Origin of the sequence: Salinivibrio sp. VYel1 (assembly GCF_009377945.1) — a bacterium.
GTDB lineage: Bacteria > Pseudomonadota > Gammaproteobacteria > Enterobacterales > Vibrionaceae > Salinivibrio > Salinivibrio siamensis.
Genome location: NZ_RSAM01000019.1, coordinates 1 through 56,814, shown reverse-complemented (window position 1 = coordinate 56,814; position 56,814 = coordinate 1). Strand labels below are relative to the sequence as shown.

The following is a 56,814-nucleotide window of genomic DNA, read 5'->3' as shown; positions in this document are numbered from 1 at the left end:
CCGAACTCAGTAGTGAAACGAAGCAGCGCCGATGGTAGTGTGGGGTCTCCCCATGTGAGAGTAGGACATCGCCAGGCTTTGATTACAATTGATTAAAGCCAAGAGATATAAGTCTTTAGTCATACAGAATTGGTGCGGAGTGGTAGTTCAGTTGGTTAGAATACCGGCCTGTCACGCCGGGGGTCGCGGGTTCGAGTCCCGTCCACTCCGCCACTACTTAGAAACCCTAGCTGAGAAGCTGGGGTTTTTTGTTATTGAGTCGTTGGGGTGATTTGCTTTATAAATAAGCGATTAAACGTCTGAAGAGTAATTGGTGGTGGTAATTTGTCGCGGGATCGCTACAATAGGCACCTATATACAGGGGTATAGCTCCAATTGGCAGAGCAGCGGATTCCAAATCCGCGTGTTGGGGGTTCGAATCCCTCTACCCCTGCCAAATACCAAAGCATCGACATTGTCGGTGCTTTTTTGTATGTGAATCATCAAGCTTCTCGTAATCCGATTAAGGGTAGATGTGAACATGCAAACTACAAAAGGCGTGTTGGGTACTGGGTCGCCAGCCCGGTTGAATCCCTCTACCCCTGCCAAATACCAAAGCATCGGCATCGTCGGTGCTTTTTTTGTATGTGAATCATCAAGCTTCTCGTAAGCCGATTAAGGGTAGATGTGAACATGCAATCTACACAAAAGCGTGTTGGGGGCTGGGTCGCCAGCCCGGTCGAATCCCTCTACCCCTGCCAAACATCAAAGCATCGACATTGTCGGTGCTTTTTTTGTATGTGACTCATTATGCTTCTAGCACCCCTAACCCTCTTCCCTTTTTCTTCCTCCTGTTTCTTGTTCACATGTCGCGGTATGATGACTTTTTACCAATCGAAAGGAGCACCCTGTGGTAAGCATATTGTGGGTAGGACTTGGTGGCGCATTAGGGGCGTCTTCGCGTTTTTTAGTTTCAGAGTGGAGCGTCGCGGTGTTTGGTCGAGGATTTCCCTACGGCACCCTAATGGTTAATGTGCTGGGATCATTAGCGATGGGTGTCTTTTTAGCGGCGATGAGCCAAGAACTGATTGCCCCAGTGCCTTGGCGTCAACTGATTGCGATTGGCTTTTTGGGCGCGTTCACCACCTTCTCGACCTTTTCAGTGGATACCTTGCTTCTTTTTCAACATGGTGAGACGGTGAAAGCCTTGTTAAACGTGGGTCTCAACCTTGCGTTGTGCTTAGGAGCGGCCGCGATGGGGGCTTGGTTGCTAGGACGCATTACTGGGTAGGTAAAAACATGCCATTACGTCGCTTGTTGTTGCGGCGGTGATTTCTTATACTGGCGTTGAACTTGTCGGAGTGCCAATTGGCTGAGACCACGTTAAGTGGGATCCGTTGAACCTGATCTGGTTAGTACCAGCGAAGGGAACAAGAGATGCATCAGATCACAGACCGTACGCGTCTGCCAGTTTGCTCACATCTCAATTCAGCGTTTTCCGGCAAGCATTAATTCCCATAATGAACACCGGAGTAATGCTATGTCGACCCGTAAACAGGCCCGTCTTGAGGCCAAATCTTTTATCGATTCCCTCTCTGCGCAAACCTACCCCAACTCGGAAAAAGTCTATGTCGAGGGATCGCGACCCGATATTCGCGTAGGGATGCGAGAAATCCATTTGTCTCCGACCTTTGTGGGTGGCAGTAAAGATAATCCGCAGTACGAAGCCAATGAATCCATTCGGGTTTATGACACATCAGGGCCTTATACTGACCCACAGAGTGCTATCGATATTTACCAAGGCTTAGCGCCAGTGCGCAAAGCCTGGATTGATGAGCGTGCCGATACAGAGTTTCTTGATGCAGTGAGCTCAGACTATGCGCAGACCCGCCTTAGTGATGAAACCTTAGATGATCTTCGCTTTAGTGCCTTACCGTCTATCCGTCGGGCAAAACCTAACCAATGTGTGACCCAACTTCACTACGCACGCCAAGGCATTATCACCCCAGAGATGGAATTTATCGCTATCCGGGAAAATATGGGACGTCAGCAGTATCGTGAAGAGCAGCTAAACCGCCAGCACCCAGGAGAAAGCTTTGGCGCGCATTTACCCTCAAACATCACTCCCGAATTTGTGCGCCAAGAAGTTGCTGAAGGGCGTGCGATTATTCCGGCCAACATTAACCACCCAGAAGCGGAGCCGATGATTATTGGGCGTAACTTTCTGGTGAAAGTGAATGCCAATATTGGTAACTCGGCGGTGAGCTCCTCCATTGAAGAAGAAACCGAAAAGTTGGTGTGGGCGACCCGTTGGGGCGCGGATACGGTGATGGATTTATCGACCGGACGCAATATCCACGAAACCCGCGAGTGGATTTTACGTAATAGCCCAGTCCCGATTGGCACCGTGCCTATGTATCAGGCGCTTGAGAAAGTGAATGGCATTGCCGAAGACCTGACTTGGGAAGTGATGCGCGATACCTTGATAGAGCAAGCCGAGCAAGGGGTCGACTACTTTACCATTCACGCTGGGGTGCGTTTGCACTATGTGCCCATGACTGCCAATCGCGTGACTGGGATTGTCTCGCGTGGTGGGTCGATTATCGCCAAATGGTGCTTGGCGCATCATCAAGAAAGCTTCCTCTATACCCATTTTCGTGAAATCTGCGAGATTTGTGCTGCCTATGATGTATCGCTGTCATTAGGCGATGGGTTACGTCCCGGCTCAGTAGCTGACGCGAACGACGAAGCCCAGTTCAGTGAGTTACGTACCCTGGGCGAGCTAACCAAGGTGGCATGGGAATACGATGTGCAGGTGATGATTGAAGGCCCCGGCCATGTGCCCATGCACATGATCAAAGAGAATATGGACGAGCAGCTCACCCATTGCCACGAAGCGCCCTTTTATACTTTAGGCCCGCTGACTACCGATATTGCGCCTGGTTACGACCACATCACCTCCGGGATTGGTGCGGCGATGATTGGCTGGTTTGGGTGTGCGATGCTTTGCTATGTCACGCCCAAAGAACATCTGGGTCTGCCCAATAAAGAGGATGTTAAAACTGGGCTTATCACTTACAAGTTGTGTGCGCACGCCGCCGACTTAGCCAAAGGACATCCGGGCGCGCAGGTGCGAGATAACGCCATTTCCAAAGCGCGCTTTGAATTTCGCTGGGAAGATCAGTTTAACCTTGCATTAGATCCAGTGACGGCGCGTGCTTATCACGATGAAACACTGCCTCAAGAGTCGGGCAAGGTCGCGCATTTTTGCTCCATGTGTGGGCCAAAATTCTGCTCTATGAAGATCAGCCAAGAAGTCCGCGATTATGCCAAAGAAAATGGCTATGCCGCTGCGGGCGAAGCGATTGATGTCACCATGCTGGAAGACCCGTTAGCAGGCATGCAGCAAAAATCGCAAGAGTTTCGAGCAAAGGGCAGTGAGCTCTACCTGCAAAAATCCCATCATTCGTCACAACAAGGCGCTGAGGTAGCGGACAGCGATAAGGTGGAGTCATGAGCCTGACCCCGTTTGCATCTATGTCTGAAGGTATAGGCCCATTATATCCGGTGGTAGACGATGTGGACTTGCTCGAACGCTTGCTTTGCTTGGGGGTGAAAACCGTGCAACTGCGTGTGAAGCAGCCGGGACATCCCCAATTGGCAGACTGGGTACAGCGTGCGGTGGCGTTGGGCCGCGCGCACTATGCCCAGGTGTTTATCAACGATCACTGGCAGCTTGCGCTTGAAGCTGGCGCCTATGGCGTTCATCTGGGCCAGCAAGACATACAAGAGGCGGATCTTGACCGGCTCGCACGACAAGGCGTGCGCCTTGGCGTATCGACACGCAGTCCCGAACAACTTGCTGCAGCGATTGCGCTCTCGCCCAGTTATCTTGCCATCGGCCATATTTTTCCCACTACCACCAAACAGCTCGCCGAGCCGCCGCAAGGCATTTCTGCGTTAGCGCAGCAGGTGGCGACTGTGGATGGCCGCTTCCCGACGGTGGCGATTGGCGGTATTGATCTCAACCGAGCCCCTGACGTTTGGCGCACTGGCGTGGACGCCATTGCGGTGGTCCGTGCCGTGACGCAAGCGCCTGATTTAGCGGCGCGCATTGACGCATTTGACCGCTGTCTTAATCCATCCAGACAACAAGGAGGGCGTGATGCTATCGGACAGTGAATACCTGCGTTATAGCCGGCAAATCATGCTGCCAGAAGTTGGAGAGTGCGGGCAGCAGGCACTTAGCAAGGCGCGTGTGTTAATGGTCGGTGCCGGTGGGCTTGGAACCACCGCGGGCCTCTATCTTGCAGGCGCTGGCGTGGGTCAGTTAGCGATTGCTGACTCGGACCACATTGAGCTATCTAACTTGGCGCGTCAGGTGGCGTATCGGGAGGCGCAAATCGGCACCGATAAAGCCGCGTCGCTAGCCGCTAACTTGGTCGCGCTGAATCCACATTGCCAGTGCCGAGCCATCAATGCCTATCTAGAAGGTGAGCGTCTGGCGCTCGAAGTAGCGATGGCGGATGTGGTCCTTGATTGCAGTGATAATCTCGCCACTCGCCATGCAGTCAATCAAGCCTGTGTAGAGGCTGGTACGCCGTTGGTGAGCGCAGCGGCGATCGGTTGGCAAGGCCAGTTATTGGTTTATCAACCGCATAGCGCATGTTATGCGTGCGCCTTCGCAGACGTGACGCTTTCTGAACCCACACGCTGTGCAGAATCCGGGGTAATGGGACCTGTGGTCGGCATGATGGCCACCGCGCAAGCGCTGGAAGGAATAAAGCTGTTATTAGGGCAGGCGGTCGGGACCAATCGCTTGTCACGACTGGATGGACAAACCATGACATGGCAGCACTTTTCGCTGCCCGTGGATCCGCATTGTGCGGTTTGTCAGCCTAAGCGGGAGGTAAGCGATGCAGTTAACCATTAATGACACGCCGACAGAGGTCAATGCCACGACCGTCGCGCAATTGATTGAGGAGATGAAGGTGCCAGCCGAGTCGGTCGCAGTGGCGCTAAATCAGACCATTATTGCGCGTGATGCTTGGTCATCCACGTCACTTACCGCTGGCGATAGCTTGGCGGTCTTTCAAGCGATTGCCGGAGGATAATCATGTTAACCATTGCGGATACGACGTTTTCATCTCGACTGTTAACCGGCACCGGCAAGTTTGCTAGTCGCAAGACCATGGCCGAGTCACTGGCGGCCAGTGGTACTGAACTGGTCACCATGGCGCTAAAGCGAGTCGATGTCCATGCCATACAAGATGATATTTTAACCCCGCTGCGCGAGCTCGGTGTGCACCTGCTGCCCAATACCTCGGGGGCGAAGAATGCGCAAGAAGCGGTCTTTGCCGCGCGTCTTGCTCGAGAAGCATTGGGAACGCACTGGGTGAAGTTGGAAATTCACCCCGACTCCAAATATTTGATGCCTGACCCGATTGAAACCCTTCAAGCGGCGAAAACCCTTGTGGATGAGGGGTTTGCGGTGCTGCCGTATTGCCATGCTGACCCTGTGCTGTGTAAGCGTTTAGAAGAGGTGGGGTGCGCGGCGGTGATGCCTCTTGGGTCACCGATTGGCTCCAACCAAGGACTGGCCTCAATGGCGTTTCTCGACATCATTATCGAGCAAGCCCGTGTGCCGGTGATCATTGATGCTGGCATTGGCGCACCGTCAGATGCGGCGTTAGCGATGGAGCGCGGCGCTGATGCCGTCTTGGTGAACACCGCGATTGCCACCGCTGGCGATCCGATTGCCATGGGCGCGGCGTTCAAACAAGCGGTTGAAGCCGGACGATGTGCGTATCGCGCTGGGCTGGCGGGCACACAAAATCACGCCCACGCTTCTAGCCCCTTAACCGCGTTTCTTGACGCTAAGGAGGCGTGATGAGTTTTTCTGAGCGGTGGGCGGCACTCGATTGGGATCATCATCGGCTTTCGATTTACAGCAAAACGCGTCAAGATGTTGAGCGGGCGTTGGCCAAGTCATCGCGTAATTTGGACGACTTCGCCGCCCTGATCAGCCCTGCCGCTGAAGGATATCTCGAGGTCATGGCTCAGCAATCTGCGGCGCTGACGCGGCAGCGGTTTGGCTACACCATGGGGTTTTACATTCCGCTGTATCTCTCCAATTTGTGCGCCAACGTGTGTACTTATTGCGGTTTTTCGATGGAAAACCGAATCAAACGGCGCACGCTGGATGAAGCCGAGATCGCCGCCGAGTGTGAAGCGATCAAAAAAATGGGCTTTGACAGTGTGCTCTTGGTGACCGGTGAGCATGAAACCAAGGTAGGGCTCGAGTATTTTCTCCGCGCCTTACCGGTGGTGAAGCAATACTTTCATCATGTGGCGATGGAGGTGCAGCCGCTAGATACCGAGGCGTATCGCGCCTTGGTGGCACAAGGTGTGGATGCGGTGATGGTGTACCAAGAAACCTACCACGCTCCAACCTATGGGGAACACCACAAGCGCGGGAATAAAACCGACTTTCACTACCGGTTGCAAACCCCAGATAGGTTGGCACAAGCAGGGGTCGATAAGATCGGCTTGGGCGCCTTGATTGGCCTAGAGGACTGGCGTACCGACAGCTTTTTTACCGCCCAGCATCTGCATTATTTGGAAAAGCAATACTGGCAAAGCCGCTATTCGCTATCTTTTCCGCGCTTACGTCCTTGCGCGGGCGCGCTGCAGCCGAAATCGGTGATGACGGATAAGCAGCTGGTTCAGCTGATTTGTGCCTATCGGTTGTGGAATCCGCAGGTGGAGCTGTCGCTATCGACACGTGAGTCACCGCACTTTCGCGACAATGTGTTACCGCTTGGGGTCACGAGCTTATCCGCGGCGTCAAAAACCCAACCGGGCGGCTACGCGAACCCGGAGCCACAATTGGAGCAGTTTGCTATCAGTGATGAGCGCAGCGCGGCAGAGGTAGCCGCCAGCGTTCGTGCGCTCGGTTTTGAGGTGGTGTGGAAAGATTGGGATAACATCTACGATATCGCGCGTCAGGCGCAAATGGCTTCACAAACGGCAGCGGGTTAGCGACAATGCGGGCATGAAACGTATTACTGTATATGTAGGTCCGCGCTGTCCTCACTGTGAGGCGGCCAAAGCTTACTTGGATAAAAAAGGGCTGCGTTATCGTGTTGTCGATACGGCCACGCCCAAAGGCAAGAAGCTGCTGGCGGCAACTGGCTCGCGGGGTGTCCCGGTGATTTGCATTGGCGATACGACTTTGCGCGGCTTTTCTCCCAAAGCGGTCGAGAAAGCCCTGAAAGGGGAATAAAAAAAGCGTCCAATCGGACGCTTTTTGTTTTTCATACTCGGTGAAGACGCGACTTAACGACTTAACGGCGCGGTCGCTTGTTTTAACCAAGCTTGGTCTTGATCATCGAGGTGGGGACTGATTTCATCCCACACGGTTTGATGATAGCGATTCCACCACTGGATTTCCGCCTCGCTGAGTAAGCTCACATCGACCAAACGACGATCGATCGGTGCACGCGTGAGTGAGGCAAACCCGAGCATCGTCATGTCGCCCTCGGTGGGCTTTTCTTCAATCAACTCGAGGTTTTCAATCCGGATCCCAAACGCGTCGGCGCGATAGTAGCCCGGCTCGTTTGATACCACCATGCCCGGCAATAGCGCGACGCTATTGGGCGCTTTGGAAATGCGCTGCGGGCCTTCGTGCACGTCCAAGAAATGCCCGACACCGTGACCGGTGCCATGGTCAAAATCATAGCCGTGTTGCCACAAATACTGGCGTGCTAAGGCATCAAGCTGGCTGCCTGAGGTGCCTTTCGGGAACAGCGCGGTCGCTAACGCAATATGCCCTTTAAGCACCAGCGTGAAGGCCTTTTTGATCTCAGCGCTGCACTCGCCCACTGGCACGGTACGGGTGATGTCGGTGGTGCCGTCATAGTATTGACCGCCTGAGTCGACCAAGTAGACGTTGTTGCTCTCAATCACGCTCGGTTTGGGCTGATTGTTGTGGTTATAGTGACACATGGCCGCATTGCCACCGGCGGCGGAAATGGTATCAAAGCTTAAGTCGACCAGTTGATCGTCTTGTTGGCGGAATTGATACAGGGTGTCTGCGAGCACGGCTTCATCAGGGCGTTCACCGGCGTCGACTTGACGGTCAAACCAGGCCAAAAAGCGAGTCACGGCAACACCATCGCGCACGTGACAGGCACGCATACCGGCGATTTCTTGCGGGTTCTTGGCCGCTTTTTCAAGCGCACATGGGTCTTGCGCTTCCACCACAGTGACTTGCGCTTGTTGGAGGGTGTCCAGTGTCCACGCATTGGCACCGTTTGGGTCGACCAATACACGTTGACCGCTCAGCGCTTGCAGGGCATCAACCAGACTATCAGGGTGCGCGACGCTCACGCCTTGGCCTACGTGAGCAGCAAAGCCTTCGGGGAGACGGTCAGGGTCGATAAACACCGTCACGTCACCGGATTGCTTGATAATCGCTTGGGTCAGTACCACGGGCAAACGTGGGATATCGCGACCACGGATATTGAGCAGCCAACAGACGGCATCGGGTTGAGTGAGTACCGCGGCATCAAGATTCTGATCGGCTAACTGCTGGCCAATGGTTTGACGCTTATCCAAGCTGGCGCGGCCGGTTTTCTCTTCACCCAGTAAAATAGCAGGGCTATTAAGCGGGGCGGGGCGATCGTCCCACAAGCTTTCAATCGGGTTTTGCTCCACACTCACCAGTGTCAAAGCCCCATCCAACGCGCGTTGAGTGCGTTTGTACCAAGCAGCGCTATGCATGCGAGCGTCGATAGCCAGCTTGGCACCTTTTGGCAATTGTTGCTGGGCCCATTGTACCGGTGGCTCATCAATCAGGTGGCAGTAGTCAAACAAGCCGGCGGGGACTTGCTTACGGACTTGAACCACATAGCGGCCATCAACAAAAATTGCTGCCTTGTCGCGGGTGATCACCGCAGCGCCTGCTGAGCCGGTAAAGCCGGTCGCCCAGTGAAGGCGTTCGTTGTGCTCAGGCACATACTCACCGAGGTATTCGTCTTCATGGGGGATGAGTAGGGCGTCATAATCGTGTTGAGCCAGCCAGTGTCTTAGCTGCTCAATACGCTTGGTAAGGGTCGCGTCCATTATTCTTCCTTCTTTGTATGGGGTGAACTTGCCATGTTCGGCCACGCGTAAAAAACCAGTGGGTTAGACCCTAGCGCGATTGGCGATAGGCTACAATTTTGCTGGGCTAAATTGCTGACAGCGTGAAATAATCAAGGCTTTCAGCCATTGGTGCCCCGGGTCATTTTCTTGATTTTGATGCCAAAACAAGGTGTACGCCATCGGCGGTATTGGCGTCGGTAACGGCCTTACCACCAAATTGAGCGACGCGGCAATATAATGCGCAAACTGGCTTGGTGAAGTAAACACCAGGTCGGTATAGGTACACAGGCTCGCCGCACTGTTGAAATCTGGCACGTACATGGCAATGTCACGCTCAATATTACGCTCTGCCAGTTTATAGTCCAACAGCCAGCGGTCATTCCCATCACACTTCACCTGTACATGTCGCAGTCCAAGGTAACGCGCTTCATCCCATGGACCCTTGAGTGCCGGGTGATCAGCGCGCATCAATACACACTGGTGATCTTGGCAAAGCTCTTGGTAGCGTACGCCTTTGGGCGGCATCATGGTCAGCATGGCATCGGCGGGATTTAAATCTTTACCGGTAATGCCAAAGTCGATATTGCCTCGCGCAAGCCCATCAAAGGTGGTTTGATCCCAAGCGGCGGTATTAAGGGTGATAGCTGGGGCCGCTTCTAGCATATCGCCAATAAACTGTGGCAGTAGCAATGGATAGGCGCTCTCGACGAGGGCAAAGCGAAAACAGCGATCGCTTAAGTGCGGCTGAAAGTGATCCGGCTCGGTCATCGCCGCAACATCATTGAGTAAAGCGCGTAATTTGGCCTGTAAGGCTTGCGCTCGAACGGTGGGTTTGAGCCCGTGGGCCGCTCGCGTAAAAAGCGGGTCGTTAAATTGCGCTCTAAGTCGGGCTAAGTTTTTACTCACTGCCGATTGGCTTAAATGCAGCCGTTTTGCCGCGCCCGTGACATTACACTCTTCCAACAATACATGTAAGCACACCAATAAATTAAGGTCGGTGCGCTGCAGCTGGTCCAAATCCATTACAGGTATTCTCCTTGGGAATAACTGCTTTTACTATAAACCATTATGGTTCATATCCTGAAGCCACTATACTGCGTGCCTGTATAGAGGAGTAACCAATGTCACACACTGATTCACCGACATCGAATCGCTTACTGGTCGCCTTAATGGTGTTACTGGTGCTGTTTAGCCCGATGGCGATTGATATTTATTTACCGGCGTTGCCGCATATGGCGGGAGACTTTAACGTTAACCCGACGCTGGTACAGGATACCATCACTTGGTTTATGTTTAGCTTAGGCTTAGGTCAGCTGTTCGCTGGCCCGTTGGCTGATCGCTTTGGTCGCAAACCTGTAGCCGTCATTGGCATACTGCTCTATGGACTGAGCTCTTTGATGGCGTGGCTCGCCACCTCGATGGATATGATGCTGGTGGCGCGTTTGCTACAAGGTTTTGGCGCGTGCGCGACTTCCGTGTGTGCATTTGCAGCGGTGCGTGACAGATTCGGTGCAGAGCGCAGCGGCCACATGATTAGCTATCTTAATGGCGCGATTTGCTTTGTTCCTGCCTTGGCGCCGCTATTGGGGAGCTGGCTTACCCAAGTCTTTGACTGGCGCGCTAACTTCACCTTTATGCTCGGTTATGCGGTATTAGGGTTGGTATTAGTGATGGTCTTTTTGCCCGAGACACGCCCTGCGCACACGGACACTTCGGGTCGCCTATTTAGCGTACGCCGTTATTGGCAAGTGCTACGTGTACCAACATTTACCTACCACATCATCCTTTGCATGCTGGCTATGGCGGTGATCTTAGCGTATGTCACCTCCGCGCCTGTATTGCTGATGGATAGGTACGGTATTTCCATGAACAGTTTCACTTTTTGGTTTGGTGCCAACGCGGCATTAAACATTGCCGCGGCGATGCTAGCACCACGCTACATGCAAAAATTTGGTAGCCGCCGTGCGCTCAATATTGGCTTGATGATGCTGGTAGGCTCGGGTGGGCTGATGCTGGCATTAAGCTCTATTGCGACGCCTTGGGCCTTTATGTTGCCGATTTTTACCTCGTCATTTGGCTTTGCTTGGGTGTTAGGCGCGTCAGCCGGCGCCGCTTTAGCCCCATTTTCTGACCGTGCTGGCACAGCGGCAGCCTTATTGGGATTGTTCCAAATGAGTGGTGCAGGGCTTTTGGTCAGCTTAACCCAGCGCTTGGGGTTATCGGCCAGCGATCTGATGACCGTACATATGTGGCTCTTGTTGCCTGGCCTCGTGATTTTGTGGTCCCCAGTTGGGAAGCAATGGCATGCAGCAACGGTAAAACAGTAAGAAAATCAATAAAAACAACGTCTCAGTTGGCAAAGTATAATAAGACGTGAAAAACGCAGGGGTCTCGACAACCCATCATCCCTTTTCGCTGGCTTCGGCCAGCGTTTTTTTATTTTGCTAAAAGTGCGTGGTTCGGAGTATATTTACTAAGCAAATCGAATTAACGCTCATTCCTTTTCGTTTTTATCTCAAAGGTCAGTTACACACTATGTCATTATCGACAATCGAAATGGCGCGCGTCCTCGAACAACTTGAGGAATCGCCAGAAAAAATCATGTTTGGCAAATTACTGCAAGAATTAGGTAGCCAAAGTGAAGAGCGTGTACGCAGTGCTGCACGTCAAGTGCCACTGAAATACTTGCGTGAACTGGTTTACCAATTTAATTCTGTGATTGAAGAGCGCCGTTCTGAGCGCATTGAAGAAATCACCCAAGGCTTACTGCAAGATGGTCTTTCTGCTGACGAGCTCTATCAGTACATGACACAGCGTAAAGTTGGCTAACCCCTAGTCCACACTGTGTGATTGTGGCGCCCATAAGGTGACGCCACTGAGCTTTACATGAATGACTATGACGACGCACTGGCAGCGGACGGTTTGTCACGCTTGCCTGTGCGCTGTTGAATTAATAATCCCACCACAATACACATCAAACCAATTAAAGTGCTTAGATGAATGGTCTCACCAATAATGGTGGCGAGTAATAGCAGTGAAATAAACGGTGATATAAATATCAGATTACTGATCCGAGAGGTATTCTGAGTATATTTCATCGCGCTCAGCCACAGCATAAATGTCACGCCCATTTCAAAAAGACCAACGTAACTCACGGCGAGCCACCCTTGCCATGGAATGCCTTGCCACGATGCGGTTAGCCCCGCCAAAGTAAGAGAAATGGGTAGCGAAAGGACAAAGCTTAATAATATCCCGACTACAGGATCGGCAGCGTTTTTAGTATTTAATATCCAGTAGCCTGCCCATAGTAGTGTCGATAATAATGCCAACCCAATCCCCAATGGGCTATCAAATTGCAGCGAAAATAGTTGTCCCTTGGTGGCAATAATTACCACGCCGAAATACCCCAATGCCGCAGCAATCCAATCTTGACGACGAATCGTCTGCCCTAAGAAAAGCGCTGCCATCAACGTTAAGGTAATGGCCCAGCTGTAATTTAAAGGCTGCGCTAATGAGGCAGGTAATAGATCGTACGCCTTAAATAGGACTAAGTAATAAATCAGTGGATTGACGAGTCCTAATACAAGGTAGTAACCCGGTCGCGCGCGAAAGGTTGGCCAGATGGCGCCCAACTTGCCTTGGAGCGTAGCAATGGCGAGTAGGATCACCACAGAGACGACACTGGCGGCGGCCAGCATCTGTATGGGCGACATATAGCGTAGCGTTATCTTAAATGCGGTGGCGACGGTCGACCAAAGTAAGACGGCTGATAGGGCGAATATCAGCGCCTTGCGTTCATCATGCATGCTGCGTCCTTGCGATTATGCCAGTGTTTTTAGGCAGTCTACGGGATCCCGTGTCTCTGAGATAGACTGGACATTTATCCAGTGTGCGATTAGCCTTTGCTGACATAACTGACTGTAAAATAGAGACCTCGCTATGCTGGATGGCTTGTCGTTAACCTCATTGCATTTTATTGCGTTTTTACTCGGGGCGGGCGGTACCTGTGTGCTCGGTTATGCGGTGCATCGACGCGTGCTCGCGCAATACCAACATTGGTATCAGGCGCAGCAAGATCAGCAGCAAATAGCCTTTGAGGCACAACGCGAACACTGGCAACAACAACAGGCACATCAACAGCAAGAGCTGGATAACCTGGATGTTGAGCGCGACCGCTTGAGTCAAGAGCTACGCCACTATTACGGCAAGCTCACGTCGGCAGCTGAAAAATTGCGACAGTTGGAGCAGCTGCGGCAACATAACCAAAGTTTGGAGCAAAAACTTGATAGCTTGCGGGATGAAAAGGCCGAATTACTGGCTGAGCTTCGTGAAGTGAAAGCGAGCGCAGAACAACAATTACACGCCGCGCAAGAAAAACAAGCATTGCTCGAAAATGCAGAGGAACGCTTACGCGCCCAATTCGAACAGCTTGCCAATCAAGTGTTTGAACAAAAAGTTCACTCCGTCGATGAGCAAAATAAAATGAGTCTCGAGACATTACTTGGGCCGCTGAAATCGCAACTGGAAGGGTTTAAAAAGCAAGTGACTGACAGTTTTGGCGAACAAGCCAAAGAGCGTCATACCCTGATTCATGAAATCAAAAATCTGCAGCAATTAAACGCAGATATGACCCGCGAAGCCCATAACCTGACCCAAGCCCTTAAAGGGGATAACAAACAGCAAGGCAACTGGGGCGAAGTGGTATTGGCGCGTGTGTTAGAAGAATCTGGCTTGCGTGAAGGACACGAATACCATACTCAAGTGAACCTTGAGAATGAGCAAGGCAAACGCTATCAACCAGACGTGATTGTCAAACTGCCGCAAGACAAAGATGTGGTGATCGATGCCAAGATGGCATTGGTGGCCTACGAGCGTTATTACAATGCGGAGTCCATTGTTGAGCAAGATGCGGCTTTGAAAGAGCATGTGCAAGCGATCCGTGCCCACATCCGTGGCCTTGGACGCAAAGACTATCACCAATTGCATGGCGTGAAGACGCTGGATTATGTGTTGATGTTTATCCCTGTGGAGCCTGCCTTCCAAATTGCCATTGAAGCCGATCCGAGTCTGATTCGTGAGGCGATGGATAACAATATTATGTTAGTCAGCCCCACCACCTTGCTGGTGGCGTTACGTACCATCAATAACCTTTGGCGCTACGAATACCAAAACCAGAACGCCAAACAGATTGCAGAGAAAGCCAGTAAGCTCTACGACAAGGTGCGTTTATTTGTCAGCGACATGGAAGGGTTGGGGAGCGCATTGGGTAAAGCGAACGACAGTTATCATGGCGCGATGAATAAGCTCAGCCAAGGTCGAGGCAATATTCTTCGCCAAGCCGAGGGCTTTAAAGCCCTTGGCGTCGAGGTAAAGCGCGATATCAGTCCAGCACTTGCGAATGCGGCATTAACTTCTTTTTCTCCCCAAGGCGCAGACGAAGACGATCCGGTGTCTGACATTTCGTCTGTGAACAAATAGAAGAAACTTGGTCCCGCGCTTGGAGTCCGGATGGGCGATAAAGTAAACTAGGGCCAACACGTTAGGGGATTAACATGACAGATAAACAAACGCATCAGGACCAAGAGACCATCGACTTTGGCTTTCAGCAAGTTAAACGCCAAGAAAAAGAAAGCATGGTAGCCAATGTATTTCACTCGGTGGCCGCAAAATATGATCTGATGAACGACGTCATGTCGATGGGCATCCATCGGATATGGAAGCGTTTTACCATTGACTGCAGTGGCGTGCGCGCAGGGCAGAAAGTCCTCGACTTAGCCGGAGGAACGGGCGATCTGACCGCCAAATTCTCGCGTCTGGTCGGCGAGAGCGGTGAAGTGGTACTCGCCGATATCAATAATTCCATGCTGAAAGTGGGCCGAGACAAACTGCGTGATAAAGGCATTGTAGGCAATGTCAGTTACGTACAAGCGAACGCAGAAGCGTTGCCATTTCCCGATGATCACTTTGACTGTATCACCATCGCGTTTGGCCTGCGCAATGTCACCGATAAAGATGCGGCCTTGCGTTCGATGTTCCGTGTGCTCAAACCGGGGGGACGTCTGTTGGTGTTGGAGTTTTCCAAACCAGTCGTCGCGCCGCTTTCCAAAGTGTATGACGCCTACTCATTCCACGTCTTGCCGAAAATGGGCCAGCTTATTGTCAACGATCCAGATAGCTACCGCTACTTGGCCGAGTCGATTCGCATGCACCCTGATCAAGAAACATTAAAAGGAATGATGGAACAAGCCGGGTTTGAACAAACCAGCTACTACAACCTGACGGGTGGGATCGTGGCGCTGCACCGTGGATATAAATTCTAAGGAGCCAACATGGCACTTGATTCACTGTTGTGCGCGGCCCTGGAAACAGCGCTCAATGCTGTGATTGCTAAAGACGCCGACAGCCAGCGTCGCCTTGCTCGGCTAAAAGGGCGTTGTATCGGAGTCACTCTACAAGAGCTTGATCGCCAACTGATTTTTGTCTTCGGCCAACGTATTGATGTACTTAGCCATTACGAAGGTGAATGCGACGCGGCGCTATCGTTGTCACTGTCAGCACTGCCACAGCTACAGCAAAAAGCAAACTTAACCGCCTTAATCAAAGCGGATAAACTCACGCTGGAGGGGGATATCGATGTCGCCCAGCAGTTTTCTCAGTTGCTCAGTGGTATCGAACTAGACGTGGCAGAGTGGCTGGCACCTTACACCGGCGATGTGATTGCGCATACGGTGGTGAGTCAGGCGCAGCAGCGCTGGCAGCAATTGCAGCAATTGGCTCAACGGCAACAGCGCTATGCAGGAGAGGTGATTACGGAAGAATGGCGCTTAGCGCCTGGGCCATTAGAAGTGGCGTCATACAGTGACCAAGTGGACGAGCTGCGCAGCGATGTCGCGCGGTTGGAAGCCAGGTTTAAGCAGTTGGTAGAACGGGTGGAGTCTGCATGACACTCAATGAAATTCGTCGCTTGTATTTTATCATCCGTACCTTACTGCTTTATGGTGTGGATGCTTTACTCCCCAAACAACCCTTAACACGGCTGGCGCACCTTGGCCGCCAATCATTGTTTTGGCTGAAGAATCAGCACCCAGATAAGCCTGTAGGGGAGCGACTGCGTTTGGCGCTGCAAAGCTTGGGCCCGGTATGGGTGAAGCTTGGACAAATGATGTCGACGCGTCGTGATCTATTCCCCGCCGATATCGCCAACGAGCTGGCACAGTTGCAAGATAAAGTCGCACCCTTTGATGGCCACAAAGCCAAAGCGCAAATCGAAGCCTCGTTAGGCGGCCCGTTAGAAACCTGGTTTAGCGACTTTGACCCCCATCCACTCGCCTCTGCGTCGATCGCGCAAGTGCACACCGCTACGCTCAAATCGAATGGGCGTGAAGTGGTGCTGAAGGTGATCCGCCCCGATATTTTGCCAGTGATCCAAGCTGACTTGCGCTTGATGTATCGTGTGGCACGGCTGGTGGCGCGTTTTCTGCCTGATGCGCGTCGCTTAAAACCGGTCGAAGTGATCCGCGAGTACGAAAAAACCTTGCTCGATGAGCTGGATTTGATGCGTGAAGCGGCCAATACCATTCAGCTGCGCCGTAATTTTGAAAACGACCCGGCGCTGTATGTGCCCGAAGTGTTCAGTGACTACTGCCGCAAAGACGTGATGGTGTCTGAGCGAATCTATGGCATTCAAGTGTCGGATATCGAGGCGCTGGAAGCCAATGGCACTGACATGAAATTGCTGGCCGAGCGTGGGGTTGAGGTCTTCTTTACCCAGGTATTCCGAGACAGCTTTTTCCATGCGGATATGCATCCAGGCAATGTCTTTGTTTCCTACGAGCACCCGCATGATCCGCAGTGGATTGGGCTTGATTGCGGGATTGTCGGCACCCTTAATCGCGACGATAAACGCTATTTGGCAGAAAACTTTATCGCCTTTTTTAACCGCGATTACCGTAAAGTGGCGGAGCTGCATGTTGACTCTGGCTGGGTGCCGCACGACACCAACGTGGATGATTTTGAGTTTGCCATTCGCACCGTGTGTGAGCCCATTTTCGAAAAGCCATTGTGCGAAATCTCGTTCGGTAATGTTTTATTAAACCTATTTAACACCGCGCGCCGGTTTAATATGGAAGTGCAGCCACAGCTGGTGTTGTTGCAAAAAACCTTGCTCTACATTGAAGGGCTTGGGCGTCAGCTCTATCCGCAACTAGATTTGTGGACCACGGCGAAGCCATTTTTAGAGTCGTGGATGAAACAGCAAGTGGGGCCGCAAGCTGTCTGGGCGGCGGTGCGTGAAAAGGCACCGTTTTGGGCGGAAAAACTCCCCGAGATCCCAGAACTGGTGTACGACGGCTTACGGCAAGGTCGTCAGGTCAATCAGCGTTTAGAAGCCTATTATCACGGTTACTTGCAGACCAAACAGCGTCACTCGCGCGCCACTTATATGCTCGGGATTGGTGCGACGTTACTGCTGACGGCGACCATTTTGTTTGCCAACCGAGTCGAGACCTTACCGAGTGTCGCCGCTGCAGGTGCGGTTATCTTTTGGTTGTGGGGCTGGCGACTTTGTAATAAAACCTGTAATAAATAGCAGTTACACTGCTGCGCACATCAAGTTAACCAAATGGAAGAAAGGGAACCGGTATGGGTGGAATTAGTATTTGGCAGTTGCTGATCATTGCGGTGATTGTGGTGTTGTTATTTGGCACTAAGAAGCTGCGCAACATGGGCGGCGATCTTGGCTCGGCGGTCAAAGGCTTTAAAAAAGCGATGAACGATGACGACGCAAAGACCACTGACAAAGATGCGGATTTTCAGCAGCAGTCATTGGATAGCAGCGATAGCGACGCGTCGAAAAAAGAGCAAGCACGCAAAGATAAAGAGCAGGTGTAAGCCGTGTTTGATATTGGTTTCTGGGAGCTAGTGCTGATTGCCATTATCGGCCTCGTGGTGCTTGGCCCGGAGCGATTACCGGTCGCGATACGCAATGTGTCGCGCTGGGTGGGGGCGGCGAAACGGATGGCAGGATCTGTCCGTGATGAGCTTGAGCAAGAGCTCAAACTCAAAGAGCTCCAGGACAACTTACATAAGGCCGAACAAGCGGGGATGAAAGATTTGTCACCTGAGCTACAAGATTCGGTCGACACCCTACGTCAACGCGCGGCGGATGTACAACGCCCTTATGCAGCATCGCCTTCTTCTCATCACCCCGATGAAGGCGACGATGCGCCATCAACGGATAAGCGATAACGAGTCAGACGCTTTATGTTTTCGGTGAACAAACCACTATGTCTTCTGTGAACGATACTCAGCCCCTTATCAGCCACTTGATGGAGCTTCGTAACCGCCTGCTTCGCGCAATTATCGCCATCTTAGTGGTCTTTGCCTGCTTGGTGTATTTTGCCAATGATATTTACAGCCTGATAGCCCAGCCGCTGATCGACAAATTGCCCGAAGGGGCGAGCATGATCGCTACGGATGTCGCGTCTCCCTTCTTTACCCCAATTAAGCTGACTTTGGTCATATCCGTCTTCGTCGCCATCCCTGTGGTGCTATATCAAATCTGGGCGTTCGTTGCTCCCGGCCTGTATAAGCATGAACAGCGGTTAGTGATGCCGCTTTTGGTGTCGAGTTCGTTGCTGTTCTACGCGGGCGTGGCATTTGCGTACTGGGTGGTGCTGCCATTGGTGTTTGGCTTTTTCACGTCTATTGCGCCAGAAGGGGTGCAAGTGGCAACGGATATTGCCAGTTATCTCGACTTTATCTTGGCGCTCTTTCTCGCCTTTGGCATTGCCTTTGAGATCCCTATCGCGATTATACTGCTGGTTTGGACAGGGGCGACCACGGCACAAAGCTTAACCCGCAAGCGGCCCTATGTGGTAGTGGCTGCGTTTGTGGTGGGGATGATGCTGACGCCACCGGATATGATTTCACAAACCTTGCTGGCCATTCCCATGTGCTTGCTGTTCGAGTTGGGCGTGGTGCTATCGCGCTTTTATGTCCCACGTGAGAAATCAGAATCCGAGGAGGCCAGTGAATGATCGATATTGGTGTTAACCTGACAAGCACACGGTTTGATCAAGACAGAGAGACCGTGGTGGCTGATGCCAAACAGGCGGGCGTCACGGGCATGATTCTGACCGGCACCAGTATCGATGAGAGCCAAGCAGCCGCCGCGCTTGCGAGCTCTTATCCTGGTTTTGCCTATGCCACGGCGGGTGTTCACCCGCATGATGCCAAATCGGTCGAGGCGACAGATTTAAGCGCGATTCAGCAATTAGCGCAGCGTCCCGAGGTGGTCGCAATCGGTGAGTGTGGGCTTGATTTTAATCGGGACTTTTCGCCGCGGCCACAACAAGAAGCGGTCTTTGAGGCGCAGCTTGCGCTAGCGGCTGAGCTTTCAATGCCGGTGTTTATGCACTGTCGTGATGCCCACGATCGCTGGTTCGCCATTTTGCGTCCATGGCTCGACAAACTGCCCGCGGCGGTGCTGCATTGTTTTACTGGCGATGACCGCGCGCTGCGCGATTGCCTCGATGTCGGTTTATATATAGGGGTAACGGGATGGCTATGCGACGAGCGCCGCGGACAGCAGCTTCAGCAGCAGGTAAGCTGGTTGCCCGATGACAGGTTGATGATAGAAACCGATGCGCCGTATTTACAGCCTCGCGATATACGGCCGCGACCTAAACGCAGTCGTAATGAGCCGAAATACTTGCCCCATATCGCCCAAACAGTGGCACGATTACGTCAACAGCCTGTCGAACATATTATTGATTGCACAATAAAAAACACTCAGCGCTGCTTTTCTATTCAGTGACTGGGTGAACACTACACGAGGCAGTTCGCTGCCCCAAAGCCCAGGTCTGCAACTTAAAGGAGGATACAGTGACCGTATCCATTCAAGGCGCCTTTCCTGCTCGACGCCTGCGTCGTACACGCAAAACTGACTTTAGCCGCCGTATGGTGGCGGAACATTCATTGTCCGCAAGCGATTTGATTTACCCAATCTTCGTGCTCATGGGTAAGAATCGTCGTGAGCCAGTGGCATCTATGCCCGGCATCGAGCGACTCTCGATTGATTTATTGCTCCATGAAGCGGATTACCTTGCCAAGCTGGGTGTCCCTGCTATTGCGCTCTTTCCTGTGATCCCGAAAGAGTTTAAAACCAGTTGTGCCTCGGAGGCATTTAACCCTGAAGGGTTAGTGCCACGCGCGGTGCGCTTACTCAAAGAGCATGTGCCGCAAATGGGCGTGATCACCGATGTGGCACTAGACCCTTACACCGTGCACGGCCAAGACGGGATCATTGATGAAGACGGCTATGTGATGAACGAGCCCACCACCGAGGTACTGATCAAACAAGCCCTATCTCATGCCGAAGCGGGCGTCGATATTGTCGCGCCTTCTGACATGATGGATGGACGGATTGGTCGTATCCGTGAGGCATTGGAAGCCAATGGTCATATCAATACCCAGATCATGGCGTACTCTGCCAAGTATGCGTCCAATTACTACGGCCCGTTTCGCGATGCATTAGGCTCGGCGGCGAATCTGAAAGGCGGTAACAAGGCCAACTATCAAATGGATCCGGCCAACAGTGATGAAGCCTTGCACGAAGTGGCGATGGATATTGCTGAAGGGGCGGATACCGTGATGGTTAAACCCGGGATGCCGTATTTGGATGTGGTACGCCGGGTAAAAAATGAGCTTAAGGTGCCAACCTTTGCTTACCAAGTATCGGGTGAATATGCGATGCACAAAGCGGCAATCGATAATGGTTGGCTAAAAGAGCGCGAGACGGTGATGGAATCACTATTGTGCTTTAAGCGAGCGGGGGCAGATGGGATCCTGACTTACTTTGCTAAGCAAGTGGCCGAGTGGTTAGCGGAAGACGCTGGCGCTACTTTGCCTCCCAGACCGGAAGAGACGGTCGGTTAACTCTCCTTTTATGACAGCGCCCTTGCCCCGAGCAAGGGCGTTTTTTAGCCTGCCCAGTATAACCCCACAAAAGTCAAGGGATCACATTGCGGTTAATGGGGTTCTGTAGTGAGATCAGTGTTTCGGTGGATTGCACTTCGTCGATGGCTTGTAGCTTGTCAATCAACACAAACTGTAATTCTTCGATAGAGCGACACATGAGCTTAACGAAAATATTATAGGCCCCCGTGGTGTAGTAGGCTTCTACCACCTCGTCGAGCTGATTGAGTTTGTCTAGCGCCGAGTGGTAATCCCGCGCCGCTTTAAGGTTGATGCCGATAAAACAGCACACGTCGTAGCCGAGTTTTTTGGTATTGACCAATATTTCCGTGCCTTCGATGATGCCCGCGGCTTTCATTTTCTCAACCCGCACGTGAACTGTGGCGGGACTGACATTAAAGCGCTTGGCCATTTCTGCGTAGGGGACGCGTGCGTCATCCAACAGGGTAGAGAGAATACGACGATCTAGGTCATCTAATTTTGGCAACTCGTTCATTGTTTTAGTCTTTTTGTTATAGCATGGCCAGACTTTTCGTTAACGCGGTTGCTTAGCCACTTCGTTAACGCCTAATGTAGGGTATCGCGTTGTTTAGCAAGATACCAACAAACCAACAGGAAGGGGATGTGGGGATCAGATACATTTTCGGTGGTTTATTACTGCTTATCGCCAGTAGCGTCAATGCCGCACAAAAAGATGTGCTGGTGGTGCATTCCTATCATCCTGGCTTCTTTTGGAATCAGGCGTTGGTTGAAGGGTTGGAAACGGCGACACAAGGCGAAGAGATCGCCTTCCAGCATTCCTACCTAGAAAGTAAACGCTACCAATCGGATGCCTATCGCGAACAGCTTAAAGATGTTTATATCCATAAACTGACCAACCATGATTTTGATGCCATTCTCACCACGGATAATGCCGCACTCTGGCTCATCCATGAGCTGCATGAATACGTGGGAGAGACACCGGTCGTCTATGCGGGGCTCAATAACTTTGGTCGCCAACACTACCCCTTGTTGCCCAAGGTCACTGGGGTAAAAGAAGAAATAGACTTACCGCGCAACTTGTCGTTAATGAAGCGCTTACACCCAGATTTAAAGCGGGTGTACGTACTGCTCGATGAGACCTTTTCCAGTCGTCAGTATTGGAATGTGGTGAAGGCTCAGCTGAGAAACGATGGTAACGCGGGTGTTGAGGTTGTCAGGCTATCTAGCCTCTCTTTCCAAGCGTTGCATGACCGCATTCAAGCGATGCAGCCGGGCGAGGCGGTATATTATTTATCCTACTTTCGCGATAAAAATGGCACCTTTCTCGATAGGCTCAGTGGCATCAACTCACTGATCCAAAACGCGCCCGTGCCAATTTATGGTGCGATGAGCTTTATGCTGGGTCAGGGCGTGATCGGGGGCATTGTCATCGATGGAAAAACTCAAGGTCAGCACCAAGGTCAGCTGCTGTTGGATGTACTGGCAGGCAAGCTTCCTCCTGAGCGAGACAGTACTAACCTGATGTTATTCGATTACCCGGCGCTGAAAGATTGGGGCGTGGATGTGAGCGCCATCGAAGACGCTGTGGTGATCAATAAGCCTCAGCCGCTGTGGCTAAAGCACCAAGTTGCGTTTCAAGCCGTGGCATTGGCGGTGTTGGTATTGGGAAGCGTGATTGCCATGCTCGGTGCCAATATTCGCCAGTTACGCCGCAGTGAGTCAGCGTTAAAGCGCCACCGAGCGATGCTTAAAGGCATTTTTGATCAAAGTAACCAGTTTATTGCGCTGTTGGATGAGAACGGGATCTTGGTCTCAGGCAATGCCAGTTTTAACCAATTAATCAGCGTGAGTCACCCTTATCGTGGGCGGCCTTTATGGTTTTGGCCGATTTGGCGTAACCCCGCCCGCCTGGAGGAGTACCTCAAGCTCACCGATTTCTCCCAGCCTCGACGGTTTGAGCTTTGCCTCAGTGAAGCGCATCGTGAGGTGATCTTGGATGTAGCGGTCAAGGGGTTTCCCAGCGAAAATGGCCAACGGCGCGTCCTGTTAGAGGCCCGTGATATTACCCAGCGCAAACAAACCGAAGAGAAGCTACAACGAAGCGAAATTGAATACCGCATGTTGTATGAACAGCAACCTGTGATCCTATTAACCATTGATTACCAAGCACGTATTCAATCGCTCAATCAGTATGCCGCTGATCTGTTTGGTTATGACAAAGCCGCCTTATTAGGGCACAAGATCACCACTTTATATGTCGAGCATCAAGTGCCTCCCCATCGAATGATTAAACGCGATCACAACAACCAAGAGCAGGTATGGCGGCGTGAGATCCCGTATCGTGCCGGCAATGGTCATACCTTGTGGGTGCGTGAAACCGTGCGCGCGATGCATAATCAGACGCAATTGCTGGTGGTGGGCGAAGACATCACTGCGCATCGAGAAATGGAAAACCAGCTGACTTATCAAGCCCATCACGACTACTTAACAGGGCTGTATAATCGTAGCTATTTTGAGCAAAAGCTCGCCGCCGCGCTGTTACAAGCGCGAGAGGAAGATCAGTGTCACGCGATGTACTACATCGATATGGATCAATTTAAGCTGATTAACGACACCGCCGGACATGAAGCAGGGGACGAGGCGCTCAAACAAGTGGCGCAGATTATCCAGCAACATCTGCCAACAGGGGCGGTCTTATCGCGACTCGGGGGCGATGAATTTGGAGTGATTGCCTATCATCACTCGGCCGAACGCGCGCTGACTTGGGGGCACCAACTCCTGGCAATCTTGGCGGACAGTGAGTTTTTCTGGCACGGCAGTCGCATGCGCTTGGCGTGTTCGTTGGGGATTCGTCTTCTGGATCGTACCGCCGGCTCGCCGCAGCAGGTACACGCGCAAGCGGATACCGCCTGCTATGCCGCCAAAGACGAAGGGCGTAACCGTTTACACCTTTATCATCCGGATGATGAGGAGCTGCAACGCCGTGAGCAAGAAATGGCGTATGTCAGCCACATCCATGATGCCATTGCTCACGACCGCTTTGATATCTATGCACAGCAGATTGTCGATATCCGACCAGGTAGACAAGATACGCTCTACATCGAGGCGTTGGTGCGGATGCGCGATACCCAAGGCGGTTGGTTGCCGCCCAGCATGTTTATCCCAGCAGCCGAGCGCTACAATATGGCACATCAACTCGACACTGTGGTGGTGACCAAAACGCTGGCGTGGTTTGATGCTCACCCGGATCAGATTGCCAAGCTGGGTAAAATCTCGATTAACCTGTCGGGACGGTCAATCACCCAAAAAGATTTTGTCACCTTCTTAATCGCCGCGATTAAGCAAACCCAAGTGCCTAGCGAGTGCATCTGTCTGGAGATCACTGAAACCGCGGCGATTACCAACATGAGCAGTGCTATCGAGCTTTTCTCGCAGCTAAAAGCCTTGGGGTGTGTGATTGCCTTGGACGACTTTGGCGCGGGCATTTCGTCGTTTGGTTATTTGAAGCGCTTGCCTGTCGACATCATTAAAATCGATGGCCAATTTATCCGCGATATCGCCACCGATGACACCGATTACGCGATGGTGAAAGCAATCAATGAGTTGGCTAAACAAATGGGGAAACAAACCGTGGCGGAGTTTGTCGAGAACGCCGATATTCTCAATAAACTACGCGCGCTGGATGTGGATTATGCCCAAGGCTATCACTTTAGCGTACCCGCGCCCTTAGGCGAGCAGGTAAAAAATTGGTCGACGCGTCGAGAGACGATAAAGGAAAAAATCCATCTCTGATATACTCGGCGCATAACCAGCCGCGGAGAGCCAATGTGCAACTCAGTTTGATTTGCGACGCCCCTGACAAATCCGAGCAATTTGAGGGACTAAAAAGCAAGTGGTCACTTACACATACACCTGATTCGTCATTTGCGTTGATCATGACCACGACACGCCTTGAGCTGCGCAAACAGGATGAGCCTAAGTTAGGCGCTGTGTATGTCGACTTTGTTGGCGGTGCGGTCGGCCATCGGCGTAAGTTCGGTGGCGGCAAAGGGCAGGCAATCGCGAAGGCGGTGGGGCTCAACAAAGGCGTCACGCCACGGGTGTTGGATGCCACGGCTGGCTTGGGTCGTGATGCGTTCGTATTAGCATCCTTAGGTTGTCAGGTGCAAATGATTGAGCGGCATCCAGTGGTCGCCGCATTGCTCGACGATGGGCTACAGCGCGCCTATCAAGACAGTGAGATTGGTACATGGATGCAATCGCGCATGACACTGCTGCATGCCAGTAGTGAGCAAGCACTTACCGATATGGCGCAGACCCCTGGGCTACAACGACCTGATGTGGTCTATTTAGATCCTATGTATCCCCACAAGAAAAAAGCAGCCTTAGTGAAAAAAGAAATGCGTGTGTTTCAGGCTTTGGTGGGCGCTGACACGGACGCCGATGCCTTGTTAGCGCCTGCGTGCCAGCTCGCGCGTAGCCGCGTAGTGGTTAAGCGTCCAGATTATGCTGAGCCCTTGGCGGCAACGCCACCACACTCTAGTATTACCACCAAGAAGAACCGCTTTGACATGTATATCAACGCAGCGTTAAGTGCGGAGGCGTAAATGGCTAAGTCTTTGTGCAAATGGCGACGGGGTGAGGTTGAGGCCAACTTAAGTGCGCTCGCATCGATTACCACGCCACCGCGAGCGGCTTGCAGTAAGTGTGCGCGAGTCGCCAGTGAAAAAGGTTATCTCTGTCGCCCTATGCCTCTTGCCAGTGACGGGGATAAAAAAGCGCAAAAAGCCAAAAAAGCCAAGAATAAAGCGGACAAGAAAGACAAAAAGGGCAAAAAAGCGAACAAAGAAAAAAAGAAAGGCAAAAAAAGGAAGGAAAAATAAAGGCTCCATAGCGGACTAAGGAGCCTTGAAGGGCTTAGTCGAGGCCTTTTACCATCAGTACGGTCAGTAGTCCGGTGATCACTGAGACAATCAGGCCAGAAACGATTAGCCAAGGCAACATATCCATCATGTTCTGCACTCACTTCTTTGTTATGAATTGGGGGAAAAGCGAGCATGATTGAGCCTGAGTTTAGCGACATTCTCAATGTGCTAGACGTAGACAGTTAAGCTTAGTAACGATTAGAAACAAGGTGGCGACAAAGCCATCAATCCGCCCCCGTGGCACATAGGTCTATCAGTACAAAGGGTCCATCATGAGTGTCAATCAAGGAAAAGCCGATGTATCGGTTTGGGATAAAGAAGAAGCCTTAAGCCGGCTAATGGATAGCCCGGCGCTTCTTGATGAGGCTTGCAGTATATTTGTTGAAGAAAGTGAGCAACAACTGCCAAGCATGGAAAAGCAGCTTGCTAACGCCGACTACACCGCCTTGGCGCGCGAAGCGCACAAAATGAAAGGCAGCGCTGGCAATTTAGCGGCGCTCGAGCTGCATCAGCAAGCATTGACGCTCGAGCAAGCGGCAAAACAAGAGGCCGCCGACCAGGCCGCTGCTGCGTTAGCGGACATTAAAGAAGGCTTAGCACGATTTTGTGCGCAGCTCACCCACTAGCCGCCTGTCTCATCATGCTCGCGAGTGACCAATAAAAAACGCCGTGTTGAACACGGCGTTTTGATGTGAGCCCATTTCGCGCGGCTTAGCGCATGGTAACAAACTCTTCTGACCCGGTAGGGTGAATCGCGACCACACTATCAAAGTCCGCTTTGGTGGCGCCCATCTTCATCGCCACCGCAAAACCTTGAATCATTTCATCAACGGTAAAGCCAATACCGTGCAGACCGACCACTTTTTCTTCATCGCCTGCGCAAACCAGTTTCATCTTACAGGGTTGACGGTGCTGGGTGACGGCGGTGTACATGGCCGCAAAGCTGGAGGTATAGACTTTAATATTGTCATCGCCGTATTTGGCACGCGCCTCTGGTTCGCTCAAACCAATGGTGCCAATGGGTGGGTGACTGAATACCACGGTGGGAACCAAATCATAGTCCATTTTGGCATGCGTTTGGCCGTTAAACAGACGTTCTGAGAGCAGACGTCCAGCTTTGACGGCGACAGGCGTCAGCTCAATCCCGCCATCCATGATATCCCCGACACAGTGAATGTGTGGGACGCTGGTGGTCTGATAGGGGTCAACCTTGATGTAGCCATCGGCCGTGGTCTGCACGTCGGTGGCGCCGAGATTGATTTTATCGGTCGTCGGGTGACGGCCAATCGCCCAGATCAGGGTGTCCGTGTTGTGGGTGGTGCCGTTTTCAAAGGCCAGAGTCAGGCTACCATCACTTTCTTCAGTGACCGACACGGGGACATGTTGGGTGTGAAGAGTGGGGCCTTCTTTTTCCATTACCTCGACCAAGGTGTCGGTGACCATAGGGTCGAAGGTGCGTAATGGGCGGTCTTTACGCACAAATAAGTGGGTATCAGAGCCCAAGGCATGCAGTACGCCGGCGATTTCGACCGCAATGTAACCCGCACCGACCACGGCCACGCGTTTAGGTTGCTCGGGGAGGGCAAAGAAGCCATCGGAGTCAATCCCCAACTCTGCGCCTGGAATGTTCGGAATAGTGGGTGTGCCCCCCACGGCAATCAGAAAGTGATCGGCGGTGTAGTGCTCGCCATCCACTTCTACCGTGTTGTTATCGACAAAGCGGGCAAAACCACGAATGACATCGATATTGTTTTTACCCAGAACGTTGTCGTAAGCCTTATGAATGCGGCTAATGTAGGCTTCACGGTTATCCACTAAGGTCGACCAATTAAAGCCTTTCACGTCCACATCAAAGCCATAGTCTGATGCGTAAAGGTTAAGGGCTTCGGCAACTTGAGCGCCGTGCCACATGACTTTTTTAGGGACACAGCCTACGTTTACGCAGGTGCCACCAAGGTGCTTTGCTTCAATAAGGGCGACGTTAGCACCGTGCATCGCGGCACGGTTGGCTGAGGCAATACCGCCGCTGCCGCCACCGATACAGATGTAGTCGAAATGCTTCGCCATGTCTTTCTCCATCTTATAGGCACTGGGTGCCACTGGCATTGATATCGAGGTCAGCTTGTCGTGTTTGGCGTCGCTTGTAAAGCCACTATCTCTGACCCCTGAAGACATAGCATACCAAACCGACAGTGCGGCAGCAGTCTCAGAATCATTTTGTAACGCTCGCAATACACCCCGCTAAACGGGGAGGGATTGAAAAGCGTAGAGAGAGACGGCATATAAATAAGGTTACTTATCTGCCCGGGGCTCGCGATGCGAGCGCCTTATCAGCAAAAAGGAAGGCACTATGTCCAACCCGCTTCTTCAATTTGAGGATTTACCTCCGTTTTCCGCCATTAAGCCAGAGCATGTCAAACCAGCAGTGGAAGCCGCGATTGCTGACTGTCGCCAAGCGGTAGATGCCGCGGCGGCGACTGAGCAACCCAGCTGGGATTCGGTCAGTGTGCCTGTCACAGAGGCGGAAGATCGACTTGGCCGCATCTGGTCACCGGTGAGCCATATGAATGCGGTGGTCAATAGTCAGCCATTGCGTGAGGCGTATGAAAGCTGCCTGGCGTTACTGTCGGAATACTCCACCTGGCGTGGTCAGCACAAGGGGTTATACCAAGCATACAAAGCGATGAAAGACAGTGCTGAGTTTTCCGCCCTCGATGTGGCACAGCAAAAAGCGATTAACGATGCGCTGCAAGACTTTGAACTGTCCGGAATTGCCTTGCCAGCCGACCAGCAACACCGCTTTGGTGAGATTCAAAAGCGGTTGTCGGAGCTATCATCATCGTTTAGCAACAATGTGCTCGATGCCACCATGGGGTGGAGCAAGCTGATTAGCGATGAAAGTGACTTAGCGGGGTTACCCGAATCGGCGCGCAACGCGGCAAAAGCGCAAGCCGAGAGCAAGTCGCAACAAGGTTACTTATTTACCCTGGATATCCCTTCGTATCTGCCCGTCATGATGTACTGTGATAACCGAGCGCTGCGTCAGGAAATGTACGAAGCCTTTACCACGCGCGCCTCTGATCGCGGGCCGCAGGCGGGGCAGTGGGACAATACTGAGCTGATGAACGAGTCGCTGCGCCTCAAGCATGAGTTAGCACGTCTACTTGGCTTTAATCACTACAGTGAACTATCCCTCGCCACGAAAATGGCGGAAACCCCAGACCAGGTGATGGGCTTTTTGAATGATCTGGTCGATAAAGCGCGCCCACAAGGCGAGCGTGAATTCGCGGAAGTGAAAGCCTATGCCAAAGAAGAGTTTGGGGTTGATGCCCTCGAGCCTTGGGATATCCCTTATTACAGTGAAAAACTCAAGCAAGCACGCTACACCATCTCTGATGAAGCGCTTCGCCCTTACTTCCCTGAAGCACGTGTACTCTCCGGCTTGTTTGAAGTGATGCATCGTGTGTTTGGCATGACGATTACCGAGCGTAAAGGCATCGACACCTGGCATGAGAGCGTGCGCTTTTATGATATTCATGATAGCCAAGGCACCCTGCGCGGTAGCTTCTACCTTGACTTGTATGCGCGAGAAAACAAACGTGGCGGCGCATGGATGGATGAGTGTCGCGTTCGTCGTCGTCAAGCAGACGGTGAGCTACAAACGCCAGTGGCGTATTTAACCTGCAACTTTAACCCACCAGTGGGCGATGACCCTGCGCTGTTTACCCATGACGAAGTAGTGACCTTATTCCACGAATTTGGTCATGGCATTCACCATATGTTGACGCAAGTCGACGTAGCGGATGTGTCAGGGATCAATGGTGTGCCTTGGGATGCGGTTGAGCTGCCAAGCCAGTTTTTAGAGAACTGGTGCTGGGAGCAAGAGGCACTGAGCTTTATCTCGGGGCATTACCAAACGGGAGAAGCCTTACCGGAAGACATGCTAGAAAAAATGCTCGCCGCGAAGAACTTTAATTCGGCGATGGCGATGTTGCGCCAGCTTGAGTTCAGTTTATTCGACTTCCGTTTGTTCAGTGAGTTTGACCCAGAGGTCGGCCCGCGGATCATGGAAACACTCAGTGCGGTGCGTGAGCAGGTCTCTGTGGTTCCCGCGCCTGAGTGGAACCGTTTTCCGCACGCGTTTGGCCATATTTTTGCCGGTGGCTACAGTGCAGGCTACTACAGCTATAAATGGGCAGAAGTGCTATCGAGCGATGCTTACTCGCGCTTTGAAGAAGAAGGGATCTTTAACCGCGACACCGGCGAGGACTTCCTGAATCATATTCTCAGCCGTGGCGGCAGTGAGGCACCGAAAGATTTGTTTGTGCGCTTTAGAGGTCGCGAACCAAGCCCTGACGCCTTATTGCGTCATAGCGGGATCACCACCGCGTAGTGTCGCAGATCTTCAATAAAAAAAGCCCGCATCATCACTGGTGCGGGCTTTTTTATTCATCGCCGGTGTTAGATGCGAGTCTCGTCAGTGAGCACCACTAGGGGCAATCCAAGGCTTGATTGGCGCAAGGCCTCTTGCTCTAACTCGGCACGCAACAAGGGGCTGGCCTCGAGTAATGTGGTGTCCAAGTGGAGGGTAAGGGCATCCTCCTCGGCAGTGAGGGCTAGCATCGGTCGGACGCGACTGTCGCGTCGATGGCATAAGATCACCGCAATTCGCAGCAGGCGCAACAGACGATTGGCGCTGGTGGTAGACAGCGCGTGCTGGCCATCAATGAGCACCAGTTGCTCTCGATAGTAGCGGAGTAAGGTGGCGACTAATTGTTTCTGTGCTCGCGTAAAGCCGGGCAGATCGAGATGGGTGATCAAATACGCGGCATGATCACCATCTTGTTTAAAGCCAATGCTTAAACCAATTTCATGCACGCAGGCGGCGGCATGGAGCAAGCTTTGTGCTTCCGGCTCAGGTACCCAGGATGCCGGACATTGATTGAGCAGCTCCAAGGCGGTGTCGGCGACATTGATACCGTGTGCTTCATCCAGCTGATAGCGCGACTGGATGCTGGCAATGGTGCGGGCACGAATATCGCTATGGCGCATCGCGGTCATCATTTCATACACCAAGCCTTCTCGCAGCGCCCCACCCGCTAGAGTCATGCGTGTCACCTCTAAGCACTCGAAAATGGCGATCAGTATCGATAAGCCGCTTGGAAACACCAGCGCACGTTCTAACGTTAACCCCTCGATATCCAATGCGTCCATTTGCCCACAGGCGATGGCTTGATCGCGCAAACGAAGCAGTTTATCGAGTGTAATCACTTCATCCATGCCTTGGGTGACCATGATCTCTTGCAGTGCCTGCACGGTGCCGCTGGCACCTACGCAGCAGTCCCAACCGAGCGCACGATATTGCGCAATCAGCGGGGCTAACTCGGCTTTGGCGCCGGCAATCGCGGTATCAAACGCCGATTGATTGAGCACGCGATCGGCAAAATAGTCTTCTAAAAAGGTGACACAGCCCATATTGAGGCTTTGCAGTAAGGTAGGTTCAAATTGCTCGCCGATGATGAGCTCGGTGCTGGCACCACCGATGTCGACCACCAAGCGTTTGCCCGCTCCGCCAGAGGTATGCGCGACCCCTTGGTAGATGGTACGCGCCTCTTCTTCCCCCGAAATGATTTCAATCGGGTGGCCAAGCAGTTTGTTAGCTCGGGCTAAAAACGCATCCGCGTTGCTTGCGCGACGTAGAGCCGCCGTGGCGACGACACGGATATTGTCGGTGTTGAAATCTTGCAGGCGCTCGGCGAACAAGGCCAAGCAATCCCAGCCACGCTGCATGGCTTCGTCGCTTAGCTGTTGTTGATCGTCCATGCCTGCGGCGAGACGAACTTTTCGCTTAATTTTCGCGAGAGTTTGCACGCTGCCTGCCACTTGGCGCACCACCAGCATATGAAAGCTGTTGGAGCCTAAATCAATCGCGGCGTACAGCGACGGGGTCGATGTGGGATGTCCGTGACCACTCATGATGCGCTCTGACCTATGTGCCGTTAAACCTTATGCCGACTTTTGCGGACGGCGACGTTGGCGGTTACGGTTATTTCCGCCACCTTTGTTGTTGCTGCGACGCTGCGTATTGGGGCGCTTGGCCATTTTCTTCGGCGGCGGCAAATCTTTTAGCAGTGCACTGCGGTCAAATTCGCTGACTGGAATACTGTGTTCGATGTATTCTTCAATCGCGGGGAGATTGACGGCGTATTCTTCACACGCAAAGCTGATGGAGCTACCACTGGCGCCTGCACGCCCCGTTCGGCCAATGCGATGCACGTAGTCTTGTGCGTCGTCTGGGAGATCATAATTAAACACATGAGTCACCTGCGGAATATGCAGGCCGCGCGCCGCGACATCAGTCGCCACCAACAAATCCAGCTCACCATTAGTGAATTGTTCGAGGATTTTAACCCGTTTTTTCTGCGGCACGTCACCCGTAAGCAAGCCTACACGGTGGTTATCGGCGGCTAGATGCGCCCAAATCGATTCGCAGCGATGCTTAGTGTTGGCAAAAATAATCGCGCGTTCAGGCCAGTCTTCTTCGATCAAGGTTTGCAGCAGCGGCATTTTTTCCTTGTTCGATGGCTGGAACAATTCTTCTTTGATGCGATGGCCGGTAATTTGTTCGGGCTCGACCACCACATGCTCTGGGCTCGTCATGTGCTCGAAGGCTAGTTCTTGAACGCGATACGACAAGGTCGCCGAAAACAGCATGTTCAAGCGCTGATCGGGGGCGGGCATGCGGTTAAACAAAAAGCGGATATCTTTGATAAAACCGAGATCAAACATACGGTCGGCTTCATCGAGGACCACGGCTTGAATACCATGCAAATCAATCACTTTCTTTTTGTAAAAATCGATGATTCGACCACAGGTTCCGATTAAAATGTCGACACCCTGTTCAAGTGTTTGTTGCTGTTTGTCGTAGCCTTCGCCACCATAGGCAAGTCCTGCGCTGATCGACGTATTGGCTAATAGCGGCTCCGCATCATTATAGATCTGAATCGCTAATTCACGCGTAGGAGCTAATATGATGGCACGCGGTTGATTCTTTTTACGCGATGCAGGGGCATCGGTTGTAAGGAGGTGATGAAACGTCGCAGCCAGGAACGCCAGGGTTTTGCCTGTCCCCGTTTGCGCCTGTCCTGCAATGTCTTGGCCGGTGAGCAGGACCGGCAATGCCAAGGCTTGGATTGGGGTACATTGAGTAAACCCTTTGGCCTCCAAGCTCTTAAGAACATCGGCGTGCAAGCCGAGCTCGGCAAATTTCTGCTCTGTGATATGCGTCATTTTCATCCGGATAGAATATCAGCTTAGGCTTGCAATACGGAAGCGAATCCAGTCAAATAGTCCCATAATTTACTGGTCGCAATTTAGCCAGTAACAAAAACATGTATTGGAGTAGAAGATGAGCGACAAAATTATGCAGCTAACCGACGACAGCTTTGAAGCAGACGTTCTAAAAGCTGCAGGGCCTGTATTGGTAGATTTTTGGGCAGAATGGTGTGGACCTTGCAAAATGATCGCGCCAATCCTGGACGAAATCGCTGAAGAATACGCAGGTAAAGTCACCATCGGAAAACTGAACATTGACCAGAACGCAGGTACACCGCCTAAGTTCGGCATCCGTGGTATCCCAACGTTGCTGCTCTTTAAAGATGGCAACGTAGCAGCAACCAAGGTTGGTGCAGTGTCAAAAACTCAGTTGAAAGAGTTTCTTGACGCCAACCTCTAATGCTAAAGTAACCGTCGCTGCCTCTCAGCGGCGGTTGTTTTTCTGCTAACTAGACGATACCCCATTTAGGTGCTACCTTATTGCACGGAATTTGTACTTCTGTTCATCTCTCGAACATACCACTGGTCTCGACACGCTAACTAATTTCAGACCTCAACTTTGACAAACAAGACACTCACCACTATGAATCTTACCGAACTGAAGACTCAACCCGTCTCGACGCTGGTTGCGCTTGGCGAAAGCATGGGACTTGAAAACCTGGCTCGCTTGCGTAAACAGGACATCATTTTCTCGATCCTCAAACAGCACGCAAAAAGCGGTGAAGATATTTTCGGCAATGGCGTACTGGAAATTCTTCAAGACGGGTTTGGCTTCTTGCGCAGCGCAGACAGCTCGTATTTGGCCGGCCCGGACGACATTTATGTATCGCCAAGCCAAATTCGTCGCTTTAACCTGCGCACAGGCGATACCATCGCGGGTAAAATTCGGCCGCCAAAAGACGGCGAGCGCTACTTTGCGCTATTAAAAGTTAACCAAGTTAACAGTGACAAGCCAGACAATGCTCGCAGCAAAATCCTGTTTGAAAACTTGACCCCATTGCACGCCAGCGAGCGCATGGTGATGGAACGTGGGAATGGCTCCACCGAAGACATCACCGCCCGTGTACTCGACTTAGCCTCGCCGATTGGTAAAGGGCAACGTGGCTTGATTGTGGCACCGCCAAAAGCGGGTAAAACCATGCTGCTGCAAAACATTGCGCAAAGCATCGCGTTCAACCATCCGGATTGTGAACTGATGGTGCTCTTGATTGATGAGCGCCCAGAAGAAGTGACCGAGATGCAGCGCTTGGTGCAGGGTGAAGTGGTCGCGTCAACCTTTGACGAGCCAGCGAACCGTCACGTGCAAGTGGCTGAAATGGTTATCGAAAAAGCCAAACGCTTGGTGGAGCACAAAAAAGACGTGGTGATCTTGCTGGACTCGATTACCCGTTTGGCGCGTGCTTATAACACGGTTGTACCGTCGTCAGGCAAAGTATTGACCGGTGGTGTTGACGCCAACGCCTTGCACCGTCCTAAGCGTTTCTTTGGTGCGGCGCGTAATGTGGAAGAAGGTGGCAGCTTGACCATTATTGCCACTGCGCTGGTGGACACAGGCTCGAAGATGGACGAAGTGATTTACGAAGAGTTTAAAGGCACGGGTAATATGGAATTACACCTGTCGCGTAAGATTGCTGAAAAACGTGTTTTCCCTGCCATCGATTTCACCCGCTCTGGTACCCGTCGTGAAGAGTTGCTGACCAAGCCCGATGAACTACAAAAAATGTGGATCCTGCGCAAAATCGTCCACCCGATGGGCGAGCTGGAAGGCATGGAGTTCTTGATTGGTAAACTGGCGATGTCCAAAACCAACAATGAGTTCTTTGACGCCATGCGTCGGCAAAACTCGTAACTGATAACGCAATAATGTTAAGCACTGCGCATTCGCAGTGCTTTTTTATTGCCCCGTTGATACTGAGCTCGCACAATCATTGTCACCAAGGAAAGGTGACGCAGGACGCGTGACATCGAAGATAGGATTGCAACGGATGGCAAGACGTTTTCGCATCAAGTTATTAGGGATTGGCCTAGGTCTAGTGGGCCTTTTCTCGCTCTCTGTGTCGGCCAACGCGCCAGCGACAGAGGGCCAAATTGTGACTCAGCCTTTTATCGAGCAAGTGATAGATAAAGCGAGCACGATAGGTGCCATGCGGACTGCCTTTACCCTCCAAGCCAATGGCGAGATCAGCGCGCTTGAGTCGCACATCCGACAACTGCCGCCGCTCACCCGAGAAGCGACCTTATATCGGCTGCTTTCTTCGCCTCTGCGGCTTGATAACGACAAGTGGCGTGAGTACCTTGCTACTTTAAGTCAGCAGCAGCCGCACTTCTTATTGCGTCATCAACAAGATGGTTACTGGGTGACCACGCCAGCATTTCATTATGCCGCCGCGGCCCGCAAGCAGCTAAATCGCTATCGTCAGCAGCAATTAACCCAAGAGCTCGGCATGCTATTGAGCTATCGCCAATTAGTGATGGCCGAATGGATTGACCCCGATCAGCCCGACTATCGTCAACGCCGTGACGCCTTGGTGACCATGATTGCCGATTATGACGCCGATGGCTTAGCGTATTTGGCCGATCAGTACCTCAATGACCCGACCCTAATGTGGATGCCCGACAATGCTATTTTGGCGGCGTTGGCACAAGCCACTGAGCGTTCTGCGCTGTATGAGCGATTGTGGCGCCGAGGGACCGATCAGTATAGCCTTGCGGCCTTGCACGCGCTGCGTGAGCGGGGAACTGATCCCTTTGCACTGCGGCAAATGATGGCGGCGGCTGACAACCCCTCGCTGCGAGGACCTGCGATTCGACAACTGGCCAATTTGTCGCCGTTACCTGCACCCGTTGCCGACTTTTTGCTAACACAGCTGTCGTTGCGTCAAGGTAAAGAAGTGGCACAACTGCTGGTGGAAGCGGGCAAGGGGGATTGGTTGAGCGGATTACAAGACCAGCTCGGGCCGCTTGGTCAACAGCACATTGCATCTGCGTTACCGTCGCGCTAATGTCGAGCCTTTACCGATCCGGATACCGCTTAACTTGGTATCATAGAGGTGACCATTAACCCCTTGAGCCTGATATGAAACTTTCCGATTTGCGCGATTTTATTGACTATCTTGAAACCCAAGGCGAGCTAAAACGCATTAGCCAGCCGGTTGATCCCGATCTTGAGATGACCGAGATTTGCGACCGCACGTTACGAGCTGGTGGTCCCGCACTGTTGTTTGAAAATCCCGTGGGTTATGACATGCCGGTGCTGGCGAACCTGTTTGGTACCCCCAAGCGTGTTGCTTTGGGCATGGGGCGTCACGACGTCCTCGAGCTACGTGAAGTCGGCAAATTGCTTGCTTATCTCAAAGAGCCAGAGCCGCCCAAGGGCTTTCGTGATGCACTCGATAAACTGCCCGTTTTTCGCCAAGTGCTCAACATGCCGGCGAAAACCGTACGCCGCCCTCGTTGCCAAGAGGTGGTGCTGAGCGGCGATGAGGTCGACCTGGATACCATTCCGGTGATGCGCTGTTGGCCGGGTGATGTGGCACCCTTGCTTACCTGGGGACTGACAATCACGCGTGGCCCTAACAAAAAGCGGCAAAACCTGGGTATTTATCGCCAGCAAAAGATTGGCAAAAACAAAGTGATCATGCGTTGGTTGGCCCATCGCGGTGGTGCGTTAGATTTACATGATTGGATGCAAACCCATCCCAATGAACCTTTCCCAGTGACCGTGGCCTATGGTGCTGACCCTGCCACCATTCTAGGCGCGGTGACGCCCGTGCCGGATACCTTGTCCGAGTATGCGTTTGCCGGCTTATTACGGGGCAGTAAAACCGAAGTGGCCAAATGTATCAGCAACGACTTGGATGTACCGGCCAGTGCGGAAATTGTGATGGAAGGCTATATCGACCCTAATGAGTACGCGGATGAAGGGCCGTATGGCGATCATACCGGTTATTACAATGAGGTTGAGCGTCACCATGTGTTCACTGTGACGCATCTGACCATGCGCAAAAAACCGATTTATCACAGCACCTACACGGGGCGTCCACCGGATGAACCTGCCGTTTTAGGTGTGGCACTCAACGAGGTGTTTGTGCCGATTTTGCAAAAGCAGTTCCCAGAGATTGTCGATTTCTACCTACCGCCTGAAGGATGCTCGTATCGCATGGCGGTGGTAACCATGAAAAAACAATACCCCGGTCATGCCAAGCGGGTGATGATGGGGGTGTGGTCGTTCTTGCGCCAGTTTATGTACACCAAGTTTGTGATAGTGTGTGACGACGACGTCAACGCGCGTGATTGGAATGACGTGATCTGGGCAATAACCACGCGTATGGATCCGTCGCGCGATACCGTGATGGTGGATAATACTCCTATTGATTCGCTTGACTTTGCCTCTCCCGTGGTTGGGCTCGGCTCGAAAATGGGCCTCGATGCCACCAATAAATGGCAAGGGGAAACCGACCGTGAGTGGGGGACGCCTATTGCTAAAGATCCAGAGGTCGTCGCACGTGTCGACGCGATTTGGGATGAATTAGGGATCTTAGACTAATCCTATTGGAATGCGCTAGCATTCACCGTTAATGACACAAACACAGCCAAAGGCGGTAGTGATGCCGCCTCAAATAACCTCATCGGCTGTAGCAATAACAAACAGAGGAACAGAATGTCGATACTATGTGAAGTGACCGCCGTTGAGCCGTTGGCGTGTCACACCTACCGCATTATCCTAAAGCCGCAGCAGGCGGTGAGCTATCAGCCGGGGCAATACGTGATGGCGGTGATGGGTGAAAAAGATAAGCGCCCGTTTTCGCTGGCAAGCAGCCCATGTCGCGAAGCGGGTGCAGAGCTTGAGCTGCACGTTGGCGCGGCAGATGAAAACCCGTTTGCCTTAGAAGTGGTTGAAAAGGCCAAAGCCGCGTTAGAAAGTGGTCAAGCGGACTTTGAAATTACTGAGCCTGCCGGTGATGCTTGGCTACGTGAGAGCGAGCGTCCTTTGCTGCTGATTGCCGGTGGTACTGGTTTTTCTTACGTGCGCAGCATGGTCGATCACTGTATTAGCCAAGGTATACAGTCTCCGATCTTTATTTATTGGGGCGCCCGCACCCCTTGTCAGCTCTATGCGCATGATGAGCTGCAAGCACTGGCTGAGTCACACAGCAATATCACCTTTATGCCAGTGGTGGAGCAAGCCGAAGGCGAGTGGCGCGGCAAAGTGGGTAATGTATTGGAAGCGGTGATGGAAGATTTTGTCAGCCTCGGCGCTTATGACATCTACATCGCGGGCCGTTTTGAAATGGCGGGTGTGGCGCGTGACATGTTCTGCAAAGAGCGTGGCGTGAGCCGCGATCACCTTTACTCAGACGCGTTTGCCTTTATCTGATCGCGTCTTCTCTCTCGGATAAGTGAACAGGCAGGGATTTCCCTGCCTGTTTTGTGTTTGGGGGTGGCAGAGGCCGTGGGGCGGCCTACCGTGGGGCGGCACTCCGTTGCGCGGCAACGTGGCGTTTGACCCAGGTTTGGTTAAACCAAAGTGCAGCTAAAATCAACACTCCGCCACTGAGTAATGGCATGAGATCTGCCTCGCGATTCCAAATCAGTACATTGACCACAATGCCGGCTGGGATCAGGGCGTTGTTCATCACCGCGAGTGCCCCCGCATTAACCAGCGTCGCACCTTTATTCCAAAAGAAATACCCCAGTCCTGAGGCGATAGTGCCTAGATAAATCAATACACCCCACTGGGTGGGTGTCGTGGGCAGCTTGTTGCTGTTGCCCAGCAAGGCAAAAGCCAGCACACCCACCACTAAGGCGCCAAGATAAAACCAACCGAAGACCGCATGTTGGGGAAGGGGCGTTTGCTCTTTCTCAAGCAGGTATTTGTAACCAACTTGGCCAATCGCAAAGCACAGGTTGGCACCTTGCACCACCAAAAAGCCGATTAAAAAGTCAGGATTGACGGTCGCATAGCGGATCACCACGGCGCCAAGCACTGCAACCGCGGCAGTGACGAGATACCACGCGCTAAACTGGCGTTTTAAGGCATCGTAAATCAAGGTGACGTAAAGTGGGGTAAAGACGGTAAACAGCAGCACCTCTGGCACCGACAAAAATAAAAAGGATTGATAGAAAAAGCAGTACATAATGCCGAGTTGACATGCACCGACCAGCATCAATTTTGCGGCAAAGGCAGGGCGTACTTGGCGAGGGCGCAAAAAGGGCAAAAACACCAGTCCAGCCAATACAATGCGCATCAGCACAGAAAAATAACTGTCTACTTGGCCGGCGAGATACACGCCAATCAGGCTAAATGAAAAGGCCCACAGCAGTGTGACGCCGCTAAGATACCCCATGACTTCGGTTCCTTCCATAAAGTGGTAAAAAGGGCAGTGTACCGTTTCATCGCGGGGACGCAATCGGTTCATCTTGGTGCGGGTAGAAGATAAAGCGATGATGGCAGCAAGAAGGCGGAATCACCGCCTTCGCGGGGGAAGAAAGTGGTTCTGTTAGTCGCGGATAGGCACCATCAACAGATCCACCGGTGTTTTATTGAGTAACTGCTTGGTGGAGGAGAGCAACGAGCTCCAAAAGTCTTGGTGATGGCCGACCACGACCAGATCGATCCCCATATTTTGAATCGATTCAGTGATTTCTTCGGCAAGATCGCCACTGCTGACCAAGGTATGTGTCACTGGACTTTGCGCGTCACTGGCCAGTTGATTCAGCTTTTGCTGCGCTTCTTCAATCACACGGTTACGCGACTCGACCAAGTTAATGTCGATGAGCCCGGTGTAGAGCTCGGCGTAATTAACGTCGATATGGACTAAGGAAAGTTGGGCGTCGAGGGCACTGGCTAAGGCATCGGCTTTCTTGAGCAGGCGTTCACTGTCATCTGACAAATCGACAGCAACCAAAATATGCTTGTATGACATAGGGTTATCCTTTTTCTATCTGGCTGTCATCGCAGTTTAGCGAGCTTGCGTATAAAAAACAGTCACTGTGATCGCATTCCGATCAACAACTCGACGATGACACGAGTCATAAATTCGATACAAGACTCGGTCTCGATGCGGTTAGTCGGCGTGATCCGCTTGAAAACCAACGTGCTGCTGGTCAGAATGGCAGCTAACCCCAAATAAAGAGGATGTTTTATATGCTAGCACCTGCCATGGTTGACAGGCTCAATGAGCAGATCAATTTGGAGTTTTTCTCATCAAATCTATACTTACAAATGAGCGCTTGGTGTGAGGATCAAGGCTTCGAAGGAGCCGCGCGATTCCTGCATAAGCACGCACAAGAAGAGATGCAGCATATGCAGCGCCTTTTTACGTACGTCAGTGAGACAGGGGCGATGCCTATTTTGGGTTCGATTGACGCACCGCGTCATGAGTTCGCATCACTGGGCGAAGTGTTTCGCGAAACCTATCAACACGAGCGCTTGATTACGGAAAAAATTAACAGCTTGGCGCACGTTGCGTTTACCACACAAGATTATTCTACTTTCAATTTCTTGCAGTGGTATGTAGCGGAGCAGCATGAAGAAGAGAAGCTGTTTAAAGGCATACTCGATAAGATCGAGTTAGTCGGCGAAGATGGCAAGGCTCTGTTCTTTATTGACAAAGACTTGGCATCGATGGCGGTTGAAGAGTCTACGTCAGTGATGGACGGCTCAGCAGGGCAGTAATCTGGTTACCTCTCCCTCTGAGCGCTATCCGGCGTAGCGGAGGGAGAGGTCTATGAACGGTGATATCCTAATCGTGGCAGTTTTTACCGTCACACTGGTTAATTTCGCGCGCTACCTGTCTTCACTGCGCGCGCTCGTTGTGATGTTGCGCGACGCGAATCCGCTGCTTTATCAGCAAATTTGTCGCGGAGATAACAACTTTTTCTCACTCTCACCCCAAGGCGATATCTCGCGCCAAAAGCGCTTGTACCAGTACATTCGTAGTCAGGAGTATCTCCATCATCACGATGAAATATTCGTGAGCAAATGCAACAAAGTGCGCCATTTGTTCATCCTCAATGCTGCGTTGTCTGGTGCCTTGCTCGCGACCTTTTTTCTTGTCGCTTTTGCGGGCTGGTAAGCGGACGCCAACAATTTCGACAAAATGCTGACCTCGGTCAGCATTTTTTTTGTTAACCTGACGCCACTACTCGGATCACAGCGTAATTGAGGGAATCATGCAAAGCCTACTCCAATGGTGGCAGTCGCTTCATGAGGCAGCGGCGTGGGAATGGATCTCGGATGTTGTCACGTTAACGGGCATCAGTGCCATTGCATGGACGATTTGGCACGTACTGGTTGGGCGGCTGAAAGCCTTGGCGGAAAAGACTATCACCCGCTGGGACGACATCATTTGGCCGGCGATAGATACGCCTTTAAGTGTGTTGATTTGGTTATGGCCAGCCTCTCATTCGCTGGAAATCGTTGTCGATAACACCTTAGGCAATGTCTCACTCAGTTGGCTTACCTTGGTGCAAGATTTGGTGGTGATCTGGGTCATCATTTGGGTGCTGTTACGCCTAGTTAACAGCGGCGAGCAGGTGATGATTGAGACGAGCAAACGCGACCACACCACTATCAATACCTTGGGGAATGTCTTACGCGCCCTCTTTGTGTGCTTCGGGGTCTTGTCCTTGCTGAAAAGCCTGGGCGTTAGCGTCTCAGGTCTACTGACCGTCGGGGGTGTCGGGGGTTTAATTGTTGGTTTTGCCGCTAAGGACTTGCTGTCGAACTTCTTCGGTGGGGTGATGATTTACTTTGATCGCCCGTTTAAAGTCGGTGATTGGGTGCGCTCGCCGGATCGCAACATTGAGGGCACAGTGGAGAAAATTGGTATTCGTATGACGGTGGTGCGCACCTTTGATTTGCGCCCTTTATACGTTCCCAATTCGGTATTCAGTAACGTGGTGGTCGAGAACCCCTCGCGGATGCTCAACCGCCGCATCTATGAAACCATCGGACTACGTTACCAAGACGCCGATAAAATCAGCGCGGTGATTGACGATGTGTATGCCATGCTTGAAGCCCACCCAGACATTGAAACACGACAAACCTTGATTGTGAACTTCAATAGCTTTGGCCCACATTCGCTCGATTTCTTTATTTACACCTTCACCAAAACGGTGAACTGGCAACGTTATCACCGCGTGAAGCAGGATGTACTGCTGCAAGTGATTGGTATTATTCATCAGCACGGTGCGGATATTGCCTTCCCAACTCGTACGCTGCATATGGATCCAAGCCTGATGGCGCAGGGCGCCGATGCCATGGTGCCACCGCCCGAAGCGCAGGCGCGTTAAATCGCGCTTGCCGCTCACGTGCGGGCTGCTACAATGCCGCTCCCACAGGGTGAGCAGAGAATAAACAGGTAAGCGTGTGACTGAGTATGATGTAATTGTGATTGGCGCCGGTGCGGCAGGATTGATGTGTGCGGCACAAGCAGGCCAACGTGGCCGCCGTGTTTTGGTGGTGGATCATGCCAAAAAACCGGGCCGCAAGATCCTGATCTCAGGCGGCGGACGCTGCAATTTCACCAACTATGATGTCACCGCGAGTAACTTCCTGTGTGAAAACCCGCACTTCGTCAAATCCGCATTGGCACAATACAGCCAATGGGACTTTATTGGTCTGGTGGCCACCCATGGTGTGGCCTATCACGAGCGTGACCACGGCCAGCTGTTTTGTGATGACAGCGCCAAGGATATCGTTAACCTGCTCTTGGCCGAATGCGACCAAGCCACCATCAGTCAACGCTATCGCTGTGAAGTGCATGATATCGAACAAGAAGAAGCCGGCTTTCGCCTTAAACTCAATGGCGAGCCGGTGCGCTGCCAGTCGTTGGTGGTTGCCACGGGCGGCCTTTCGATGCCCAAGCTCGGCGCCACCCCCTTTGGTTATCAGCTTGCCGAACAATTTGGCTTAAAAGTGCTGCCCACCCGCGCCGCCTTGGTGCCGTATACCTTGCACCAAGAAGACAAAACCCGCTTTGCCGATATTTCCGGGGTGTCGGTGCCGTGTTCGATCACCACTGAATCGGGTGTGTGTTTTACCGAGAACCTGCTCTTTACCCACCGCGGCTTATCGGGACCGGCGGTGTTGCAAACCTCCTCGTTTTGGCAGCCGGGCGAAGCGGTCACTATCGATTTACTCCCTAGTGAGTCGCTAAAAGACGTGCTGGTGGCGATGCGTGATAAGCACCCCAACCAAACCTTAAAAACCTCACTGTCTCGCCTATTCCCCAAACGCCTGGTCGAGGTCTTGATTGCGCGCGATAGCTTGCCAGATAAACCGCTCAAGCAGCTCGATGACAAACAGCTCGATCAACTGCATCACTACTTTCACCAGTGGTCCATAGCCCCAAACGGCACCGAAGGTTACCGCACCGCAGAAGTGACGCTTGGTGGGGTAGATACCCACGCAATTTCCTCGAAAACCCTTGAAGCGCGAGATATCCCCGGCCTGTATTTTATCGGTGAAGTGCTTGATGTCACCGGCTGGCTCGGCGGCTATAACTTCCAATGGGCCTGGAGCTCCGGCTGGGTAGCCGGGCAGCATGTGTGATCTTGATTTTAAGTGCTCTCTAGTTGACTGTTTTTTGTCTAAAAAATGGCAATCTTTGTTGCGCGCTGTTACATTAGCGCGCGCTTGCCATGTCGGATAAAAATCATCCGGCGCTGTGAACCCGCGACGCGCAGGATGGGCTCGCGGTACCCTAGGGACGGGGTGACGGCTGTTCACTATTGCTACCTCGGTTATCGGGGAGTTTGGAATTAACCTGTCGTTGCTTTGAGAGCCGTTCCCATGCAGTTATCACTAAAACAAAAATTAATTGGGGCATGCTTATCTGCTGTATTGCTGATGGCCGCCTTTCTCACCTGGCTTGCTGTAAGCCAAATTCAAGCCCAAACCCAGTCGAGCATCTATAGCCGCGTCAGTGGTATCGCCGATGCGGCGACCGAATCGATCAGCGGTTGGGTGCAAATCCGTGCTGATATCACCAGTGCCTTTACCGATTACACCAGCAGTAGCCATCGTGTGAGCTATTTACAGCAAGCACGTGAGGCCGGTGGGTTTGACGATATCTATTATGGTACTCCCCAAGGCGCCATGTATCGCTCGCGCCCAGAGCGCAACCGCGATGATTATGACCCTCGCGCCCGCCCGTGGTACAAGCAAGCGGTGAGCGCGGGTAGCCCGATTATTACCACCGCATACAGTGATGCGATTACTGGTGCGATGTTGGTGACCTTGGCCGAGCCGGTGCGTCGTAATGGCGAATTAATCGGTGTGGTGGGCGCAGATGTGTTGATTGACCAGCTGATCCGTGACGTGACCCAATTAAAAGTGGGCAAAAATGCGAACGCGATGCTGCTAGGTGCTGATGGCACTTTTCTCGCTCACAAAGACAAAGCGCGCCTGCTAAAGCCGTATCGCAGCCTGTCTCCTGAGCTGAATGAAAACCGCGTGCGTCAGGCGTTGGCACAGCAATCGCTAGTAGAATTGCCTGTCGATGGGGTTGATAAACTGTTTTATTTTGCCTCGGTTCCTAACACCGATTGGGTACTGGCGATTGAGCTGGATAAGCGCACCGAATACGCCAGCCAGCGTGATACCTTGTTCGACCTAATGCTAACCGCGGTGGTGATCACTTTGTTGGTGGCCGGTGCCGTGACGTGGTTGATGCACGTGTTGTTCCGTGACTTGCTCAATGTATCCGCCGCGCTAGAAGAAATAGCCTCCGGTGAAGGAGACTTAACCCAGCGCCTTGAGCCACACAGCAATGATGAAATTGGTAAGCTCGCCAATAACTTCAACCGTTTTGTCGGCAACATGCACACCATGGTGTCGCATTTGCGCCAGCTGTCTGGCTCGCTCAAGCAACAAGCCGAGCTAACCGCAGCACAAGCAGAAGAGCGCTCCACCCGGATTGGTCATCAGCAAGATGAAATCAATATGGTGGCGACCGCTATCCATGAAATGGCCTCGGCGACCCAAGATATTGCCGGTAATGCCGATAACACCGCGCGCACCGCCCAAGAGACCGAAAGCGTCGCCAATGATGGCGGCCAGCAAGTGGAGCAAAGTAAGCACTCGATCACCGAGCTTGCCCGTGAAGTGGAAGCGGCGACCGGTGTGATTGGTGAGCTGGATCAGCATGCGCACAGCATTACCAGCATCTTGTCGACCATTCAAGAAGTGGCTGAGCAAACCAATCTGCTGGCATTGAATGCCGCGATTGAAGCCGCACGCGCCGGAGAGCATGGCCGTGGCTTTGCGGTGGTAGCCGATGAGGTACGGATATTGAGCCAGCGTACCCATGCCTCAACCACCGAAATTCAGCAAATGATTGATACCTTGCAGCAGGCAACCGGTCGCGCGGTGACCATGATGCAAGATAGCCAGCAACGTGCGCATGCCAGTGTGGAAGATGCGAGCGCGGCGAACGAAAGCTTGAGCCAGATTGTCGCGGCGGTGAGCCAAATTAGCGATATGGCCACCCAAATTGCTTCGGCAGCGGAAGAGCAATCGAGCGTCACCGCGGAGATCACCCGTAACTCAGAGGGCATTCGCGATGTGTCCAATGAGCTATCGACCGAAGCGGATGAAGCCGCGCGTCAAGCCGCGACGTTATCCGAGCTTTCTCATAGCCTCGAGCAAGAGATCAGCCGCTTTAAGCTGTAGCCCATAAACGACGTAAACGCCGGGCATGGCAGCGCGCTGTGCTCGGCGTTTTTTTGTTCACGCGTTTGACGTCAGCATCTTGGGGGCGGGGAGCGGTGTAGTGTGATGGTGGCGATCGGCTTCGTAGCTCTCCATAAAGTGGACAAGAAAATGGTCCAGCTGCGTGGCGGCGTTCACGTCGCCTTGGCTTCGTAGTAATGCACTCACCGCTTCACTGGTACACAGGTGTCCCGGTGGCTGGTTGCGCCTGAGCGTATATTGCGAGTCGGCTGTCGACGGCAAACTGACCCGTGGCAGACCATTGAGCCACGGGCTTTTATTGAGCATTTTTCGCGCCTGCTGCCAAGTGGCATCCAGCACCACAAACTGTAACGGCGCGCGAGGTGCATTGGTGGCGGCTAATGCCTCTGCGCAAGAAGCTGAACTATCCGTGCAAGAAACTAACCTATCCGCGCAAGAGATAGACCGAACCGCGTCAGCGAACAGTCTATCGGCGGGGACGGCATCGTCACTGGGAAACAACAACCAAGGTGACACATCACCGCGCGCCCAGCTGTCGAGCAAGGCTTGCGGTGGTTGTTTGCGTTGCCAAATCTCTATCTGAGTGTGGGGCAGCGCCGCTTTAACCAGTTTGCCGGTGTTGGATTGGCGCGCCGCTTCGTTTTCGTGCATCACCAGCACGCATTGCAATTGGCTTTCCAGCGGCCAATAGCAGTGACAGATACAGTGATAGGTAAAACCGCATTGGATGCAGGGCGAACGGGCCATCAGACTCTCCTCAAGGTGTCAGGTTGCTATTTTGCGCAAGTCCGACAAGGAATGCGAGCCCGCGTGCCACGGGCGCTCGTGTCTACGTTATTCTTCGCCTAATACCGCCCCTTGTTGGGTGGCATAGATGCCATCGGCAAATAATGCCGTGTCTGAGCTATCCGGTTTGGGCGCGCGAGGTGCAGTGCTGGGGTTGAGTGGATAACGTTGCCCATCAAATCGCATCACATGGTGGCCGGCCGGCGCACCACCGCCACCGACTGGCACGACCAAATCATGCCAGCCCTGGCTTTGGCTGCGTGCTAATAAAAGGGGCACATGCACCAGTGTCATGCGGCTATTAAACTGCCAGCCTTGCGCCTCGCCTTTAAACACCAATAAGGTGCAGCCGCCACTGCCACAGCTGTCGGTCAAGACCAATAGCTCAGCTTGCCCGTCTTGATTGAGGTCGTGGGTAAGCCAGCGATAAGTGAGAGGGCCGGTTTGGCCATTATCGCTAAGGTAGTCTTTGAGTGCTTTCTCAACGCGCGGGTTTTTCTCGGCGCTGCCTTTCATGCCGGTTTGGTTTGATACGTTCACGGCATCCCCGACTTTGAGCCTCAGCGTTAAGCCGTCGTGACCTAATGAGTAGGTGTTGCCATTAAAGGTTTCCTCGGAGGCGGAGAGGGTAAACCCGTTACGTGTATATATGCGCTCAGACACCACCATTTGCTCGCCACTGCGGGTGGTGAGTACCTGGACTTGGTTATCCCCGACTGGCTGCCAAATCCCGGTTTCTTTGGTCACCGCTTCCCCTTGTGGGTGGTAGCTGGTGATGGCGCTATGATCGGGCAGCAACGTCAGTTTGGTGGTCAGTGTCGGTTGGCCGGGCGACTGGCTGGTACCTTGGTATTCTCCCGCCCAATGCTGACTGGTATCCACGGAAGGTAAGATCGCACACCCTTGGTAAGTGCCTTTCGCCGTTTTTAAGCGTGCTTGCCAGCCATAGAGGGTGTTGGCGCTTTGTTGGCAGCCTTGGGCGCTAAGCGTTAAAGCGGCTTGTTGAGCACGGAATTGTGCCTGCTCTTGGCTCATGCTTTGTCCGCTGAGCGGGCGCTCTTGTGAGTCTTGCTCGCTTTCCCATGCCAGATGCCCTTGGCCGACAGCGGCTGACCAGGTGGTAGGGGTCTGGCCTTCCGCCAACAAGGTATTACGCGGTTGTGCGCATCCCTCTAATTCGCTGGTGAGCATATTTAAGCGGGTCATGGTCACCGCAGCAGGGTAGTCGGCACTGTACCCGCGGCGTGACACAGGTGTGAAATAGCCCTCAAACTCACTGTATACCGGACCGGACTGCTGCGATAAGGTCGCGCGTTGGTCAGCGGTTAAATCAAGCCAGTACTGTTTTTGACTGCCGCACGGCGTGAAGCTGGCCGTTTCTGGGCTGACAGAGATGCGGCCGGTTTGCATAAAAGGTTGCGGCGTGTGAACCAAGCCGGTTGAAACCTTGTCGCTACGATGGCCCAGTTCTACCGGACCAGAGGTGCTACCGCACCCGGCGAGGGCAAGCAAACTCATCGAGGTGATGATAAGGGGACGAAGAGATGGCACGAAAAACTCCTTGTACTGAGCGAGGGTAGGCAGGCTTGCGCCCTGAATGCAGGCAGGGCAAGATTGCCGCCACCATCCGATTAAGAGCAAGCTAGCATGAGTTATTGGTTATTTAAAACAGAGCCAGATACCTTTTCGATAGACACACTAAAGCAGCAAAAGGTTTCATGCTGGGAAGGGGTGCGCAATTATCAAGCGCGTAATATGCTGCGTGATGAGGTCAAAGTGGGCGATGAGGTGCTGATTTATCATTCCTCGTGCAAACAAGTGGGTGTCGCCGGTGTGGCGACCGTGGTCCGCGCTTGTTATCCCGATCATACCCAATTTGAGCCAGATAGCGGCTACTTTGATCCGAAAGCCACACCTGAAACCCCACGTTGGTTTATGGTGGATGTGGAATATCAGCGTCATGTGCCGTTAATTGCACTGGCAGAGATGAAGCAAAATCCGGCGCTGGCCGAGATGCCGTTAGTGAAAAAAGGTAACCGACTGAGTGTGATGCCGGTTACCGCAGCGCAATGGCAGGCGATCCTGGCGATGGCGGGGGAATAGTGCATCGCCATCAGGCGCCTGTTGGCTCACGGTGTGAGCCAGGTCGCTTATAAAAGTGAGTCTAATAGGTGCGCTTTCAAATAGCGCGCCACCGCTTCATCAGCATGACTACCAATAATGGCTTTATCTGAGAGGGTGGCCTTGACGCGCGCTTGTGCGGTGGCCATTACCAAGCCTTGTCCGGCGGCACGTAGCATTTCGACATCGTTCATGCCATCGCCAAACGCGATACAGTCCGCCAAGTTGAGCTGATGACGACGCGCCACTTCCTCTAACGCGGCGCCTTTGGACACCCCATTGCCCATTACTTCCAGGCAGAATGGCGTCGAAAATGCCACGCTGATGTTCTCGCCATACTGCGACAAAAACTGATGCTCGTATTTGAGTAGATGGTCGTGATCGTGGCGAATAAAGAAAATCTTCGCGATGTTATCGACCGGTGGGTTGTTCACATCAAACTCCTGGGCGTTAAAGCCAGAGTCTTTATGATAGCGGGCGAGCTCTTCATCCATTTTGCTCAGCAGCCAGTCATTATCGCGGTAGAGGTGAATGGTGACGGTCGGATCCTGCTTCACCTCGTTAATCAGGTTGGCAACAATCTCAGGGTCAACATTGTGTTGGAATACCAAGTTGTCATCACTGTCATGTACGCGTGCGCCATTGGAGGTGATCATGTATGCAGGAATGCCAACGGTTTCACGAATGCTCGCTACGTCAACATGATGACGACCCGTGGCAAACACAAAATGGATGCCTTGCTGGTGCAGTTGTTCCAACACCTGTTTGGTATAGGGCGCGATACTGTGCTCGGGGGTGAGCAGGGTACCATCGAGATCGGAAGCGACGAGTTTGTACATCATGTCCTCATTAGTTAGGCGATCACAATCACAGTATGTTTGAGTCTACTGCAACTGACGACGGTGAAAAAGGGAACCCTCTCACTGAGCGATTTCCGCTTTTAGTGTTGGCTCTGACGTTGAAAAAAATCATCGATGGCCGTGAACGCTGCCAGCCGATGTGTATCGGTTTCAAACAAGATTTCATGTCGTGAGCCTTGAAAAAACTGCCATTGACTCGGCTGATTGGCTTGCCGGCGTAAAAAATGGAACTCGGCCATCGCGGGATTAGACACAATCTGCTCGCCGCCAGCTTGGCAAATGAGTGTCGGAGTGGCCAATTGGGGGGCGATGGCTAAGCAGTGCTGGGCTGCGGCCATTCCCTCGGCAATCCAGCGAGCGCTAGGCCCGCCGATCTGCAGTTGAGGTTGGTTGATGTAGAGCTGACGAAACCAGGCATACCGTGCGCGAGAATGGGTCAGGCGGTTTTGCTCAAACGGCACATGACGATAACCAACTTGTCCGGGCCCAAACCGTGGTGGATGCTGATAGCGCGCCAGCGAACGACACAACCAAGGCGCGATACGTCCAAGCCACGGGCTGACGTGCACGCCAAACATCGGCGCGGTCATTGCAAGCCCGTCTATCGCGTGGGGAAATCGATGCGCATAGAGTGCGGCGATGGCCCCGCCCATAGAGTGGGCGAGCATAAAGGTATGGTCGTACTGTCGGTGCGCCCCGATAAACTGCATGAAGGTCGCCAGATCAGTGACATAGTCGTCAAAGCGTTCGACATGACCCAGATCGCGCGGTTTGATCACGAGCCGCTCGGACAAACCTTGGCCGCGGTGATCAAAGCTGTAAACGTCATAGCCCATCTGAACGAGGTCATAAAAGATCTCTTGATACTTCATCACGCTTTCAATGCGGCCATTGACCACCACGACCGCTTGCCTATTCTGCGGACGGGTAAAGCTGCACCAGTGTAAACGTAGCCCTCCTTCCCCGTGGAAGTAGCCTTGTTCACGCTGTTGCCAAAAAGGTGTTATGTGGTGCTTAAATGCGTCGCTCAGCACTGCTTCACGGGCGAGAGAGTGCGCGTCAAAAGCCGGCTGATCCTTACTGTCGGCGAGATCTGTCATCTTGGTTTACCATCACTGAGATAGGTTTACTATAACCGTCTTAAAGGATGGATGAAAATGACACTTATGGGAAAAGCGCCGCGCCAAAAAGAAAAGGCAAGCGCGAGCGCTTGCCTTAACACCGAATAACGATACGTTACTGGTTGAAGTTGTAGTAGGTTTCTGCACCAGGGCCAACGGGCAGACCGAGCACGAAAACCCATACGTAGAATAGAATGCTCCATCCCACCATAAAGATCATCGAATAAGGCAACATGGTGGCAATCAAGGTGCCTATGCCAAGGTTTTTCACATAGCGACACGCCACCGCCAGAATCAGCCCGAAGTAACTCATCATCGGGGTAATGATGTTGGTCACTGAATCGCCAATCCGGTAGGCTGATTGAATCGTCTCTGGGGCATAACCGACCAGCATCAACATAGGTACAAAGATGGGGGCGGTGATGGCCCACTGCGCCGATGCCGAGCCGACCGAGAGGTTAATCAGGCCACACATCAAGATGAAGGCAAAGAATAATGCTGGCCCTGTTAAACCGATGGTTTGCAAAAAGTCAGCGCCGCCGACCGCAATCACTTGGCCAAAATTGGTCCATTTAAAGAACGCCACAAATTGCGCCGCGAAAAACACCAGCACGATATACATGCCCATGGCGCTCATCGACTTAGACATCGAATCAATCACGTCGCGATCGTTATTGATGGTGCCGACGGTACGGCCAAACACAATACCGGGAACGGCAAAGAACACCATAATAAAGGCAACAATGCCTTTCAAAAACGGCGAGCCTGCCACTTCATTGGTCTCGGGGTGACGCAGTGGTCCCCACTCTGGGACGATGGTGAGCGCTAAAATGCCGCTGACAATCAGCACCGCAATCCCGGCATTACGAAGACCGCGTTTCTCGTCATCATTAAGCTTGCTCGCGGAGGCGGCGGCGACATCTTCAGAGGCTTGGTCGTGGTCATACTGGCCCAGCTTAGGCTCGACAATCTTATCGGTGATCCACGCACCAACAATCGCGATGAAGAAGGTAGAAACGAACATAAAGTACCAGTTCATTTCGGGCCCAACGATGTAGTCTGGGTCAATCATTTGCGCGGCTGACTCGGTGATCCCCGACAGCAAGGGGTCGACAGTTCCCAACAACAAGTTAGCAGAGTAACCACCTGATACCCCGGCAAACGCTGCGGCAAGCCCGGCTAATGGATGACGGCCTAATGAATGGAAGATCATCGCGGCAAGCGGGATTAAAACCACGTAACCGAGCTCTGAAGCCGTATTCGAGATAATACCGGCAAAGACAATGGTAAAGGTGACGGTACGGCGCGACGCGCCCATTACCAGGCCGCGCATGGAGGCTGACAGCAGTCCTGAATGTTCTGCGACCGACACACCGAGCATGGCCACCAGCACGGTGCCGAGTGGGGCAAAGCCGGTAAAGTTTTTCACCAAGTTGGTGACGATCATTTGCAAACCTTCGGCGTTGAGCAGGCTTTGCACATAAATCATGCCATCTGCCGCACGTCCTTTTGCGCCCTCTGGGCGAGGATCGGCGACAGACACATCAAAGTAGCCAGCGACACCCGAGGCGATCAGGATAGCGACACAGAAAATCGCGAATAAGGTCACTGGATGAGGGAGCAGGTTGCCGAGCCACTCGACGGTATCGAGAAAGCGCGTAAACAGTGTGCGCTTGTGCGGCCCACCTTGTTGCTCTGTGGTACTTGAGTGCATGGGGTTGGTCTCCTTCGTTGTACTGCATTTCCCGTCTATGGGAAAAGGAGGCCGAATGTTAATTGTTTTTTAACTTAAATAGCAAGATTAAAAGCTAGTTAGTGAGCGTAAACCTCGATCTACGTGCTGCTAATAAGGCAAAAAAGAAACATATTTGACTGGATAATGACTTTAACGGACATCATTTGACGCGAAGTTGGCGTATGATGGATGCGTGCTCGATCCGGTCACTGGTTAAAAGTGTTAACAAATGCAACAGACTGAAACACAGACACATATTGATTACCTCGACATATTGCGTGTCCTCGCTGCCTTTTTCGTGGTGGCGATTCATGTACTCGGCCCGTATCGGTTTCAAATTGGTGATATTGCGCTGAGTGATTGGGTGGTCGCGGTAGGGCTAAACAGTGCAAGTCGCTGGGCGGTGCCGATTTTTATTATGGTTTCGGGCTTACTGCTGCTCTCGTCGACGCGGCCTTTCCGCTTGCGCCATTTTATCCGTCGCCGCGTGGTTAAGGTGGTGGTGCCCTTTCTGGTGTGGTCGTTCGCGTTTGCGTGTCTGTCTGGACTGACGCCGGATGGTTTTTCGTGGCAGACCGTCACCCAAACATTGGGCGCGGCCCCTCAGCATGAAACTTATTATCACCTTGGCTTTTTCTACTATTACATCCCGTTGTTGCTGTGGGTGCCATTGCTACGCCCGTTAATGCCACGCTTACCGTCATGGTCAGTGGCTTTTATCGGATTAGCATGGATAAGCTTAACGGCTTGGTATTTAACCGGCGCGCATGGCTGGTGGCGGAATGATTTTATCCTCTATGGCGGCTACTTATGGTTAGGCTATTGGCTACACCAAGCGCCACGTGCGTTGTTACTGTGGTGGGCGCTGGGCTTACTGGCTTTGGGTATGACCGAGTATCACGTGTTAACCACCAGTGTTGCGCATCAGCGTTATATCACTGAGGGTTGGTTATCGTATACCACGATCAACACGGTGCTGATTAGTGCGGCACTTTTCCTTGCCGTCAAACATTGGCGAGCGAATAAAGCGACACCATCGTGGGTTGCAACCCTGAGTCGTTATAGCCTGGGGATCTACTTGATTCACCCCGTGTTTCTTTGGCCCGTCAGGGCTTACTGGCCCACTTTATCGCCCGCTCTGGTTTGGATCCCCTTGCTGACGTTATATGCCTTTGCGGGGGCGGCGCTGACCACTGCTGTATTGCAACGATATCGCGCCACCGCGTGGTTGGTGCCATAAATGATGACACTTTTGACGACAACGGCGGTCATAACTGATTGAATATAGGATGACAGGATCAGATCGCAATCATGAAGCCTGATGCCCCTAAATGGTATAAAAACCACCATACTCATAAAATGGGAGCTGGTAAGGAGAGAGACCATGGATGACGTCGCAGTCGTGATTAAACACAGTAAGCGCCTAGAAGGCTTGCTGCGTGAGCACTATCACGCCGAAGGGAAGGGGCTCCATCAGCTCATCGACAGTAGCCAAAAACGCCTGCCGCATGATGTGATCAAAAAACTGCGCTTTGTCGCCACTATTCGTAACAAGGTCGTTCATGAAGAGGGTTACGAAGTGGACGATATACGTGAATTTATATCGGTGAGTAAGTATTGTGAGTCAGAATTAGTACCGCGAAGCAACCGATTGATTTGGCGGCTTGCCGCGGGGCTTATCCTGCTGTTTACCGCGGGGGCAATTGGTTTTTACGCGCAAGTGTGGCCGCAATGGAGTGGCTAGCTAACCACAATAATCGGTTGTCACCCCACGGTTAACGTTACGATTTTTTTAAACTGGATCTTGTTCTCATCAAGGGACGCTGGACATCTCCGCCAGCCAGCCTAGACTTGGCGTTCTTGTCTTGAAAGGAATGATACTCATGTGGAGCTGGTTCGCTGTCTGTTGTTCTGGACTGCTGCATATCTCCGCAGCCTACCGGGGCCCACGTTGGCAGTTTTATCTTTTTAAACCGCTGACTATTGTGATGCTCATGGCGATAGTGGGCACTCACATTAGCGTCTCTCATTATGCGCAATGGGTCTTCGTCGCGCTATTGCTCTCTGTGGTGGGCGATGTCTTTTTAATGCTCCCCAAAGACAGGTTTGTGCAGGGGTTAACCAGTTTTTTACTCGCACACCTGGTCTATATCTTCGCGTTTTGGGCGCAATTTGACGGCCATATGGTATGGTGGCTGCCCGCCATGTTGTCTGGCCTGGGCATTATCGTCTTTCTTTTACTGCTCCCAAACTTAGGGCAGCTCGCGCTGCCTGTGGCCGTGTATATTGCCGTGATCACCCAGATGGTATGGGCGGCCGGTGAATACTGGCTCAATACTCACTCCCCCGCGGCGGCACTCGCACTGGCCGGTGCTATCTGTTTTATGGTGTCAGATACCGTGCTGGCGTTTGCGCGTTTTAAGGGCGAATTTCGTGCGGCACAAGCGATGGTGATGTCGAGCTATTTTTTAGCGCAAGCACTGATCAGTGCCTCGGTAGTGATCGCCCAAGGAGGGTGAGATGGAAAAAGTCTATCAAGCGATGAACACCTTGGAGGCGCACAGCTTAAAAGGCCTGTTATCCAGCCATCGTATTGATTGTGTATTGAAAGGCGAAGCGCTGAGTGCGGCAGTGGGCGAGTTACCCACTGATGTGCAAGGCGTAACCTTATGGGTTGCCCCAGAAAATGTCGCTCAAGCAAGGCAATTACTGCAGGCGTATGAAGCGCAAAGCGAGACACACTGGGTATGCCAGCACTGTGGAGAAGAGAACGCCGGCAGTTTTGAACTATGCTGGCAATGCCAGCATAGTCGCGAATGACACTTACATCATATGCTTGCGGCGAATATCGAGCAGCGCAAAAATCCCAAAAATCAGGATTGACCATTTTTCCCAGCGCGTCATGGTAATTTTGTCGCCAAATGCTCCCAAGAAAATCAGCATTTGTAGCCCATGCATCACCAACAAAAAGCCGGTCATGATATAGAGCGCCATGGCGGCCACCCCTGGAAACGGGTGAACGATGTTGGCCAGTAAGACGATCCAAACAAAGGCGATGGCGGCTTTGGCGAGTAGAATTAGTCCTTTCATAGTGTGTCTCTTACGTTTGGTCGTTGAAATATAGACGGAAGTTGACTTGTCCTGCACGTTTTTCACGATGACAGTGCCAGTTTCCTGGTACGTGATAGTCATCCAGCTCACTTTCCGCTTCAACGTAAATACATGCCCCAGGTGCGAGCCATCCGTTGTTTGCGAGCGCAGCCAAGGTGTCGTTAAGCAACCCTTGATGAAACGGGGGATCGACAAAGACCACATCGAATGGGCCGTTTTGCGGTGGCGCGGCGAGTAGAGTCAGTGCATCTGTGCTATCTACTTGCGCATTCTCTGCGCCAAGCTGATCGAGGTTATCTCGAAGTTGTTTGGCCGCTACGGGGTTTTTTTCGCAAAACTGCGTCCAAGTCGCGCCACGAGAGAGCGCCTCAAAGCCCAGTCCACCACTGCCCGCAAATACATCCAAGCAGCGCGCTCCCGGAAGATGGGGCGCCAGCCAATTAAATACGGTTTCTTTCACCCGGTCGGTAGTGGGGCGTAACCCCTGTGCGTCTTGCACGACAAGCTTACGGCCACGCCAGCGGCCAGCAATGATACGAACAGCTCCAGCCCCACGGGAAGCGTGAGCTGATGAAGATTTGCGGTTGGCGCGTTTAACCATAGATTTTTTGACCGTAAAGAAGGTGATAGACTATGCCGATTCGGTATTGAGCCGCTGATTGTATCAAGCATGCTTTAGGATTTGCCAATGGCAGAAAAAAAGAAACGTGGATTTATGTCATGGTTGGGTCTGGGTCGGAAAAAAGACCAGACACAGCCTGAACCAGAACAAGCGTCACCAACGACTGCGCCAGACGTGGCGGAAGAGACGGCAGAGTCAACCACATCGGTAGAAACATCGATTGATGAGGCGAACTCGCAACAACCGCAAGAAACCCTTGCATCTGATAGCGAAAGCGAAGTCAATACCGTGCCAGAGCCAGAGCCAGAGCCAGAGCCAGAGCCAGAGCCAGAGCCAGAGCCAGAGCCAGAGCCAGAGCCAGAGCCAGAGCCAGAGCCAGAGCCAGAGCCAGAGCCAGAGCCAGAGCCAGAGCCA

55 protein-coding genes, 2 tRNA genes, 1 pseudogene and 1 riboswitch are annotated in these 56,814 nt (G+C 52.5%); of the genes and pseudogenes, 42 read left to right on the top strand and 16 right to left on the bottom strand.

The genetic code is table 11. The features are described from left to right. Positions 1-136 precede the first annotated feature (136 nt). From EHW58_RS15085 to EHW58_RS15040, 10 genes are all read left to right on the top strand, one after another. A tRNA-Asp gene (locus EHW58_RS15085) sits at positions 137-213 on the top strand. Positions 214-359: 146 nt separating this feature from the next. Then, positions 360-436, top strand: a tRNA-Trp gene (locus tag EHW58_RS15080). 453 nt (positions 437-889) lie between these two features. Beyond that, the gene (gene crcB, locus EHW58_RS15075) at positions 890-1,270 is read left to right on the top strand and encodes a fluoride efflux transporter CrcB (RefSeq protein WP_069586806.1); all 381 of its coding nucleotides are present in this window, start codon (positions 890-892) and stop codon (positions 1,268-1,270) included. 56 nt (positions 1,271-1,326) lie between these two features. Next, a riboswitch (TPP riboswitch) is annotated at positions 1,327-1,426 on the top strand. Between the two features lie 93 nt (positions 1,427-1,519). Beyond that, positions 1,520-3,496 (top strand): phosphomethylpyrimidine synthase ThiC, encoded by a 1,977-nt coding sequence (gene thiC / locus EHW58_RS15070; RefSeq protein ID WP_152797244.1) that lies wholly within the window; start codon positions 1,520-1,522, stop codon positions 3,494-3,496. Beyond that, positions 3,493-4,161, top strand: coding sequence for a thiamine phosphate synthase (thiE, locus tag EHW58_RS15065; protein WP_152797242.1), 669 nt, complete (start codon positions 3,493-3,495; stop codon positions 4,159-4,161). Before thiC ends, thiE begins: the two co-directional genes overlap by 4 nt. Then, on the top strand, positions 4,145-4,912 hold the full coding sequence (locus tag EHW58_RS15060; protein ID WP_152797241.1) for a HesA/MoeB/ThiF family protein: 768 nt from the start codon (positions 4,145-4,147) through the stop codon (positions 4,910-4,912). Before thiE ends, EHW58_RS15060 begins: the two co-directional genes overlap by 17 nt. Continuing rightward, on the top strand, positions 4,896-5,093 hold the full coding sequence (gene thiS / locus EHW58_RS15055; RefSeq protein WP_046074603.1) for a sulfur carrier protein ThiS: 198 nt from the start codon (positions 4,896-4,898) through the stop codon (positions 5,091-5,093). Before EHW58_RS15060 ends, thiS begins: the two co-directional genes overlap by 17 nt. A 2-nt stretch (positions 5,094-5,095) precedes the next feature. Beyond that, entirely contained in the window at positions 5,096-5,869 is a 774-nt protein-coding gene (locus EHW58_RS15050; RefSeq protein ID WP_152797239.1) for a thiazole synthase, read from the top strand. After that, a complete protein-coding gene (gene thiH / locus EHW58_RS15045) occupies positions 5,869-7,020 on the top strand; it encodes a 2-iminoacetate synthase ThiH (protein WP_152797237.1) in 1,152 nt (383 codons plus the stop codon). The genes EHW58_RS15050 and thiH overlap by 1 nt, the downstream gene beginning before the upstream one ends. A gap of 13 nt (positions 7,021-7,033) precedes the next feature. Further along, positions 7,034-7,264 (top strand): glutaredoxin family protein, encoded by a 231-nt coding sequence (locus EHW58_RS15040; protein ID WP_069361819.1) that lies wholly within the window; start codon positions 7,034-7,036, stop codon positions 7,262-7,264. A gap of 53 nt (positions 7,265-7,317) precedes the next feature. Here EHW58_RS15040 and EHW58_RS15035 read toward each other — a convergent pair whose 3' ends face one another. Next, positions 7,318-9,105, bottom strand: coding sequence for an aminopeptidase P family protein (locus tag EHW58_RS15035; RefSeq protein ID WP_152797235.1), 1,788 nt, complete (start codon positions 9,103-9,105; stop codon positions 7,318-7,320). Between the two features lie 90 nt (positions 9,106-9,195). Next, complete coding sequence (locus tag EHW58_RS15030; RefSeq protein WP_152797233.1) at positions 9,196-10,149, bottom strand: LysR family transcriptional regulator; 954 nt, start codon at positions 10,147-10,149, stop codon at positions 9,196-9,198. Positions 10,150-10,247: 98 nt separating this feature from the next. On the opposite strand from EHW58_RS15030, the gene EHW58_RS15025 reads away from it, so the two are divergent. Both EHW58_RS15025 and EHW58_RS15020 read left to right on the top strand, forming a co-directional pair. Next, positions 10,248-11,453 carry a multidrug effflux MFS transporter gene (locus EHW58_RS15025; RefSeq protein ID WP_077479574.1) on the top strand — a complete coding sequence of 402 codons (1,206 nt, stop codon included), beginning with the start codon at positions 10,248-10,250 and terminating at the stop codon, positions 11,451-11,453. Between the two features lie 208 nt (positions 11,454-11,661). Further along, the gene (locus EHW58_RS15020; protein WP_069588237.1) at positions 11,662-11,955 is read left to right on the top strand and encodes a hypothetical protein; all 294 of its coding nucleotides are present in this window, start codon (positions 11,662-11,664) and stop codon (positions 11,953-11,955) included. A gap of 65 nt (positions 11,956-12,020) precedes the next feature. Here EHW58_RS15020 and EHW58_RS15015 read toward each other — a convergent pair whose 3' ends face one another. Beyond that, positions 12,021-12,932 (bottom strand): DMT family transporter, encoded by a 912-nt coding sequence (locus EHW58_RS15015; protein WP_077479573.1) that lies wholly within the window; start codon positions 12,930-12,932, stop codon positions 12,021-12,023. A 133-nt stretch (positions 12,933-13,065) separates the two neighbouring features. Here EHW58_RS15015 and rmuC point away from each other — a divergent pair, with 133 nt between their 5' ends. The 9 genes from rmuC to hemB all read left to right on the top strand — a co-directional run bounded on the left by rmuC (position 13,066) and on the right by hemB (position 21,063). After that, on the top strand, positions 13,066-14,604 hold the full coding sequence (gene rmuC, locus EHW58_RS15010) for a DNA recombination protein RmuC (protein WP_077479572.1): 1,539 nt from the start codon (positions 13,066-13,068) through the stop codon (positions 14,602-14,604). A gap of 74 nt (positions 14,605-14,678) precedes the next feature. Beyond that, the gene (gene ubiE / locus EHW58_RS15005) at positions 14,679-15,446 is read left to right on the top strand and encodes a bifunctional demethylmenaquinone methyltransferase/2-methoxy-6-polyprenyl-1,4-benzoquinol methylase UbiE (RefSeq protein ID WP_152797231.1); all 768 of its coding nucleotides are present in this window, start codon (positions 14,679-14,681) and stop codon (positions 15,444-15,446) included. A gap of 9 nt (positions 15,447-15,455) precedes the next feature. Continuing rightward, positions 15,456-16,070, top strand: a complete 615-nt coding sequence (locus EHW58_RS15000) for an SCP2 domain-containing protein (RefSeq protein ID WP_077578165.1) — start codon at positions 15,456-15,458, stop codon at positions 16,068-16,070. Further along, positions 16,067-17,713 carry a ubiquinone biosynthesis regulatory protein kinase UbiB gene (gene ubiB, locus EHW58_RS14995; protein WP_046074592.1) on the top strand — a complete coding sequence of 549 codons (1,647 nt, stop codon included), beginning with the start codon at positions 16,067-16,069 and terminating at the stop codon, positions 17,711-17,713. Before EHW58_RS15000 ends, ubiB begins: the two co-directional genes overlap by 4 nt. Positions 17,714-17,766: 53 nt before the next feature. Beyond that, positions 17,767-18,015, top strand: coding sequence for a Sec-independent protein translocase subunit TatA (gene tatA / locus EHW58_RS14990; RefSeq protein WP_069361810.1), 249 nt, complete (start codon positions 17,767-17,769; stop codon positions 18,013-18,015). 3 nt (positions 18,016-18,018) lie between these two features. Then, a complete protein-coding gene (gene tatB / locus EHW58_RS14985) occupies positions 18,019-18,372 on the top strand; it encodes a Sec-independent protein translocase protein TatB (protein WP_172970064.1) in 354 nt (117 codons plus the stop codon). 38 nt (positions 18,373-18,410) lie between these two features. Then, entirely contained in the window at positions 18,411-19,163 is a 753-nt protein-coding gene (tatC, locus tag EHW58_RS14980) for a twin-arginine translocase subunit TatC (RefSeq protein WP_046074589.1), read from the top strand. Further along, entirely contained in the window at positions 19,160-19,942 is a 783-nt protein-coding gene (locus EHW58_RS14975) for a TatD family hydrolase (RefSeq protein WP_046074588.1), read from the top strand. Before tatC ends, EHW58_RS14975 begins: the two co-directional genes overlap by 4 nt. Before the next feature lie 68 nt (positions 19,943-20,010). Further along, on the top strand, positions 20,011-21,063 hold the full coding sequence (gene hemB / locus EHW58_RS14970; protein WP_046074587.1) for a porphobilinogen synthase: 1,053 nt from the start codon (positions 20,011-20,013) through the stop codon (positions 21,061-21,063). Positions 21,064-21,136: 73 nt separating this feature from the next. Here hemB and asnC read toward each other — a convergent pair whose 3' ends face one another. Next, a complete protein-coding gene (asnC, locus tag EHW58_RS14965) occupies positions 21,137-21,598 on the bottom strand; it encodes a transcriptional regulator AsnC (RefSeq protein WP_074213846.1) in 462 nt (153 codons plus the stop codon). Positions 21,599-21,726: 128 nt separating this feature from the next. Between asnC and EHW58_RS14960 the strand changes: the two genes are divergently transcribed. The 4 genes from EHW58_RS14960 (at position 21,727) to EHW58_RS14945 (ending at position 26,635) form a co-directional block, all read left to right on the top strand. Continuing rightward, a complete protein-coding gene (locus EHW58_RS14960; RefSeq protein ID WP_370517168.1) occupies positions 21,727-24,876 on the top strand; it encodes an ABC transporter substrate binding protein in 3,150 nt (1,049 codons plus the stop codon). 35 nt (positions 24,877-24,911) lie between these two features. After that, the gene (locus EHW58_RS14955; RefSeq protein ID WP_077606785.1) at positions 24,912-25,691 is read left to right on the top strand and encodes a class I SAM-dependent methyltransferase; all 780 of its coding nucleotides are present in this window, start codon (positions 24,912-24,914) and stop codon (positions 25,689-25,691) included. Further along, a complete protein-coding gene (locus tag EHW58_RS14950) occupies positions 25,692-25,967 on the top strand; it encodes a hypothetical protein (RefSeq protein WP_152797229.1) in 276 nt (91 codons plus the stop codon). Positions 25,968-26,281: 314 nt separating this feature from the next. Then, entirely contained in the window at positions 26,282-26,635 is a 354-nt protein-coding gene (locus EHW58_RS14945; protein ID WP_052708052.1) for an Hpt domain-containing protein, read from the top strand. A gap of 85 nt (positions 26,636-26,720) precedes the next feature. On the opposite strand, the gene gorA is transcribed toward EHW58_RS14945, so the two are convergent. Further along, positions 26,721-28,076, bottom strand: coding sequence for a glutathione-disulfide reductase (gene gorA / locus EHW58_RS14940; RefSeq protein WP_046074583.1), 1,356 nt, complete (start codon positions 28,074-28,076; stop codon positions 26,721-26,723). A gap of 283 nt (positions 28,077-28,359) precedes the next feature. On the opposite strand from gorA, the gene prlC reads away from it, so the two are divergent. Continuing rightward, on the top strand, positions 28,360-30,402 hold the full coding sequence (gene prlC / locus EHW58_RS14935) for an oligopeptidase A (RefSeq protein WP_046074582.1): 2,043 nt from the start codon (positions 28,360-28,362) through the stop codon (positions 30,400-30,402). Positions 30,403-30,470: 68 nt separating this feature from the next. Here the strand turns inward: prlC and gppA are convergent, their stop codons facing one another. Then, a complete protein-coding gene (gppA, locus tag EHW58_RS14930) occupies positions 30,471-31,985 on the bottom strand; it encodes a guanosine-5'-triphosphate,3'-diphosphate diphosphatase (protein WP_152797227.1) in 1,515 nt (504 codons plus the stop codon). 30 nt (positions 31,986-32,015) lie between these two features. Continuing rightward, entirely contained in the window at positions 32,016-33,305 is a 1,290-nt protein-coding gene (gene rhlB, locus EHW58_RS14925; RefSeq protein WP_046074580.1) for an ATP-dependent RNA helicase RhlB, read from the bottom strand. A 112-nt stretch (positions 33,306-33,417) separates the two neighbouring features. On the opposite strand from rhlB, the gene trxA reads away from it, so the two are divergent. The 5 genes from trxA to fre all read left to right on the top strand — a co-directional run bounded on the left by trxA (position 33,418) and on the right by fre (position 38,721). Further along, complete coding sequence (gene trxA, locus EHW58_RS14920) at positions 33,418-33,744, top strand: thioredoxin TrxA (protein ID WP_046074579.1); 327 nt, start codon at positions 33,418-33,420, stop codon at positions 33,742-33,744. Between the two features lie 183 nt (positions 33,745-33,927). Further along, entirely contained in the window at positions 33,928-35,193 is a 1,266-nt protein-coding gene (gene rho / locus EHW58_RS14915; RefSeq protein ID WP_077578169.1) for a transcription termination factor Rho, read from the top strand. Positions 35,194-35,329: 136 nt separating this feature from the next. Further along, complete coding sequence (locus EHW58_RS14910) at positions 35,330-36,346, top strand: hypothetical protein (protein WP_152797225.1); 1,017 nt, start codon at positions 35,330-35,332, stop codon at positions 36,344-36,346. A 74-nt stretch (positions 36,347-36,420) separates the two neighbouring features. Next, positions 36,421-37,890 (top strand): 4-hydroxy-3-polyprenylbenzoate decarboxylase, encoded by a 1,470-nt coding sequence (gene ubiD, locus EHW58_RS14905; RefSeq protein ID WP_046074577.1) that lies wholly within the window; start codon positions 36,421-36,423, stop codon positions 37,888-37,890. A 114-nt stretch (positions 37,891-38,004) separates the two neighbouring features. Then, positions 38,005-38,721, top strand: coding sequence for an NAD(P)H-flavin reductase (gene fre, locus EHW58_RS14900; protein ID WP_046074576.1), 717 nt, complete (start codon positions 38,005-38,007; stop codon positions 38,719-38,721). A gap of 85 nt (positions 38,722-38,806) precedes the next feature. On the opposite strand, the gene EHW58_RS14895 is transcribed toward fre, so the two are convergent. Together EHW58_RS14895 and EHW58_RS14890 are read right to left on the bottom strand one after the other, a co-directional pair. Further along, positions 38,807-39,691: a carboxylate/amino acid/amine transporter gene (locus EHW58_RS14895; RefSeq protein ID WP_152797223.1), complete on the bottom strand. Its 885-nt coding sequence runs from the start codon at positions 39,689-39,691 to the stop codon at positions 38,807-38,809. Between the two features lie 153 nt (positions 39,692-39,844). After that, positions 39,845-40,270, bottom strand: a complete 426-nt coding sequence (locus EHW58_RS14890) for a universal stress protein (RefSeq protein ID WP_046074574.1) — start codon at positions 40,268-40,270, stop codon at positions 39,845-39,847. A 221-nt stretch (positions 40,271-40,491) separates the two neighbouring features. On the opposite strand from EHW58_RS14890, the gene ftnA reads away from it, so the two are divergent. From ftnA to EHW58_RS14865, 5 genes are all read left to right on the top strand, one after another. After that, positions 40,492-41,022 carry a non-heme ferritin gene (gene ftnA, locus EHW58_RS14885; protein ID WP_046074610.1) on the top strand — a complete coding sequence of 177 codons (531 nt, stop codon included), beginning with the start codon at positions 40,492-40,494 and terminating at the stop codon, positions 41,020-41,022. Between the two features lie 52 nt (positions 41,023-41,074). After that, positions 41,075-41,422 (top strand): universal stress protein UspB, encoded by a 348-nt coding sequence (locus EHW58_RS14880; protein ID WP_046074573.1) that lies wholly within the window; start codon positions 41,075-41,077, stop codon positions 41,420-41,422. 97 nt (positions 41,423-41,519) lie between these two features. Next, the gene (locus EHW58_RS14875) at positions 41,520-42,641 is read left to right on the top strand and encodes a mechanosensitive ion channel family protein (protein ID WP_077578172.1); all 1,122 of its coding nucleotides are present in this window, start codon (positions 41,520-41,522) and stop codon (positions 42,639-42,641) included. 76 nt (positions 42,642-42,717) lie between these two features. After that, complete coding sequence (locus tag EHW58_RS14870) at positions 42,718-43,902, top strand: NAD(P)/FAD-dependent oxidoreductase (RefSeq protein WP_046074571.1); 1,185 nt, start codon at positions 42,718-42,720, stop codon at positions 43,900-43,902. A gap of 240 nt (positions 43,903-44,142) precedes the next feature. Beyond that, on the top strand, positions 44,143-46,023 hold the full coding sequence (locus EHW58_RS14865; RefSeq protein ID WP_152797221.1) for a methyl-accepting chemotaxis protein: 1,881 nt from the start codon (positions 44,143-44,145) through the stop codon (positions 46,021-46,023). A gap of 57 nt (positions 46,024-46,080) precedes the next feature. Here EHW58_RS14865 and EHW58_RS14860 read toward each other — a convergent pair whose 3' ends face one another. Continuing rightward, a complete protein-coding gene (locus EHW58_RS14860; protein ID WP_152797219.1) occupies positions 46,081-46,791 on the bottom strand; it encodes a tRNA-uridine aminocarboxypropyltransferase in 711 nt (236 codons plus the stop codon). Between the two features lie 87 nt (positions 46,792-46,878). Beyond that, the gene (locus EHW58_RS14855) at positions 46,879-48,381 is read right to left on the bottom strand and encodes a hypothetical protein (protein WP_152797217.1); all 1,503 of its coding nucleotides are present in this window, start codon (positions 48,379-48,381) and stop codon (positions 46,879-46,881) included. Between the two features lie 96 nt (positions 48,382-48,477). Here EHW58_RS14855 and EHW58_RS14850 point away from each other — a divergent pair, with 96 nt between their 5' ends. Continuing rightward, on the top strand, positions 48,478-48,933 hold the full coding sequence (locus EHW58_RS14850) for an EVE domain-containing protein (protein WP_046074568.1): 456 nt from the start codon (positions 48,478-48,480) through the stop codon (positions 48,931-48,933). Positions 48,934-48,980: 47 nt separating this feature from the next. On the opposite strand, the gene EHW58_RS14845 is transcribed toward EHW58_RS14850, so the two are convergent. The 3 genes from EHW58_RS14845 to EHW58_RS14835 all read right to left on the bottom strand — a co-directional run bounded on the left by EHW58_RS14845 (position 48,981) and on the right by EHW58_RS14835 (position 52,646). Then, positions 48,981-49,790, bottom strand: coding sequence for a Cof-type HAD-IIB family hydrolase (locus tag EHW58_RS14845; RefSeq protein ID WP_152797246.1), 810 nt, complete (start codon positions 49,788-49,790; stop codon positions 48,981-48,983). Positions 49,791-49,891: 101 nt separating this feature from the next. Next, complete coding sequence (locus tag EHW58_RS14840) at positions 49,892-50,911, bottom strand: alpha/beta fold hydrolase (protein ID WP_052708049.1); 1,020 nt, start codon at positions 50,909-50,911, stop codon at positions 49,892-49,894. Between the two features lie 136 nt (positions 50,912-51,047). Then, entirely contained in the window at positions 51,048-52,646 is a 1,599-nt protein-coding gene (locus EHW58_RS14835; protein WP_046074566.1) for an AbgT family transporter, read from the bottom strand. Positions 52,647-52,896: 250 nt separating this feature from the next. Here EHW58_RS14835 and EHW58_RS14830 point away from each other — a divergent pair, with 250 nt between their 5' ends. The 4 genes from EHW58_RS14830 (at position 52,897) to EHW58_RS14815 (ending at position 55,487) form a co-directional block, all read left to right on the top strand. Then, positions 52,897-53,907: an acyltransferase gene (locus EHW58_RS14830; protein WP_152797215.1), complete on the top strand. Its 1,011-nt coding sequence runs from the start codon at positions 52,897-52,899 to the stop codon at positions 53,905-53,907. Between the two features lie 144 nt (positions 53,908-54,051). Beyond that, positions 54,052-54,411: a DUF4145 domain-containing protein gene (locus EHW58_RS14825; RefSeq protein WP_046074564.1), complete on the top strand. Its 360-nt coding sequence runs from the start codon at positions 54,052-54,054 to the stop codon at positions 54,409-54,411. Positions 54,412-54,550: 139 nt separating this feature from the next. Then, on the top strand, positions 54,551-55,186 hold the full coding sequence (locus EHW58_RS14820; protein ID WP_046074563.1) for a lysoplasmalogenase: 636 nt from the start codon (positions 54,551-54,553) through the stop codon (positions 55,184-55,186). A gap of 1 nt (position 55,187) precedes the next feature. Beyond that, on the top strand, positions 55,188-55,487 hold the full coding sequence (locus EHW58_RS14815; protein ID WP_152797213.1) for a DUF2007 domain-containing protein: 300 nt from the start codon (positions 55,188-55,190) through the stop codon (positions 55,485-55,487). A gap of 3 nt (positions 55,488-55,490) precedes the next feature. On the opposite strand, the gene EHW58_RS14810 is transcribed toward EHW58_RS14815, so the two are convergent. Together EHW58_RS14810 and rsmD are read right to left on the bottom strand one after the other, a co-directional pair. Further along, entirely contained in the window at positions 55,491-55,757 is a 267-nt protein-coding gene (locus EHW58_RS14810) for a DUF1145 domain-containing protein (RefSeq protein WP_046074561.1), read from the bottom strand. Positions 55,758-55,767: 10 nt separating this feature from the next. Continuing rightward, entirely contained in the window at positions 55,768-56,379 is a 612-nt protein-coding gene (rsmD, locus tag EHW58_RS14805) for a 16S rRNA (guanine(966)-N(2))-methyltransferase RsmD (protein WP_077606772.1), read from the bottom strand. A gap of 87 nt (positions 56,380-56,466) precedes the next feature. On the opposite strand from rsmD, the pseudogene EHW58_RS15720 reads away from it, so the two are divergent. After that, a pseudogene (locus EHW58_RS15720) lies at positions 56,467-56,814 on the top strand (hypothetical protein); the annotation flags it as partial.

What these genes read in the sequence shown, in the direction of transcription:
- thiS (WP_046074603.1), top strand. Translation starts at nt 4,896, where the DNA reads ATGCAGTTAACCATTAATGACACGCCGACAGAGGTCAATGCCACGACC.
- EHW58_RS14845 (WP_152797246.1), bottom strand. Translation starts at nt 49,790, where the DNA reads ATGTACAAACTCGTCGCTTCCGATCTCGATGGTACCCTGCTCACCCCC.
- thiC (WP_152797244.1), top strand. Translation starts at nt 1,520, where the DNA reads ATGTCGACCCGTAAACAGGCCCGTCTTGAGGCCAAATCTTTTATCGAT.
- rsmD (WP_077606772.1), bottom strand. Translation starts at nt 56,379, where the DNA reads ATGGTTAAACGCGCCAACCGCAAATCTTCATCAGCTCACGCTTCCCGT.
- EHW58_RS14820 (WP_046074563.1), top strand. Translation starts at nt 54,551, where the DNA reads ATGTGGAGCTGGTTCGCTGTCTGTTGTTCTGGACTGCTGCATATCTCC.
- EHW58_RS14895 (WP_152797223.1), bottom strand. Translation starts at nt 39,691, where the DNA reads ATGGGGTATCTTAGCGGCGTCACACTGCTGTGGGCCTTTTCATTTAGC.
- EHW58_RS15035 (WP_152797235.1), bottom strand. Translation starts at nt 9,105, where the DNA reads ATGGACGCGACCCTTACCAAGCGTATTGAGCAGCTAAGACACTGGCTG.
- thiE (WP_152797242.1), top strand. Translation starts at nt 3,493, where the DNA reads ATGAGCCTGACCCCGTTTGCATCTATGTCTGAAGGTATAGGCCCATTA.
- rmuC (WP_077479572.1), top strand. Translation starts at nt 13,066, where the DNA reads ATGCTGGATGGCTTGTCGTTAACCTCATTGCATTTTATTGCGTTTTTA.
- EHW58_RS14840 (WP_052708049.1), bottom strand. Translation starts at nt 50,911, where the DNA reads ATGACAGATCTCGCCGACAGTAAGGATCAGCCGGCTTTTGACGCGCAC.
- gppA (WP_152797227.1), bottom strand. Translation starts at nt 31,985, where the DNA reads ATGAGTGGTCACGGACATCCCACATCGACCCCGTCGCTGTACGCCGCG.
- EHW58_RS14830 (WP_152797215.1), top strand. Translation starts at nt 52,897, where the DNA reads ATGCAACAGACTGAAACACAGACACATATTGATTACCTCGACATATTG.
- asnC (WP_074213846.1), bottom strand. Translation starts at nt 21,598, where the DNA reads ATGAACGAGTTGCCAAAATTAGATGACCTAGATCGTCGTATTCTCTCT.
- EHW58_RS14910 (WP_152797225.1), top strand. Translation starts at nt 35,330, where the DNA reads ATGGCAAGACGTTTTCGCATCAAGTTATTAGGGATTGGCCTAGGTCTA.
- prlC (WP_046074582.1), top strand. Translation starts at nt 28,360, where the DNA reads ATGTCCAACCCGCTTCTTCAATTTGAGGATTTACCTCCGTTTTCCGCC.
- EHW58_RS14945 (WP_052708052.1), top strand. Translation starts at nt 26,282, where the DNA reads ATGAGTGTCAATCAAGGAAAAGCCGATGTATCGGTTTGGGATAAAGAA.
- EHW58_RS14950 (WP_152797229.1), top strand. Translation starts at nt 25,692, where the DNA reads ATGGCTAAGTCTTTGTGCAAATGGCGACGGGGTGAGGTTGAGGCCAAC.
- EHW58_RS15000 (WP_077578165.1), top strand. Translation starts at nt 15,456, where the DNA reads ATGGCACTTGATTCACTGTTGTGCGCGGCCCTGGAAACAGCGCTCAAT.
- fre (WP_046074576.1), top strand. Translation starts at nt 38,005, where the DNA reads ATGTCGATACTATGTGAAGTGACCGCCGTTGAGCCGTTGGCGTGTCAC.
- rho (WP_077578169.1), top strand. Translation starts at nt 33,928, where the DNA reads ATGAATCTTACCGAACTGAAGACTCAACCCGTCTCGACGCTGGTTGCG.
- EHW58_RS14860 (WP_152797219.1), bottom strand. Translation starts at nt 46,791, where the DNA reads ATGGCCCGTTCGCCCTGCATCCAATGCGGTTTTACCTATCACTGTATC.
- EHW58_RS14835 (WP_046074566.1), bottom strand. Translation starts at nt 52,646, where the DNA reads ATGCACTCAAGTACCACAGAGCAACAAGGTGGGCCGCACAAGCGCACA.
- EHW58_RS14880 (WP_046074573.1), top strand. Translation starts at nt 41,075, where the DNA reads ATGAACGGTGATATCCTAATCGTGGCAGTTTTTACCGTCACACTGGTT.
- EHW58_RS14890 (WP_046074574.1), bottom strand. Translation starts at nt 40,270, where the DNA reads ATGTCATACAAGCATATTTTGGTTGCTGTCGATTTGTCAGATGACAGT.
- EHW58_RS15030 (WP_152797233.1), bottom strand. Translation starts at nt 10,149, where the DNA reads ATGGATTTGGACCAGCTGCAGCGCACCGACCTTAATTTATTGGTGTGC.
- EHW58_RS14850 (WP_046074568.1), top strand. Translation starts at nt 48,478, where the DNA reads ATGAGTTATTGGTTATTTAAAACAGAGCCAGATACCTTTTCGATAGAC.
- EHW58_RS15020 (WP_069588237.1), top strand. Translation starts at nt 11,662, where the DNA reads ATGTCATTATCGACAATCGAAATGGCGCGCGTCCTCGAACAACTTGAG.
- thiH (WP_152797237.1), top strand. Translation starts at nt 5,869, where the DNA reads ATGAGTTTTTCTGAGCGGTGGGCGGCACTCGATTGGGATCATCATCGG.
- EHW58_RS14810 (WP_046074561.1), bottom strand. Translation starts at nt 55,757, where the DNA reads ATGAAAGGACTAATTCTACTCGCCAAAGCCGCCATCGCCTTTGTTTGG.
- rhlB (WP_046074580.1), bottom strand. Translation starts at nt 33,305, where the DNA reads ATGAAAATGACGCATATCACAGAGCAGAAATTTGCCGAGCTCGGCTTG.
- ubiB (WP_046074592.1), top strand. Translation starts at nt 16,067, where the DNA reads ATGACACTCAATGAAATTCGTCGCTTGTATTTTATCATCCGTACCTTA.
- EHW58_RS14815 (WP_152797213.1), top strand. Translation starts at nt 55,188, where the DNA reads ATGGAAAAAGTCTATCAAGCGATGAACACCTTGGAGGCGCACAGCTTA.
- ubiE (WP_152797231.1), top strand. Translation starts at nt 14,679, where the DNA reads ATGACAGATAAACAAACGCATCAGGACCAAGAGACCATCGACTTTGGC.
- EHW58_RS15015 (WP_077479573.1), bottom strand. Translation starts at nt 12,932, where the DNA reads ATGCATGATGAACGCAAGGCGCTGATATTCGCCCTATCAGCCGTCTTA.
- trxA (WP_046074579.1), top strand. Translation starts at nt 33,418, where the DNA reads ATGAGCGACAAAATTATGCAGCTAACCGACGACAGCTTTGAAGCAGAC.
- EHW58_RS15060 (WP_152797241.1), top strand. Translation starts at nt 4,145, where the DNA reads ATGCTATCGGACAGTGAATACCTGCGTTATAGCCGGCAAATCATGCTG.
- EHW58_RS15040 (WP_069361819.1), top strand. Translation starts at nt 7,034, where the DNA reads ATGAAACGTATTACTGTATATGTAGGTCCGCGCTGTCCTCACTGTGAG.
- EHW58_RS14875 (WP_077578172.1), top strand. Translation starts at nt 41,520, where the DNA reads ATGCAAAGCCTACTCCAATGGTGGCAGTCGCTTCATGAGGCAGCGGCG.
- EHW58_RS15025 (WP_077479574.1), top strand. Translation starts at nt 10,248, where the DNA reads ATGTCACACACTGATTCACCGACATCGAATCGCTTACTGGTCGCCTTA.
- EHW58_RS14865 (WP_152797221.1), top strand. Translation starts at nt 44,143, where the DNA reads ATGCAGTTATCACTAAAACAAAAATTAATTGGGGCATGCTTATCTGCT.
- gorA (WP_046074583.1), bottom strand. Translation starts at nt 28,076, where the DNA reads ATGGCGAAGCATTTCGACTACATCTGTATCGGTGGCGGCAGCGGCGGT.
- ubiD (WP_046074577.1), top strand. Translation starts at nt 36,421, where the DNA reads ATGAAACTTTCCGATTTGCGCGATTTTATTGACTATCTTGAAACCCAA.
- tatA (WP_069361810.1), top strand. Translation starts at nt 17,767, where the DNA reads ATGGGTGGAATTAGTATTTGGCAGTTGCTGATCATTGCGGTGATTGTG.
- EHW58_RS14975 (WP_046074588.1), top strand. Translation starts at nt 19,160, where the DNA reads ATGATCGATATTGGTGTTAACCTGACAAGCACACGGTTTGATCAAGAC.
- ftnA (WP_046074610.1), top strand. Translation starts at nt 40,492, where the DNA reads ATGCTAGCACCTGCCATGGTTGACAGGCTCAATGAGCAGATCAATTTG.
- EHW58_RS15050 (WP_152797239.1), top strand. Translation starts at nt 5,096, where the DNA reads ATGTTAACCATTGCGGATACGACGTTTTCATCTCGACTGTTAACCGGC.
- EHW58_RS14825 (WP_046074564.1), top strand. Translation starts at nt 54,052, where the DNA reads ATGGATGACGTCGCAGTCGTGATTAAACACAGTAAGCGCCTAGAAGGC.
- tatC (WP_046074589.1), top strand. Translation starts at nt 18,411, where the DNA reads ATGTCTTCTGTGAACGATACTCAGCCCCTTATCAGCCACTTGATGGAG.